Below are 55,125 nucleotides of genomic sequence, written 5' to 3' on the forward strand. Positions count from 1 at the left end.
ATGTAAAACTATCCCTTAACGGGGATATTTCCAACTCCCATTTTTTATCTACAAAATTTTATTTTGGACGGATGTGGTTAAAAATAAATAATGATAGATATTTTAACAAAAAACAAAATTGTTTGTAACTTTAAAAGAAAATGCCCATTGCGTACCTGACACGAAGAGAACGATTTAGCGCTGCTCACAGGTTATACAAGCAAGAATTGACCGATGAAGAAAATTTTAGGCTATTTGGGCAGTGCTCACACCCCAACTGGCACGGACATAACTATGAGCTTTTTGTTACGATTAAAGGTGAAGTGAACCAAGAGCTGGGTTATGTGGTAAACCTCAAAGTGGTAAGTCAAATCATCAAAGAGCGGATAATTAGCAAGCTGGATCACAAAAATGTAAACATCGATGTTGACTTTATGCAAGGAGTGCTTGCCACTACCGAAAACCTAGCCATAGCAATATGGAAAGAACTTGAAAAACCATTGAGTGATGTAGGAGCACAACTTCATTGCATAAAAATAAAAGAAACCGAGAATAACTTTGTAGAATATTACGGAGATTAATGTCATGGAAATAGTAAATCACAACGCATCGTTCAACGAAGATGAAGGCTACTCAAAGATTGAGAGGTGGAACCCTGAGACAACCGAAAAGTTAGCCTACCACTACAAGGAAATACTTAAGCTAATTGGGGAGGATGTTGGTCGTGAGGGATTATTGCAAACTCCTGTAAGAGTAGCAAAAGCCATTCAGTTCCTAACCCATGGCTATAACATTGATCCCCATGTACTTGTAAGAAGTGCAAAGTTCCACGAGGAGTACAAACAGATGGTGCTGGTTAAGGATATTGAACTATACTCCATGTGCGAACACCACATGATACCATTCTACGGAAAAGCTCACGTGGCCTACATTCCAAATGGTTACATTACGGGTCTTAGCAAGGTAGCCAGGGTTGTTGATGCATACGCGCGCAGGTTACAGGTACAGGAAAGGTTAACTGTTCAAATACGCGATTGCTTGCAGGAAACCCTCAATCCACTTGGAGTTGCCGTAGTTATAGAAGCAGCCCATATGTGTATGCAAATGCGTGGAATTCAGAAGCAAAACTCTGTTACCACAACATCAGCATTTACGGGTGCCTTCCTTACCCACAATGAAACACGCGAAGAGTTCATTCATCTTATTGGAGTTAAGCTCCATTAGCATGATAAACTAAAAAACAAAGGGTGCTCAAAATAAGAAGCACCCTTTTCCTTATGTAAAGGATAATGCCTAGTTGCGTTGCTCTACCTTAAGTCCTTTAGGACCCTTGTTGCCGGTTTCTCTATCACCACCCTCATCGTTATTCTTTTTACGCAACTTGAAGTATAGGTCAACCATATCAAATTTATAGGTTAGTGCAAACTGAAATGAACGAAAGCGCGATTTAGTATTCTCATCCATTTGTCGATAAATATCAACCATACCCAAGTCGTAACGTAAATCTAACCCCCAAATGCCATCCTTGGTTGGATATTCGGCTCCGCAACCCGCTGAAAATCCCCAATCGAAACGGGTCCAATGATAATCGTCGTAAACTGCACCATCCTCGTAAATAACTTTACCGCTACCAATTCTTGTAGTAGAGTAAACACCACCATTTGCATATACTCTCTTTAACCCCAGCAAGCTAAAAGTGTACTTGGCAAGTAAGGGAATCTGAATTGCAGGCATACGCTTTGTTTCCTCAACTGTCCCATAGATTCCTTTTGTTCCTTTGGAAATAAAGTTCAACTCCGTTTGAAAGGAAAACCTATTCGTAAACCCAAAATCACCAACAACACCTAGCTGATATCCAATTCTATTTTTCACTTCATAGCCAGTATATGACCATTGGCTAAATTTTGAAAAGTTCATACCCACTTTTGGTCCAACGTAGATAAACCCAACATCATGGCCAAATACCTTAAATAGCTGAGCATTGGCAGTATAAAAGTTTGTTGCTAAAATTGTCAGAATAACTAATAATTTTTTCATGGTTATAGGTGTTAATTTTCATACAAGGTTAATGTAAAAAAAATTACCGTCAAACTGTTAACAAATATTTTTATAAGACTCTTGACTTAAATCGTATTTACCAATATCTTGCAAGTGGTAAATAAGAAGTATGGGCATTTCAAAAATTGATAAGGATTTATATACCCGCATAGTACGCAATGTAAATGCCCATCTAGGCAAATACATAACCTTTAATAAAAATTGCTCTATTGAACCAATTGAGCAAACATTCTTCCCAAACTCCAAGCTGCTTTCCATAACAGATTATGATTGTATTCCAGCATCAAAACTAATGGTGGTTGATAATGGAGTTCAGGTTTACCCATTAAGCGGTTTAGGACAATGGAACTCATTACTAATGAATGAAAGGCTGAACCTTAACATTAAGAATGTGCTCGATTACCTTAAACTTTACTACTCAACCTACCTTTTTCCTTACCAGTATCAAAAAATAGTAGAAACTGTTAACGATCTTGATTTCATTGAATTTCCTGAATTAGAACTTTTCGATGTTATAAGCCATCAAATTCAAGCCCCAGTGGTAACCCTATCAAACAACCAGTTCACGATATACTGTAATATTACTGTCGATCGCTCACTATACAACGCAGCATTTGATATTTATCCGGATGGTAAAGTTTTGCTGCTCGATAAAAAAGTTGTTTTACAAGACCTTCCCATAGGCGAAATGGTAATTGATCTTTAGGATTTAGGTATGCATCTCCTAGGATCATTGAACCATTACAATTTCAGGTTTCATGGTCACAGAAATTAAAAAATGCCTTACATTTGCCTTTGATAAACTATAACCTTTAACTATGAAAGCTTATGTTTTCCCGGGTCAAGGCGCCCAGTTTGTTGGTATGGGTAAAGATTTGTACGATAGTTCACCCGTAGCCAAGGAACTTTTTGAAAAAGCAAATGAAATTTTAGGATTTAGAATTACCGATTTAATGTTTGCAGGAACCGATGAGGATTTAAAGCAAACCAAAGTTACCCAACCTGCTATATTCCTGCACTCTGTTATACTTGCAAAGGTTTTGGGGAACGATTTCAAACCCGAAATGGTGGCAGGTCACTCATTGGGAGAATTCTCAGCGTTAGTGGCAGCAGGCGCTTTGAGTTTTGAGGATGGTTTAAGGCTAGTATCGGCACGCGCAATGGCCATGCAAAAAGCCTGCGAACTTCAACCCTCAACCATGGCCGCTGTGCTAGGGCTTGATGATTCAAAGGTGGAAGAAATTTGCGCCTCTGTTGACGAAATTGTTGTTGCTGCCAACTATAACTGTCCTGGTCAACTCGTTATTTCGGGCTCAGTTAAGGGTATCGATATTGCTTGTGAGAGGTTAAAAGAAGCTGGTGCCAAAAGGGCGCTTAAGCTAGCCGTTAGCGGCGCATTCCATTCGCCACTCATGGAGCCTGCACGCCAGGAACTCGAAGCAGCCATCAATGCTACTCCATTTAATAAACCTGTTTGTCCCATTTACCAGAATGTAACTGCCAAACCCACCTCCAGCCCTGAAGAGATAAAGAAAAATCTTGTAGCCCAACTAACCGCACCTGTTAGATGGACGCAAACCGTTCAAAACATGATTGCCGACGGTGCCACTGAATTTGTTGAGTTGGGTCCAGGCAACGTGCTTCAGGGTTTAATTAAAAAAGTAAACAAGGACATTGCCGCAGAAAGCAAACAAAGTCTATAAAAAAGAAGAAAACGCCCTAACGGGCGTTTTTTTATTCAGGGAAATGGAACCGGACTGTTTGCTTTAAATTGGGATGGAGGCTCTGCGCTACGGGACACTCCTTTGCTGATGCCTCAAGTAGTTTCCGTTCTTTAGCAGTATAGTTGTTGTGCGGAAAGTAAAGGTCAACTATTACCTCAACAACTCTTCGAGGGTTTGTTCCCATCACCTTTTGCACATCTATTTTTGTACCATCAATATTAAATCCATGGGTTCGTGCTGCAATCCCCATAATTGTTACCATGCAGCAACCCAATGAAGTGGCAAGCAAATCGGTTGGTGAAAAACATTCACCTTTACCCTGATTGTCCACAGGAGCATCAGTTGTAATGGTCACCCCTGAACGTGTATGCGTTGCCTCGGTTCGTAAGTCACCCTTATAGATAATTGTTGATGTAGTGCTCATACCATTTTAATTTAAAAAATTAAGGGCTCATTGCTGAGCCCTTAAAGTTAACAAAATATTTGGTTTTGTTTAGATCAAACCTTGGTCAAGCATTGCGTTGGCAACTTTCAAGAAACCGGCAATGTTAGCACCCTTAACGTAGTTAACATAACCGTCTTTTTCAGTACCATGTTTAACGCAAGCTTCATGGATACTCTTCATAATTTGGTGTAGACGAGCATCAACCTCTTCGCGTGGCCAGTTGAGTTTCATGCTATTCTGAGTCATTTCAAGACCTGAAGTAGCAACACCACCAGCGTTTACAGCTTTACCAGGGGCAAAGAGAATCTTGTTGTGCTGGAATACCTCAATGGCTTCAGGAGTACAAGGCATGTTAGCACCTTCAGCAACGCAAACTACACCGTTCTTTACAAGGGCTTCAGCATCGGCTTTGCCAAGTTCGTTCTGGGTAGCGCAAGGCATAGCAACATCAACCTTTACTTCCCAAGGACGTTTACCGGCAAAAAACTTAGAGCCAGGGAACTTCTTAGCGTAAGGCTCAACGATATCCTGGTTCGAAGCGCGAAGCTCTAGCATGTAATCAATCTTTTCGCCGCTAATGCCAGCTTCGTCAAGGATATAACCATCGGGTCCCGAAATGGTAACCACCTTACCACCAAGTTCGGTAACCTTTAGGGCAGCACCCCAAGCAACGTTACCAAAACCAGAAATTGCAACGCGTTTGCCTGCAAACGACATGCCTTTGGTAGCAAGCATTTCCTGAGCAAAGTAGGTAGCACCAAAACCGGTAGCCTCAGGACGGATAAGTGAACCACCCCAGTTTATACCTTTTCCGGTTAGCACACCTGTGTTCTCACTGGCAAGTTTCTTATACATTCCATACAAGTAGCCAATTTCACGGCCACCAACACCTATATCACCAGCAGGTACGTCGGTTTCAGGACCAATATGCTTCCAAAGCTCAAGCATGAACGACTGGCAGAAGCGCATAACTTCAGCATCGCTACGGCCCTTAGGGTTGAAATCGCTACCACCCTTAGCACCACCCATAGGAAGGGTTGTAAGGGCGTTCTTGAAAATTTGCTCAAAACCTAAGAACTTAAGGATTGAAAGGTTTACGCTTGGGTGGAAACGAAGGCCACCTTTGTAAGGTCCAATGGCATTGTTGAACTGAACACGGTAACCCAGGTTAACGTGAATATTACCCTCATCGTCCATCCAGGGCACCTTAAAGGTGAAAATACGATCGGGCTCAACCATACGCTCAATAATCTTTGCCGATTCAAATTGAGGATTCTGGTTGTAAACCTCTTCAATTGACTCAAGAACTTCACGAACTGCTTGTAAGTATTCCACCTCACCTGGGTGCTTAGCTTCAAGCTCAGCCATTAATTTATTTACATTCATTGCGCTAACTGTTTTTAGTTGTTAAACTCAGTTTTCTTATTGCGAGGAATTATCCCCTTAAAAAGTTTTTCAAAATTGATTTATTAAAATGACATTTCAAAAGAAAAAAACCATGAAAAAATATGATATTAAACATTTTTTTGGCGTATTACTTAAAAATTAAAACCAATCAACCGTTTTCAGGTTTTAATATAACACCTTGGTTTGTTTTAGCATCAACCTGTATTACAAGCGGTTGTTCAAACCTTATGCATCGTATATATTTTGTTTCGAACCATGCAGGAATAGAGTTGAGGAACTGAATGTCGTACGAACCATCGTGTAAGTAAGGGTTAACGGTAAGGTATGCAACCCTGAACGAGGTAAGGTTCTGAAAGAAATGGGTACCCTGGCTAGGATCAACCCTGAAGTTCTCAAGACCGGCCTCAACAATAACTCGCGCCTGTGAAATTTGTGACCATTTGATGGGTACACCCAACCATGGATCGCTACTACCCCAGCGGCCTGGGCCTACCAGAACGTAATTCCTTTGCATATCGATAAACCTTTTATTGAGTTCATCGAGCTCATGAGCAATTTCCTTGGTCATGGCCGGATTAAAGCTTTCCGGTTTAATGTAAACAAAGTCATATATATCCTTAACCTTTCCATGTCCCAATGCCGACTTTGAGTAGAGTATAGCCTTATTTATGTCCATCTCGTTCCACTCTACCAGCTCCGTTTGATCGCTATCAACTATAGGGCGTATCTGCAGAAAGTTGAAAAGACGAGGCATACCGCTTGGAGGGTTCAGGTTTGCTGCAAACTCAATCTCGATATGATTATTCATTTCACGCTCGCCTATCTCGAGGAGTTCCGATAAAATCTTGGCCAGTGGAAAGGTATCGTGTTTTAGGATTGGAGCAAAGGTTACCAGCTTCAAACCCTCATCGTAATACCCATCGCGTAGGACTCCTGAGTGCATATCGTAGGTAGATGTTATTAAGCGGAAATCGGGTATAGAAGAGGCCTCCCTTATATCAAGATTTAGCAAATTTGAGCTATCGTCAACCTTTGGTTCAAAGCTGTTGGGATCAACATTAAGGGCGTAGAAGTTCTTCTGGGTTTGGCGGAGCGCCATTTCAACCGATGAAAGTTGCAGTATCTTTTTAGGATATTTAGGAGAAAACCTAAGCGCTACCCCACCATCAACAATAAGTTTGCCAAGCCCAAAACCTACGCTAACAATACCATCCTCAGTTTTCTCGGAACCAATGGGGTAAAAGTTGATACTGCGAGCTACCCCGGAAAGGGTTGGCAAATACATGTTACCATACTGGTTTCCACAGATCTCCTGAATTATAACCCCCATCTTTTCCTCGTCAATCACGTTTTGGGTGGCATTCATATACGCCTTGCTGGCCTTATAGAATACCGATGCGTACACAGCCTTAACCGCTTTGGCTAAGTGTTGGAGCATTTGATCGGGGTTATCGGAATGAGGAACCATGTAGGTTGAGTAGATTCCAGCAAACGGTTGATAATGGGAATCCTCAAGTTTGCTCGAGGAACGAACCGCAAGAGGCCTTTGAAATACTGAAATGACTTTCCGAAGGTCGATTTTTATACGCTCGGGTAGTTTAGCTTTCAAGAAGGCTTCAAGGATGACCTCATCATCCAAATCTTGCAAAGCAATAGAGTAAAGGTTATTAGACTCCATGAACTCGTCAAAAATATCAGTGCTGAGCACAACGGTTCTTGGAATGGTTATTATAGTGTTTTCAAACTTATTGAAAAGATTGTAGTTCCGGATTACCTGGTTTACAAAAGCTAACCCTCGGGCTTTTCCCCCAATTGATCCATCGCCAATCCGTGAAAAAAACTTATACTCGTCAAAGGTTTCCCTATCGAACTTGGCAATTATGCTACGACCCTTGCTTAGCCTGTATGCCGATATGGCATAGTAAATAAAGTTTCGGGCATCATCTATACTTCTGAAATCCTTAAGCCGCATGGGCTTAAAGAGCTGTGCAATTGAAAATATAGCTCTGGCATTCAGCCATTTGGAGATGTCGTTCCTGCTGGAATGGTAAACCAATGAGCGATCGGGAATGGTGAGAATTAGCTTTTGTAGCTGGCGCAAGTCCGATGCGCGGGCAATTTCGGCAAGGGTATCGGGGTCACGAAAAACAAAATCACCAAATCCAAAATTGTTTACAATGTAATCGCGAAGGTCAAGGCTAAAAGTTTTGGAATACTTGTGTAAAAAACCTACACAAAGCTCATCGGCATATATTTTATTTGAAAGCTCGGAGGACTGAAGTAGGAAAGGAATGTTTGGATCATCGGCTTTAATGTGTCTGCATAGCTGTAGTCCAGCCTTTGCCACATGGTCGCGCTTATTGTTTACCTTATAGCTAATATCGGAAATAACGCCAAGCACGTTATTCTTATACTTACTATAGAACTCTATGGCCTCATCGTAGGTTGTAGCCAATAGAATTTTGGGTCGTCCGCGCATACGAAGCATTCTATGGTGCTCATTTAGCGCTTCGGTCATAAACATGCGGGCTTGCCTAAAGATTATCTTGTAAAGGTTTGGCAAAAACGAGGAGTAATACCTTACCGAATCTTCCACCAAAATAATAGTCTGAACGCCAATTTCAAGAATGTCGTGCTCGGCATTCATCTTATCCTCAATAAGCTTAATGATAGCCAAAAGAAGATCGGCATTGCCGAGCCAGCAAAAAACGTAATCGATAGCACTTAAATCCTCGTTCTGTAATCGCAATGATACTTCGCGCGAGAAGGGTGTAAGGACAACAATAGGGATGGATGGATAGCGCTGCTTTAGCATTTTTGCCAGGTTAAAGGTATCCATCTCACCCACGTTAAGCATGGAAATGATTAAATCGATATGCTCTTCCTGGAGTATCCGAAGAACCTCACGGGCACTATGGGCTTGAAGGAAAACCGGTGGATATCGAAGATTTAACGAGACATATTCATTAAAGATTTGTTCATCTATCCTTCCGTCCTCTTCAAGCAGGAATGCATCGTAACTGCTGCAGATAAGTAAAACCTTGTAAATGCGTTTCTGCATCAGCTTGTCGAACGACGTATCGTAAATATCCAGCTGGTAAGAGTTAAGGTATGCCTGATCGCCTAACAAATTCAACATAGCGCAAATTTTTGGCAATTTACAAAAAAAGTATCCAAAAGGTTGTTCAGGAGTTTAGGCTTTAGGGTTACATTTGTAAAAAATTGAGCTATGCGATACCTAACTGTATTTACACTGGCAGTGATTATTTTAGTAAGCTGCTCACCCAAAAAAGAATACATAAAAATTGAAGGTTTTACCCAAGGGACTACCTATAGTATAACCTATTACGACTCCCTTATCCGTGATTTTTCAGTTCAAATAGATTCAATACTAGGAAGAATTGACCAATCAATGTCCATTTACAACGACAGTTCCATAATTAGCCTTTTGAACAGTAATATTTCCGATAGTATTGACGATATGCTAAAGGAAGTAATAGTAAGCTCTTTTGAAATTTACCACCAAAGCGATGGAGCTTTTGACATTACCGTAGGCCCAGTTGTTAGAGCCATAGGCTTTGGCAAGGATAAAACACAAGGTATTGACTCGGCTAAGGTAAAACAGTTACTCCCTTTAATTGGGATGAACAAAATACACCTTGACGGTAATACCCTTAAAAAGGATGATAGCAGAATTCAGATTGATGTAAATGCCATAGCGCAGGGCTATACGGTTGATGTAATTGGTAAGTATTTGGAGAGTAATGGTATAAAACATTATCTTGTTGAAGTGGGTGGCGAAATTACTGCTCGCGGTAAGAATTCGAAGGGAACCGATTGGGTTGTTGGTATCGATAAGCCTGTAGAATCTGCTCTACCAGGCGAGAATATTCAAGCAAAAATATCAATTAGCAATGGCTATGGGTTAGCAACCTCAGGTAATTACCGAAAATTTATCGAGGTAAACGGACAAAAGTATGCTCACACTATCAATCCCAAAACTGGATTTCCTGAGCTGAACAGCTTGTTGAGTGCAACTGTAGTTGCACCCAGTGCTACCAAGGCCGATGCTCTGGCAACCGCATTCATGGTTAAAGGTGTTGAATGGAGCAAAAACTTTGTTGTCAACAGCAACGATATTGACGCTTACCTTGTTTACTCCGATTCGCTTGGGAATTACCTTGTTTGGATGAACGAAGGTATGAAAAAGAGAATTATACCTTAATTAAATCCCCTTACTTGCAGCGTTAGTGCTGCAATTTGCACCGCCGCCGCAGCCACAGGAATAACCAATATCGGAATCGTTGCACCCGGGTTTGCGTGGCTTGATAATTGTTTTAAGCGATAACCCAATAATTACAATTCCTAAAAGGAATGCAACTACGCCAATAAGTTTAAGCAATGCCATAATGTTTAGTTTTAGTTTACAACCTCGCGGGCATGCTCATAACAGGTTGCGCAATCGGTATTTTTGCCGCTTTTCCCCCAGCACTTAATTTCCTCGTGACGAGGACATGTAACACCACGCTTTCGTAATTCCTTATTATGTCCAGCCGATGTTTCCGGAAACTTATGGCTCTTATGAAAAATTATTCTAACAGCCATCCCCAACAAGGCTATTCCAAGAATTGCGGCTGCAACAAGAATTAATTTTAGGGTTAACATTTGGGTAAAGGTTTTTGCAAAAGTATACCTATTAGCCTGCTCGCGCAAAAAACTAACAGATAGAAACACAAAAAGTTTTATTAAAAAACTTAAAAAATCAAAAGTCAGGCATTAAGATCTGGGTTCAAAACAATTGCACAACTTTTTTGTTTACCTGATGAAACTCAACAGAATTGAACGATGAGCACAACCAAAATTAAATTTAGTAAAGAAGAGATATTAAACGACTACTACATTGCCCACCTCAGCCGCAATATAAGCCTTATGGGGCGTAAGGAGGTGTTAACCGGTAAAGCAAAATTTGGAATTTTTGGCGATGGTAAAGAGCTTGCTCAAATTGCCCTTGCTAAAACCTTTAAGGAAGGCGATTGGCGATCGGGCTACTACCGCGACCAAACCTTTATGATGGCTGCAGGGCTGTTTACCGCTGAGGAGTTTTTTGCCCAGCTTTACGGTCAAACCGATATTGATCTTAACCCGGGTAATGCAGGTAGAACCTTTAACAACCATTTTGCCACCCGCAGCCTAAATCCCGATGGCACATGGAAGGATTTAACAAAGCAAAAGAATAGCACACCTGACATATCCCCTACAGCTGGCCAAATGCCCCGATTACTTGGGTTAGCCTGGGCATCAAAACTTTTCAAGAACAACAAGGAGCTTTGGCGATTTGATCAATTTAGCCGTAAAGGGAACGAGGTTGCATTCGGTACAATTGGCGATGCCAGCACATCGGAAGGGCATTTTTGGGAAACCCTCAATGCTGCTGCAGTGCTTCAAGTTCCAATGGTTGTTGCTGTCTGGGACGATGGCTATGGAATCTCTGTTCCTAGGGATTACCAAACAGCTAAGGGTAATATCTCAGAACTTGTAAAAGGCTTTGAGAAAGGCGAATCCGACGTAAACGGAATATATATATACCGTGTAAAAGGTTGGGACTACCCAGCTCTGATTGAAACATTTACACAAGGAGTTGAACGCTCAAGAACCGAACAGGTTCCTGTTCTTTTCCATGTAACCGAAATTACACAACCCCAAGGGCATTCCACATCGGGTTCGCATGAGCGGTACAAATCGCCTGAGCGCTTGCAATGGGAAAAGGATTACGACTGCAATGCACGCTTCCGTAATTGGATTATTACCGAAGGCTACGCCACCGAAAACGAGCTCAACGAAATTGAAGCTAAAGCCCAAGCCGACGCAAAAGCTGCACGCGACAAGGCGTGGGCTGATTTTACGAACCCTATCAAGAAGGAACGTGATGAGCTGATTAAAATTATTGATAACCGTTCATGTTTCTGCAAACGCGAGCACGTTGATAAGGTTGGTGAAATAACTGAACAGCTAAAGGCAATACCCAACCCTATCCGCAAGGATAATATTAGCGCAGCTAAACGCATTCTCCGCCATGTTTGCTCCGATTGCAGTATACGCGAAAAGCTTCAGGCCGACTTAACCGCCTGGATTGAACGTAACATGAACGATGGTTACGACAGGTACAGCTCACACCTTTACTGCGAGACCGAACGAGCCGCATGGAAAGTGAAAGGAATTCCACCGGTTTTCAAGGATGATTCTCCTTTGGTTGCCGGACGTGAAATACTTCGCGACAACTGGGATGCCCAGTTTCAGAAAAATCCCCTTCTGGTTATTTTTGGTGAGGATGTTGGAGGAATTGGCGGTGTAAACCAATCGTACGAAGGATTACAAAAGAAGTATGGGGAAATTCGAATAAGCGATACAGGAATTAGAGAGAATACCATACTTGGACAAGGGCTTGGCCTAGCCCTTAGGGGAATGCGCCCCGTAGCTGAAATTCAGTACTTTGACTACCTCCTGTATGCGCTCCAAACCATGAGCGACGACCTGGCCACCATACGGTGGAGAACAAAAAGTGGCCAAATGGCGCCCCTTATTATTTCAACCCGAGGTCATAGGCTCGAAGGAGTTTGGCATGCTGGCTCACCTTTAAGCATGGTTATCAACTCAATAAGGGGTGTTTACGTTTGCGTTCCTCGCAATATGACTCAGGCTGCCGGCTTTTACAACACCCTACTCGAAGCGGATGACCCAGCACTGGTAATTGAACCCTTGAATGGTTACCGCTTAAAGGAAAAACGACCCGAAAATATTGGTGAGTATAAGATCCCATTAGGAGTTCCCGAGATTCTTCGCGAGGGTTCCGATGTTACACTGGTTACCTATGGCAGCTGCGTTCGTATAGCCCAGGAAGCCGTTGAACAGCTTTGGGAGTTTGGAATTTCTGTTGAACTGATAGATGTTCAAACACTCTTACCTTTCGATTTACCTAACCTAATTCTTGATTCAATAAAGAAAACAAACCGAATTGTATTCTTTGACGAGGATGTTCCTGGGGGTGCAACAGCCTACATGATGCAAAAGGTACTTGAAGAGAGGGCAGGATACCAATACCTCGATTCACCCCCAAAAACAATTACAGCGCGTGAGCATCGTCCAGCCTATACAACCGATGGCGACTACTTCTCGAATCCCAATGCTGAGGATGTTTTTGATGGAATATACGAATTGATGCACGAAGTTAACCCCAAACGCTACCCTAAACTATTCTAAACAAAAAAAGCCCGGTTTCCCGGGCTTTTTTAGTATCTATTCCTGCTCAAACTTTAACTCTACTGGCGAGTTCTCGTCTTCCCGCTCTATTTCCTGCATTTCCTCAGGAGTGAATCTTCTTATCTTAAACCCGATTGTAGCAATAAACACACTCATAAAGGGGCTAATAATATTGAAGAATGCATAGGGCGCATAGCTAAAAGTTGGAACACCAAGCACAGCGGCTTGGGTTGCACCACAAGTATTCCATGGGATAAGCACCGATGTAACCGTTCCAGAATCTTCCAGCGTTCTGCTTAGTAGTTCTGGTTTATATCCCCTTTTCCGGAATGTTTTAGCAAACATTCGGCCGGGAACTACAATGGAAATGTACTGGTCCGATGCTGTAACGTTGAAGAATAGGCAGCTAGTAACAACCGAGGCCACCAGGCTTGCAGTTGATTTAGCAAACCTAATTATTGTTTCAGTTATCTTCACCAGCAAACCTGCCGATTCCATAACACCACCAAAAATCATTGCTGTTATGATAAGCCAAATGGTATTCATCATACCAGCCATGCCGCGCGTGGTAAGCAACTCGTTCATTTGAGCATCGCCCGAATCGATTGTTACTTTCCCAAACATGCTTTTCATCACTGCTATATAGCCAGCCTCCGGGTAGTTATCTGTAACTCCTGATACCTGCTCAACTATGTGAGGTTGAAAAATTAAAGCAAAAACACCACCTAACAAAACACCAAACATAATTGATGGCAATGGAGGAGTTTTCTTAACAATTACCACAATCAAAAAGATGGGTACCAGCAAAAGCCATGGTGAGATGTTGAAGGTAGAGGTTAGGGTATTCATTGTGGTTTGTACATCAACAACGCCTTGTGGTTCAAACCTAAGTCCTATAACCAGAAAAATGATAAGGGTGATTGCTAATGAAGGAATTGTTGTAATGGTCATATACTTTACATGCGTAAACAGGTCCGTTCCGGCCATGGCTGGTGCCAGGTTAGTGGTATCGCTCAAAGGTGACATTTTGTCGCCAAAATAGGCTCCTGATACTATTGCGCCAGCAATTATGGCGTGATGAAAGCCTAGCGCATTGCCAATTCCAAGCAAGGCTACCCCCATGGTGGCAACTGTAGACCAAGAACTCCCCGTTGCAAGTGAAACTAATGCTGTAATAACAACCGTGGCAAACAGAAATATTTTGGGATGAAGGATTTTTAAACCGTAATAAATTAGTGTTGGAACAACGCCGCTAATCATCCATGTACCTGCCAGTGCACCAATCAGCATTAGTATTAGTATTGATGGCATGGCCGATCCTATGGTCTTTACAATGATTTGCCTAATGTAACTCCACTTATAGCCCAAATGAATAGCAATAGCGGAACCTATAGTTGAAGCAAGCAGCAATGCTATTTGATTAGCTCCCGATAGCGTTTCATCGCCAAAGTAAATCACATTCAAAGTGAGAAAAAGAATCAGAAATGCAATGGGAATAATGCCATGAATGAGTTTTGGTTGCTTTATCATACCCAATTAAAATTTTTCGAAAATAGCAATAATCCTGATATGAACTCCATTGTCCCCGAGCATTAACATACAATGGATGCGTTTATGTAAAAATCGTTCAGGAAAATTATTATGGAAAAGCAATTCGAAAGAAAAATTTGGCATATTTTTGGATAGTTGAAGAGTGAAACAAATCAGGAAGGAGGTGGTTATGGCAAAAGGAAAAGAAATCGATATCAACCTGTTTGATATTAAGTTCAAACAAATTCCACCCAAATCCGGCAGAGTGCTAATTGCCCAGCCATCCCTGAACGATCCGTTTTTTAAGCGGACGGTAATCTACCTGGTTGAACACGATGCAAATGGCTGTATGGGATTTATTGTAAACCGCAAGCTAAACATCAGCCTTAGCGATATATTGGTCGATTTTCCGGATGTTGATGTGAACGTGTCGATTGGCGGACCGGTTAGCCCTGAAACCATTAATTTCCTGCACACCTTTGGCGATCTAATACCAAATTCATACCCCTTGGGAAATGGAATTTACATGAATGGCGATATCAACGCATTAAAATCGCTTGCCATTGCCGGTAAGGTAAACGCAAAAAATTTAAGGATTTTTATTGGTTACTCTGGCTGGGGGCCAAAGCAACTGGAGAATGAGATAAAGGAAAAGTCGTGGGTAGTGGCCAATTTTGCGCCAGCCGATGTAATGAAAGGGGTTTACGATAACTGGTACTTTGCCGTTCAGCAACTGGGCGAAAAGTTTAAGGTTTGGACTATATACCCTGAAAATCCATCGCTAAACTAAATCCTTAAAGGTTGCTTTATTTAGCTCAACGCTGAGGTGCCTGGACACAGTGTTAAAGTAGCGATTGCTCCCAAGTCCAAGAACCCAACGGATTCCACTAATTGCGTTTGTAATAAAGAGTTCATCGCATGTGCTGAAAACCTTGGTGTTTAGGGCTACATCATCAAAAACTTTATACCCTAAGCTGCGGGCAAGGTTTATTACAACCCTGCGCATAATTCCCGGAATACACCCCTCCGTAAGCCCTGGTGTAAATACCTCGCCCCTCTTAACAACAAAAACATTCGATGAAATAGTCTCGGCTACCCGCCCAAACTCGTTGAGAATAATGCACTCATCGAGTAAGTTTCTTTTCCTGTAAAGTCCCGCTTTCACGTAAATTAAGGCGTTACAGCTTTTTACTGTTGATAGAATATTTACCGATTTTTTAATATCAGGGTAAACATCTACTATTAAACCTTGTTGGTTGTAGGCGTAAAACTTAAAGTCAAGGGGCTGACTCTCCACAATAATTGATGCATCGCTACTTTCGGGTGCGTAAAGCCCCTCCCCATTTCTAAAAACTGAAACTCTTACGCGGGTGCTCCCAAAATGGCGATTCTTATTGAGTAACTTGGTGATTACCTCCCCAAGTTTAACTTTTGATATGGAAGAAGGTTTTTCAATCTCCAGAATTTGTAAACCTTTGGTCAATCTTTCATAATGTAATTCCAGATGGTAAGGCTCTGTACCGTAACAATGAATTGTTTCAAACAGACCATCGCCGTAACGGAAAGCCCGGTTTGAAACGGCCAATACCAGACTATCGACACGATGGAACTCGCCATTATACCATATGTAAGCATTTTGGGTCATCACATACAAAGATAGCTATCCTTTTAGGTATTCAATTGCCATTTTAAAAAGACGGGGTTGTACCCGTTTGTAGGTTAAATTCTCAGGGATACTCTTAAATGCTTTTACTTCCCCAATTTCACTATGGGGTAAAGCTCCAAGTTCTGTTATTTCGGCAAAAAACATTCGCCCATAGGATACAGCCCCATCGAGTTGGACTGTATAATCAAATAGCTGCTTTATGGAGTATCGAATTGCTCCTGTTTCCTCAAAAAGTTCCCTATTTGCAGCCTCTACGGGCGATTCGCCCGGTTCAATATGGCCTCCTGGTAGTTCCCAAGTATTACGGTTTTTGTTGCGAACCCACAGCCAATTCCCATTCATGCAACTAACAATAGCAACCAGTTGCAAAGCACTTGCATCTAAACCGCCAGGATGTATAGTGATGTGTGCCTCGGCTTGCATGGGTATCAAACTATAGCCCCAACTGCTTTAGAAAGAAAAAAAACAGCTTTGGGTCAATAAGGATTGGGTAAATGAATCCGAAAACAGCACCCACAAAGTGTGCATCATGATTTATATTATCGCCTCCCTTACGGCTCATGTAGTTTGAGTAAAAAAGGTAAGCAATGGCAAAAACAATTCCGGGAATTGGTATAATAGCCATAAGGTAAAGCTTTTCCAGAGGACTAAAGAAAATGCTGAAAAACACAATAGCCGAGACAGCACCAGATGCACCTACGCTCTGGTAGTATGGGTCGTTTTTATGCTTTCTCAGCGTGGTTAACGATGAAACTATTGCTGCACCAAGGTAGAGAATAAGAAAGTGAACCTGGTGCATACCAATGCTACCAATAGATTGTAGTTGCTGTAATATTGATTCCACATACCTGCCAAACGATAGCAACACTATCATATTTACAAATAGGTGTAAAAAATTGGCATGAACAAAAGCATGCGAAATCAACCTATACCACTCATTCCGCTTAAATACTATGTATGGGTTAAGCAGTAACCGCTGAAATAGGATGCTGTTTCCAAATGCAGCAAAGGAAACAATAGCGGTAATAGCAATGATTATATAGGTCATTTCCCAAATACTATAAGGTAAATTAGTTCCCGCAGTAGTTCGCCATGGTCGGTTGAACCGTTATTAACACCCTTTGACCGCATATCGTACTCGCTGAGCCAGTGGATAATACTTACACAGCGCGATGGGCTGTATCGTTTTGCTGCCCTTTCGTACTCAGCAACAAAAAACTCGTTTACACCCAACTCCTTGGCCACTGATGCTTTTGACTTGTCAGCTAAAAAGTGATACTTTAGTATTTTGATGAAATACTGGTAAATAGCAGTAATGGTCAACACAAAAGGATTGGCATTGGGATTCCGTGCAAAGTGGTCGGCAATGCGCATGGCACGGGCAAAGTTCATCTCGCCAAGCGCCTTAGTTAGTTCAAAACGGTTAAAATCGCGGCTAATACCAATGTTTCGCTCAATATCTGCGGCCTGTATCAGTTTGCTATCAGCAGGAAGTATGATTGCTAGCTTATCAAGTTCATGGGCCAAGCGGCTCAAATCGTTACCAACAAACTCCGTTAGTAGGTTTGCTGCCAGTGGGTCAATTTTAATACCTTTATCCTTAAGGTATCCAACAATCCAATCGGGAATCTGGTAGTCGTAAAACTTTTTTGATTCAAAGTAAATCCCCTTTTGCTTTGCAAGCTTTACAACCCCTGAGAGCTTATCAGACGATTTCTTGCCATCGCTGGCTATTTTGTGACAAACTACAAGTATTGTTGAATTCAGCGGAGTTTTAAGGTAGATCTCCAGATCGGATAGGTTACGCACATTCTGTGCTTCCTTAACAATTACTACCTGGTAGTTGGACATCATTGGAAAACGACGTGCCGCATTGATAATATCGGCTGCAGAAATATCCCGACCATAAACCACGGTCTGGTTGAAGGCTTTCTCGGAACTGCTGAGCACATTGTCCTCAATGTACTCAGCAATCTTGTCGATAAAGTATGGTTCATCGCCGGTCAGAAAGTAAATGGGTTTATATATCTTATTCTTCAGCTCCTGAAGAATATTTTGAAACGTTTCAACTGTCTGACTCTGCTTGGCCATATATCAAACCTAAAAACGTAGGTGCTTTACCGATTCGCTGTTGTTTATCAAACGGGTTAATGATTCTATACCAATCTTTATCTGCTCCTCAACAAAGAGTGAATTTACCTTCTGATCGCTTTCAGCGGTTTTAACCCCTTCCGAGATCATGGGTTGGTCAGTAACCAGCAGAAGTGCCCCGGTAGGAATTTCATTATAGAAACCAACCGTAAAAATGGTTGCAGTTTCCATATCAATTGCCATTGCACGGGTACGGCGAAGGTACTCCTTGAAATTATCGTCGTACTCCCAAACCCTTCGGTTTGTTGTAACTACAGTACCTGTCCAGTAATCGCGGTTGTGGTTACGAATGGTTGAGGAAACTACACGCTGTAGCGTAAATGCTGGCAAAGCGGGAACCTCAGGGGGCATATAGTCGTTTGAGGTTCCTTCGTGCCTTATGGCTGCAATGGGTAGTATAAAATCGCCTACGTTGTTCTTCTTTTTCAGGCCTCCACATTTTCCAAGGAAAAGTACCGCTTTGGGTTTTACGGCGCTTAACAAATCCATTATAGTTGCAGCATTGGGACTACCCATGCCAAAATCGATCATGGTTATACCATTTGCAGTGGCACAGGGCATGTTGGCATTTGGATTAACAATAGGTACATTAAAGTAATTAGCAAAGAATTCAAGGTATCCCCTAAAGTTGGTTAAAAGAATATGGGAACCAAAATCCTCAAGTGCTTGCCCGGTATACCTTGGTAACCAGTTCTCAACAATTTCTTCTTTTGTCTTCATACCAACACATTTAAATTTTATCAACAAGTATATTTCGGCAAAGATACGGCTATTCGCTCAATCTTAAAATAGTGTTTTTAAACATACTTAACAAAAGTGATATGCTATTTTGGTGAAATTTTCTAGCAAAGGCTAATAATTACCAGCTTGTTTTGGCTGGCGAAAACGTTAGCAAGACCCAGGATGATTTAAAAATTTTTAATTTTGCTGCATGAGCACAGCTAACGGAGGTTCACTTAACTTTCCTGCATACCAGTTCCGGGTAAAACAGGAAAATGGTAACCGTTACATTTTTGATGTAATCCGAAAAAAATTCATTGCACTTACCCCTGAAGAATGGGTTCGTCAGCATTTACTTAGCTACCTGATTACCAATTTAAACTTACCAGTAGGATTGATAGGTGTTGAGGTAAGTTTCTCATTCAATGGCGTAAACCATAGGGCCGATGTTGTAGTCTATAACCGAAAAGGCGAGCCAATACTCCTTGCGGAATGTAAAGCACCTAACGTGGAAATCACCAACGAGGTTGTTGATCAGATATGCAGGTATAACTATGCGCTGAATTCCGAATATTTGTTGGTAACTAACGGGTTAAAGCATCTGATTTTGGAATTTTCTGAGGTAAAAGGATGGATAACCCTAGATGGCTTCCCTGAGCTAAGGAATAAAATATAGATAAGATATGAGTAACCTTGAAAAGTATTTTGAGCAATTCCGTAAAAACATTGTAGGTATCGATGCTACCTATAAAACCATTTATGGTGAACAGAAACTAATATATGCCGACTGGATTGCCAGTGGCAGGCTATACAGGCCCATAGAGGAAAAAATGCTCCATCTTTTTGGGCCAATGGTTGCCAATACTCATACCGAGAGTAGCTTTACCGGAAAGTTTATGACAGAGGCTTACCACTATGCCCTGAAAGAGATTAAACGACATGTTAACGCTGGCCCCGAGGATGTAATTGTTACATCAGGGTTTGGCATGACATCGTCAATCAACAAATTTCAAAGAATACTTGGCCTTAAGAACAAAAGCTTTGTATTCCAAAACCCCAAGGAAAGGCCCGTGGTTTTTGTTACACACATGGAGCATCACTCCAACCAAACATCGTGGTATGAAACCATTGCTGAGGTTGTAGTGGTTGAACCCGATAAGGATCTTTTGGTATCGCCACAGAAACTCCGCGAAACACTGGAGCGATACAATGATAGACCAATGAAAATTGGTTCATTTAGCGCATGCAGCAATGTAACCGGAATAAAAACCCCCTACCATGAGCTTGCCAGAATCATGCATGAGGCTGGCGGTTTATGCTTTGTGGATTTTGCAGCATCGGCACCATACGTAAAAATTGATATGCATCCTGCCGATCCCTTGGAACGTTTAGATGCCATTTTCTTTTCGCCCCATAAGTTTCTGGGTGGCCCTGGTGCCTCAGGCGTTCTCATCTTCAACTCAAACCTTTACAAAAACCGTGTGCCCGACCAACCCGGGGGTGGCACGGTTGACTGGACAAACCCATGGGGTGAGTATAAATATATTGATGATATTGAACGACGCGAGGATGGAGGTACTCCAGGCTTTTTGCAAGCAATCCGTAGTGCATTAGCCATTCGATTGAAGGAGCAAATGGGTGTTGAGAATATCGAAAAACGCGAAGAGGAGTTAGTTCACTTAGCCTTTGAACGGTTGAGTAAAATTAAAGGGTTACACATTTTAGCTGATAACTGCCTAAATCGAATTGGAGCAATTTCGTTCTATATTGATAACTTACACTACAACCTTATTGTAACCCTGCTTAGCGAGCGCTATGGCATACAAATGCGTGGTGGGTGCGTGTGCGCAGGCACATACGGACATTTCCTACTTAATGTAAGTAAGGAACAATCGCATCGGATTACTGATTTAATCAATAAAGGCGACCTATCCGAAAAACCCGGATGGGTTCGGTGGTCGTTACATCCAACAACAACCAATGCCGAAGTAGAGTACATTGCCAACGCATTAGCGGAGATTGTTGCATACGGTAAGGAATGGCAAAACGAATACTCGTACTGCAAGCATACCAATGAGTTCTGCAACAAAAATCCTGAAGCAGCAATGCTTTGGAAAAATGTTGAGGAGCACTTTCAATTTTAACCAGTAAGGCTAAAATTATCGCTAGTTTTAGCTTTTGGGTAGGCGAGGTTTAGGATTTAATAGCTGGAGTAAAACCTCGTCCTCCCATCCATTCAAGGTTTTTAACCAATCCTTTTTTACACCAACCTTAGTAAAACCAAGGTTCTCAAACAAGCGCAAGCTGATAACATTACTTGCCGACACATTTGCATAGAGTTGGTTTAGCTGGAGCACCTCAAATACATATCGGATTAGTACGTTTAAAGCCTCAGTCGCATAACCTTTTCTGCGGTCTTCGTTTTTGGCTATCAAAACACCAACGCCCGCCCGCAAATGGTAGGGATCAAAATCGAACAAATCAACAAGGCCAACCGGAACATTCATAAGCGAGTTCTGATCCTTAGCCTCAATAATCAGCCGTAGCTGCTTGGATTCCCATATGTCTAAATGCGATGTCTCAATATACTTTTTGAGCAGGTATTTTGAGAAAGGTGTAAGCGTATTACTGACCTTCCATATTTCCATGTTATTTTCCCAGCTGTAAAGCAAATCGACATCCTCCGGTTCAGGTGCACGAAGCTTTACAACACTGTTTTCTAAAACATTACCCTCCATTACCTTTTCTCAAGTTTAACCAGAATTGCATTGGGGAATCCCATTGAGTTTACCTTTTCCAGCATCTCGGTAGCCTTAGCTTTCTCATTGAAAGCTCCAAAGTAGTAACGGTATAACCCGTCGTTACCAACCTCCTCGGTTACATATAGTCCCCGGAAAAAGTCGAGCGTTAAGGGTATCTCGCTTGTGGCAACAAGAATGGTAAAAACGCTTTGTTTTGTTATAAGATTTTTCTGCAAAGCAGCCACAAGGCGTTGAAGTTCTACCTCATTTACCAGCACGGCCCTTGATGCACCCATATCAATAATGGTATTGAGATGCTCAATGGCGTCGGCCTTTGACTTGTAAACATTCATACAAATCAATCGTCGTGATCCAATTACAAACTCACGAAGGTTGATATTAAACTTCTTCTCAATGGCTTTAATTAGATCAGGAGAAATTGTATCGTCGATAGGTGCAAGCATTATGGTATAGTTCTGGGTTTGAGGTTTGAGGTGTTCGGGAACATCAACAAACTCAATTTTAAGATTCTTGTTTGGGTTAAATACCCTAATGCTGGCTCGTCGGTTTAGCTTACGGCCATTGGGGTTATCGGAACCGTCGGGGTTGGTATTAGCGGCAAAACTTACCAATGAGCCCATACCCCTTACTACAAATCGTTTTTCGTCAATTCCCTTATTAACCAGGTACTCAACTACGGCGTTTGCCCTACGGGCCGAAAGCATGAGATTGTACATGGGTGAGCCCTTGCTGTCAGTATGGCCAATCACCTCGATATACAAGTCGGGATAATCGGTCATCAGCTTGTAAACCTTTTCAAGTTCAAACTGTGCATCGCGTTTCAGCTCGTAGCTGTCAAAGTCGAAAAGTACATAGTTGAACCGAATCACCTCCTCTTTGGTTATTGGCTTAGCATCAAGGTTGATATCTAAAAGATACTTTTCCTGGTTATAGGTGGAGGGTATGTGAAGCTGTAGTGGGTTCATTACGTAAAATTGGCTGGTAGCCTCAAGGGAGTATCTGCCAGGCTTAACTGCAACGCTGTAAGTTCCATCGCTTAAGGGAAAAGCCATGGCAATAAGGTTGTTTGCAGTATCTTTAACTAAAATAGCGATACTGTCGGATTTAATATCGGCATTGTCAGAGAGATTAACCTTGCCAAACAGTTCTATCTTACGTGATATACTGGGGTAGATGTTTACCTTGTAAAGTTCGTAAAAGGTTGATTGATTGGAAATGGCCATCGGCATTACGCCAGAAAGTGAATCGAGGGGGTAAAAGTAAAACTCATCGTCAGGTGTATTAAATGGGTAGCCAAGGTTTATGGGCATAGACCAGGAATTACCATCAATCTTTCGGCTGTAAAAAATATCGAAACCTCCCATGCTGTTATGCCCCTGCGAGGCAAAGTAAAGCGTTCGTCCGTCGGGGCATACAATTGGCGACTCCTCGTTGTATGGGGTATTGACCTGTGGACCAAGGTTTACTGGGTTGCTCCATTTGCCATCGGGCTGCAAGCTGGACATGTAAATATCGGTTCCGCCATAGCCACCTTTCCGGTTCGAAACAAAATACATCTGCTTGCCATCGACCGATAGCGACGCAAAGGTCTCCCAATCCTTTGAATTGATTGGAGCTGGTAACTTCTTAACGGGTTGCCACTTATCGCCTACCAGCGTTGAGTAGTATAGGTTGCCCGAGGTTACTTCATTGACAAAAAGAATCAAGTAATCGCCGGTGTAGTTAAGTGCGGTAGTATAAAGTTCGCCCTCAACCCTAAGGTCAAGTGTAATATTCCTTGGTGAACTCCACTTGCCATCAATCCACCGGGAATAGTATACTGCAGTATAGAATTTTTCCTTAACCGTAAACACCATGGTTTGCCTGTCGCCCGATATTACTGGGTAATTGCAATTCTTATTCCTATCGGGAAACAGGTCGATATGTTCGGTTTTCATCACAATAGGCCTCGAAATGAAATTGCGAGCCACCTCGCATGCTTTTATCTGCTGGTTAACATAGTCGAGGTTGTAAACATCTTTAACATCAATATTATCCTTGAACTTCTGAAAAGCCAGCAGGGCATCATCAAACCTAAAATTTACCATATAGGCTTGTCCCAAATAAAAATAGGTTTGAATGGGCGCGGCAGTCTCGCGGTAATACCCTTCACGGTATTTAGGGTTTACATTCTTTGATGCTTTTTCCAGGTACGGTATAGCATTCTGTTTCAATCCGGGTATGTTCAGGTAACACATACCTAGCTTGTAAAGGATATTGGCATTGGTAGAATCTTGTTTGTATAGGCTCTGGTAAAGGGGAAGTGCCTCCTTGAAGTCCTGAAGAAAGAAGTAATACTCTGCATCGCTAAAGATTTGCTTGAAATTATCCTGAGCCTTAACCTCGCTAACTGAGAAACTAAGAATAAATTGCAGTGCGATTAATGCCTTAATAAACTTTTGCTTTACCATACTTTGCAACCAATTGCATTAAACTTTTAAATCATCAAATAAGCAAATTTAGCATTTATTAACTAAATAAACTAATGTTCAACGTAATAGTGAAAAAAAATATTGAAAAAAGGCTGCCTGAAGTTGGCAGCCTTAATTTATTAAAAAGAGATAATAAGGTTTTATACTTCCCAGGTATCGCCACTGTTGAGTAAATCGTCAACTGACTTAATCTTGGCGGTTTTCATCACCTCAAGCACTTGGTCGCGTACGTTATCATCGTAGGTAGAGTCTTTTACGTTACGGATTACACCAAGGGCTACAGGGTAATCGGGGTACTCCATGTTGGCAAGCATCATGTGAACACCAGGATTTGGGTTATAGGCATCGTGCACAAGTATATCGTCCATGGTAAAGCCACCCTGACCAATGGTTACAACCTTAAGGCTCAGTCCGCTGAGAATTAGTCCTTTATCCCTGTTTTTCCCGAATACCATTTTTTCGCCATGGCGGAGAACAATCACTCTATCGTCGCGATGTTCACGGTCGGTTATGTAATCGTAAGCCCCATCGTTAAAAATGACGCAGTTTTGAAGAATTTCAACAACCGACGTGCCATCGTGCTTAGCAGCTTCAACCATAATCTCAGCGGTAAGCTTAACATCAACATCGAGCGAACGGGCAAAAAACTTTCCCTGAGCGCCAATAACCAGTTCACCTGGGCGGAATGGATGCTCAACCGTACCAAATGGTGAAGTTTTGGTGATTGCTCCAAGTGGCGAGGTTGGTGAGTACTGACCTTTGGTTAACCCGTAAATCTGGTTGTTGAAAAGTAAGATGTTAATATCGATGTTACGCCTTACTGCGTGGATAAAGTGGTTACCTCCAATGGCAAGGGCATCGCCATCGCCAGTAACCTGCCAAACGCTCAGCGTTGGGTTTGCCACCTTTACTCCGGTAGCTATGGCCGATGCACGACCATGTATGCCATGGAACCCAAATGTATTAACGTAGTAGGGGAAACGGCTGGAACAACCAATACCAGAAACAAATACGTATCGTTCAAGGTTATACTTTAGCTGTTTTGATACCTCGGGTAAGGCTTTTTGTACGGCATTCAGAATGGCGTGGTCGCCACAACCCGGACACCAACGCACTTCCTGATCGCTCTTAAAATCCTGTGGGGTGTAATTCATATATTGTTCTTCCATGGCTATTTACCCTCCAAAATTTGGTTAAACTTTTCAACCAGTTCCACCACGGTGAATGGTAGACCCTGAACCTTGTTATACTGTAGGTAGTTGAATTGCTGATAATTCATTCGTAGGTGGTTTGCAAACTGCCCCATGTTTAACTCGCATACCACAAGTTTCTTGAAACGGCCAAAAATGTCGGCAACATTTTTTGGCATGGGGTTTATGTAGTTGAAATGGCACAGTGATACTTTTTTGCCGTTTGCACGCATTTCCTGAACTGCATCGAACAGATGACCGAATGTTCCGCCCCAACCAATAACAAGCAGGTCGCCTTCGGGGTCGCCAATCACTTGCTGCTCAGGGATAAACTCCTGAACACGCTGAACCTTTGCAGCACGGATATCGACCATTCGTTGGTGGTTGGTTGGGTCGTGCGAAACGGTACCTTTTAGGAAATCCTTTTCCAAGCCCCCCACCCTATGAGCAATACCTTTTTTACCGGGGAAAGCCCAACCACGCGCTAAGCGCTTCTCATCGCGAGCATAAGGCATATACCCTTCGGTTCCCTCAGCAACAATTGGTGGTTTTATTTCAGGATAATCCTTCATACTTGGTATGCGCCATGGCTCAGAGCCATTAGCAATATAACCATCAGTTAAAAGCAGTACGGGGGTCATATGTTCCATGGCAATTTTACCTGCCATAAAAGCGTAATCGAAGCAGTTGCTTGGGGTACTGGCGGCAATAACTACCACTGGTGCCTCGCCGTTGCGTCCCCAAAGAGCTTGCATAAGGTCGGACTGCTCGGTTTTGGTTGGCAAACCGGTTGAAGGACCACCGCGCTGTACGTCAACTATAACTAAAGGCAACTCAGTCATAACGGCAAGCCCCAAAGCCTCAGACTTCAGTGAAAGCCCAGGGCCCGATGTAGTGGTGACTGCAAAGTTTCCGGCATATGCAGCGCCAATTGCCGTACATATTCCAGCAATTTCATCCTCAGCCTGAAGGGTTTTAACGCCTAAATCCTTACGCTTGGCTAGCTCTATTAAAATTTCAGTGGCTGGAGTAATGGGGTATGAACCACAAAACAGGGGTAAGCTCGCTTTTTCAGCAGCTGCTATTAAACCCCATGCGGTAGCCGTGTTTCCATTAATATTACGGTATTTACCCTTGGGTAAAGTAGTAGCCTGCTTTACTTTATAGGTGCTTGCAATGGCATGAATATTTGCGGCGTAGTTAAACCCATCGCGTAAAACTTTCTTGTTTGCCTCAACCACTTCGGGCTTTTTGGAGAATTTCTTTTCAAAGAATTTCTCGGTAAAGCTTAAGGGCCTATCGAATATGTAGTAAACCATACCCAAGGCAAACATGTTTTTACTACGGATGATGCTCTTATTGTCCAAGCCGCTATCCTTAAGGCTTTCCTTGGTAAGGTTTGTAATAGGAGCGAAAATCACCTTGTAATCCTGCAGGTTTAACTCCGATACTGCATCGAAAGTTTTATAGCCAGCACGCTGATATCCCTTTTCATTAAACTGGTCGGCATCAACTATAATCATACCGCCACGTTTAACCCATTTGGCATTGGCTTTTAGGGCTGCAGGGTTCATTGCAATTAGCACATCGCAAAAATCGCCAGGGGTATTAACTTTTCGGCTTCCAAAGTGCACCTGAAAACCCGATACGCCTCCAATGGTGCCCTGTGGGGCGCGTATTTCCGATGGGTAATCGGGGAAAGTGCTTACATCGTTACCAAAAAGTGCCGATGCATCGGCAAACAGGGTTCCGGTAAGCTGCATACCATCGCCGGAATCACCTGAAAATCGAACAACAACCTCGTCCAGCTCTTGGACACTTTTTTGTTTATCCATAAAGATGCTGTTTAGTTTTTAAACATCCTGAATTATATAAATCTGATATCCAGAATGTTATATTGATTACTACTTATTTATTTATGACACAAAATTAGGCTTTTTTATACACAGCAATCGTTTTAAAACATATTTTACGGCATGTTTTTCATTTTTACCTTAACCATAAAAATAAGCTAACAACTACTTTGAATACTTACTAAGCAGCTTGGAAATCCGGATAAAGTGAGGTCCCTCCCAGTAAACCTGCCCACATCTAGTACACTGAAAAAACTCACTGTAAATCTGGTAGGTAGTTGAAGGAACTAAGTTTTTAACCATGGGTTTATCAACCTGTTCTACCTCACCATTGCACAGCGAGCACCTTGAAAACGGATCAAGGTAGTGAGCAAGGTCAAAGTAATGAACCACCTCGGCAAGCTGCAGCTGAGGATTGGTGTTTCTGAGAAAATATCCAAATTGGGCTTGGCCGTTACGCAGGATACCCTTATCGCGGGTCAAAATAATTCGGCCATCGGCTTGTGAAATATCAAGTATCTGATTGTCAGAAAATGACTTATCGTATAGTGTGTCGATTCCGCAAAAGCGGAGGTATGCGGCCAGTCGACCTAAATGAACATCAAGAATAAACCTGGGGGGCTTTTCAAAATCCGGTCTTAAAGCAATTGCCGATACTGGCAATGAAGTAAATTTTGGGTAACACGAAATTAGTGTGCCGTTGGCAGGACGGTAATCAAAATTAACCGGTAGGCTATCGGCTAAAATCAGAAAAACCTCAACATGCGGAACCCCTATCGATTCAACCAAGTCCTTTACAGTGGGCATCCCCAAAAACCCTACACGCTGATCCTTATGCTTTTTGCCTTGTGGCAAAAAATCGTTCAGATCGCCATAAACTCTAATGTTCACAAACTTTTTGAACTCAACCGGCACGATAACTGTTAGTAAGTAGTAAATTTGCAGTAAATTACAAAATGGTATGGCAATAATCAAACCCTTGAGGGGAATTACACCTAAAATTGGTAAGAACTGCTTTATTGCTGAGACTGCAGTGATAATAGGTGATGTTGAAATTGGCGATGATTGCAGTATTTGGTACGGCGCTGTGCTTCGTGGCGATGTTAACTCCATTAGAATAGGTAACAGGGTTAATATCCAGGATAATGCGGTGCTTCACACCACCTACCAGAAAACAACCATCGAGGTTGGCGATGATGTATCGATTGGACATGGTGTAATACTTCATGGCGCCCAGGTAAGCCGGGGAGCCTTGCTAGGAATGGGTTGTACTGTTATGGACAACGCTAAAGTTGGCGAAGGAGCAATAGTTGCTGCCAACGCACTGGTATTGGAGAACACTGTTATTGAACCCGCATGCGTTTATGCAGGAGTTCCAGCCCGTTTTGTCAAAAAGGTTGACCCAGAACTTAGCCGCGAAACCAATGAGCGTATTGCCCGCAACTACCTCTTTTACTCAGGCTGGTATAAAGATGGTGATGCAAAGTGATATTAAGGCATTATTTTTGAACTTATTTACCGTTAACCAAAATCAAAACCATGAAAAACAGAATCTGGGTTTTAGCTATTTGGATGCTTGGCATATCCGCTTCAGTTTCCATGGCTCAAGAAACAAAAATCAACTGGATTGAAATAGATAGGGCTTTTGAGGTAAACGAAAAAACGCCCCGAAAAATATTCATCGATGTTTATACCGACTGGTGTGGCTGGTGTAAGAAGATGGATGAGAATACTTTTACCAACCCTGTAATAGCCTCGTACCTCACCCAAAAGTTTCATGCCGTAAAGTTCAATGCCGAAGGTTCAAAAGATATAACATATAAAGGTAAGGTATACAAGAATAAGGGGCAGGGGCAACGCAATCCGCATGAGTTTGCAATAGCTATACTACAAGGAAGGTTATCGTATCCCTCAATAGTTTTTATGGACGAGAACAATAACCTAATAACCTACATTGCCGGATACCTTACTCCTGAACAGCTAGAACCTATAATGGCTTACATTGAAAGCGATGCTTACAAAACCCAGAAATGGGAAGATTTTCGGGCAAAGTTTGTAAGTAAACTAAATACAGTAGCAAATCCTTAATCACTTACCCGGAAAATTAACAGGCAGTTGGGCTAGCAGTCCATACTGAAATACGCTTAAACGCTTTTCAACAAGTAGCTGCTTGCCGTCAATAACTCTCATGTTAACTGCAACGGGTATCCTGTAGTAAAACCTGTCGATTTTGGCTTTTAAAGCAATGGTTTCCAGGCTATTCTTAGTAGCATCAATATTCTCAGGATATTCAGGTTGATCAAACTCAATGAGTATGGGGCGCCCAGAAAGATCGGTTGACGAAAGCAATCCTTTGCTTTCGGAAAAACGGAAAAGGATAGCGCTCTCGCCTTCGGTGTTCGAGGGAATGAAGCTATAGGTTTGAGTGAATGTGTGAGTAAACCTTTTACCTACAAATAGTGCCAGATATTCGTCCTCCAGCCTTTGAAGTTCCTTCAAAATCAGCTGAAGTGCATCTCCACTGAATGGATGGTCGATATCAGGGGTAAGAAAATCGAGCCTTTTTTTTCGGATGCTAAAAATAAAATCGGCTGCCTCCTTAACTTTCTCCTCAAGGTTGCGTTCAATGGTCATTGAACGCTGTATGGGTACCCTAACGTAAACACTGTCGCGCAGGGTTCTACCATAAAATGTAGTTGTTTCCTCAGCAACAAAAGGGTTAACCGATAAATCCTTATAAATTACCTCTCCTTTACTGCTTACTTCTTTGTTTTTAGCAATGGCTCTACTTTCAGGGGTTTGGTTAACAGGTAATATTAACCCTTCATTAGAAAGATTTATAAAGTTACCATAACCCTTTCCCGATGGGTAAACGGCAAAGACTGCTTTGGGGTCTGTTTCAGCGGTGGTTTCTACATCTATTTTCTCAATTAGATACTCAACCTTTTCGGTATTGTTTACCCCGTCGATACCCAAAAATTTTTTTGCATACTCGGCATAGGGACCAGGTATATATTCGCTTTGAGAGCAAACAACCTTTACGTAAACCACTGTTCGGGGTAACGTATAGTAAACTGCAACTTTTTTATAGTCAATTGTTTTACCAGCTGGTTCAACTTGAATGGTTTTACTATTGCAGCCCAATAATACAAGGGATAGAACTGCTAAGAAAATATTTTTACTCATCATAGTTGGTTAAGTGTTGGAATGCTTTACAAATATAGTTCACAATGTCCGAAGCGCACAAGCTAATTTGTCCAAATTCGTCGGCGGCCAAGTCGCCTGCAAGGCCATGGATATAAACACCCGTAATGGCAGCATCGGCCGGGGGAAGCCCACGAGCCAGCAATCCGGTAATTATTCCACTAAGAACATCGCCGCTCCCTCCGGTTGCCATCCCCGGATTTCCGGTGGAGTTGAAATGAACATTGCCACTGGGCAATACTACCCTTGTGTAGGCTCCTTTTAGAACAATTATCACCCTATATTTTTGTGCCATTTCTCTTGCACGTTCAAGCCGCTCCCAGTTACACTGCGATTTCCCAAAAAGGCGGTCGAACTCTCCGGGATGTGGTGTTAAAATCAATGTATTGTTAGCACTATTGAGTACATCAATATTCCTTGAAAGTAAGTTTAGACCATCGGCATCTACCACCAGAGGTAATCGGCAGGTTTTAATCAACCTGACGAGCATTTGCTCGGTTTCGGTACTTTGTGCAATGCCTGGGCCCACACAAACCGCCTGATATCGATCCAGTTCAGGGAATTGGGTAATGTGAGTTTCACAGCTATCGATGCTAGTTAAGGCCTCAGGAACATTTACCTGGGCAATGGTATAGCCTACCTTGGGAATATGCATTGTTACTAATCCTACCCCACTCCTCACAACCGATTTAGCACATAGGCAAGCCGCTCCCATCATCCCGTTGGAACCTGCAATAACCAGTGCATGCCCGTAAGTCCCTTTATGGGCAAAGGTTGACAACTGGAAAAAATCAGTTTTGATACTACTTGCCGTGGTATAATGGTAGGGTGTAGCCGTATTCTCAATAGCCTCCGTATGCAGACCAATGGGTAGAACTACCCAGCGCTTTAAAAATTGCTCATTTTCTGGCATAAAAAAAGCCAGCTTGGGAAACTGTAAGCTAAGACAGTAGTCGGACTTTACCACAGGGTTATTGTTGGGTACTGGATTGGCCTCGCCAAAAAGACCCGATGGAATATCAATAGCGATAACCTTAGCCCCCGATGAGTTGATATGCTCAATTAGTTGAGCAGCAACACCTTCAATGGATCGACTAAGCCCCGAACCGTATAGGGCATCAACAACCAGATCATCGTTATGAATTTCAGGAAAATCGGATTGATGTTTAACTAAAAATATTTCCGGCGTTAACTCCTTTAGACGATCAAGATTTGTTAAAAAGTCGGCTGAGTAAGAATCGGCTTTTAAGTAGTAACAGTGCGCGTTAAAGCCCGTATTAATTAGCAAACGAGCCAATGCAAGCCCATCGCCCCCGTTATTACCGGGGCCACAAAAGATTTTAATCCTTCGATTCTTATGGTATTTGCTTCGAAACCAGTTGAAAAGGGCTGTTGCAGCCCGTTCCATCAAATCAATTGACTCAATGGGTTCGTTTTCGATGGTATAAGCATCGATGCTTTTGATCTGGCTTGTTTTGAATACTTTCATTGATTCAGGCTATAGTGCTAAGTTACTAATTTTTCCCCGATTGTTTATCCAGAACTGGTTAATTGTAAAAAATCCATTGATGAATCACCTCTAAAAATGTTTTCCCCTCTCCTATTTTTCAACCCGGTTTAAATTGTTAATCCATGGCATTTAGATTTAACAGTTCATTTCCCTCTTACTCCCTCTATCTCAGCCATATTCTGAATTCTTCCGTTTCACGGTTCACGGTACACGGTTCACGAAAATAAAGCTCTCCAACCCCCTCATATCCTCAATTCTTCTTTTAACTTTTAACTTTTCACTTTTCACTAGTTCTAACCTCCTCTAACTTCCTCTAACTCCATCATATTCTTTTGATTCTGACTCATTCCGACTCATTCCTCTAATCCCGTCTGAATTTGTTAAATCATGGCACTTCGGTTTATTATATTTACAAATTAAAACCAATAAATGGTTATCGCTTTTAACATTTAGGTAAAATAAGCTTAACAAAAACATTATACAACATAATTTGTGGATTTGGAAATAAACCATTAAATACTATTTTTGTCAATCTTGAAAAATTGAAGATAAACTAAAACCATAATTTATATGTTGAAAAATCATCCTAAAGGACTACTGGTAGCGTTCTTCTCCAACATGGGAGAGCGTTTCGGTTTCTACACCATGATGGCCATCCTGGTGTTATTCCTACAAGCTAAGTATGGCCTATCGGCCGAGGAAGCCGGCGGATACTACAGCTGGTTTTACTTTGCAATTTATGCGTTAGCCCTTATTGGCGGATTAATAGCCGATGCAACCAATAGGTATAAAACAGTAATTCTGTTGGGGATAATCATTATGTTTGGTGGCTACGCAATGATTGCCATGCCTGGCATGAGCCTGACCATGACATTACTTGGGCTTTTCATCATTGCATTTGGGAATGGCTTATTCAAAGGTAACCTGCAGGCTGTAGTAGGCCAGATGTACGACAACCCTGAATACTCAAAGGTTCGCGATACTGGTTTCATGATTTTTTATATGGGTATAAATGTAGGTGCATTCTTTGCCCCATTTGTTGCTACCGGAATCCGTAACTGGTTTCTTCGCAGCCAAGGCTTTGAGCACGATGCCAGCCTACCCTCGCTTTGCCATGCATTCCTAAACGGAAAGGTAACCGATCCTGAGTCGCTCGCAAAGTTCGAAAGCCTTGCCAGCAAAGTTTCGGGTGCCACTATTGCTGGCACTGAACAGCTCACCGATTTTGCTCATAAATACATTGATGCCTTTTCGCGCGGGTATAACTGGGCTTTTGGTGTTGCTGCAGTTGCAATGGTGATCTCGCTACTTGTATATGTAATTTTCAACAAAAAATTACCCAATAAGGAGAAAAAGGTTAGCACTACACCTGCTGCGGGTTCGCTATTTACCAAAAAGAACCTTCTAAACGTAATTGTACCCATTGCCCTTGTATTATTGACTGGAGCGATTTTCTGGTTACTCGGAGCCGAAATTGCTTTAGGATTGGCCATTGGTCTATTCTTTGGCTTTGTGGCCATGATGTTCATGATGTCAACCAAGGAAGAACTTCCAAAGGTTACCTCGCTTTTACTCGTATTTGTGGTTGTAATCTTTTTCTGGATGTCGTTCCACCAGAACGGTTTAACCTTGACCCTCTTTGCCCGCGACTATACCGTTAAGGAGGTTGGACCTTTCACCAATATCTTCTTCAACATATGGTCAATGCTTTCGTTTATTGGCACTATTGCTGGGTTGGTGTTAATGTTTGCCCGTAAACAGATTCGTGAGAGAATAATTGGACTGGTAATGTTTCTTGGCCTTGGTTACCTAACCTACTACCAGGCTATCAAATTTGGGGCTTCCAACCCAATTGCCCCCGAGGTTTTCCAATCGTTTAACCCATTGTTCATAGTAGTGCTTACATTCCCTGTTATGGGTGCTTTTGCCTGGATGAACAAACGCAATATTGAACCCTCAACCCCAAAGAAAATAGGTATAGGGATGATAATTGCTGCAATTGGATTTGTGGTTGTGCTGTTGAGCTCAATTCACCTAATAGCTCCCAAAACCATCGAGGCGCAAGGGCTAACCGAATGGGGCAGGGTTTCGCCTTACTGGCTAATTAGCAGCTACCTGATTCTAACCATTGCTGAGTTATTCCTCAGCCCAATGGGATTGTCGTTTGTATCAAAGGTTGCTCCTCAACGCTTCCAGGGATTAATGCAGGGTGGTTGGCTACTTGCTACTGCCATTGGAAACAAGTTGCTTTTTGTAGGCAGCTTCTTCTGGGAAAGAATTGAGCTATGGCAGCTCTGGACAATCTTTATTGTTTGCTGCTTACTCTCGGCAATTTTCATCTTCTCCATTATGCGTAGGTTGGAAGAAGCAACCAAGTAACAATCAATTATACTACTCTTAATTAGTGGGTGCCCATTCAGGTACCCACTTTTTTTAAAACATTTATTGCTCTCAGTGCTTTGATTTGAAGTGAGATTCAATATTATACTTTTGGGCTCCTACTTATCTTACTTAAACCTCCTTGTCTTTCCCTTGCAAAAAAATAATTTTCCGAAAATGGTGATTGTTAAATTAATTGCACTACCTTTGCAGCGAATTGAGAAACGCTTCAACACAGAATATTTTGCCGCATCTAGCCGATTCCCGACAAAACATCAGTTAAGCAAGGCCTCAATCAAAAAAAACAATTTATTTATCAATCACAATCTAATTTTAGTTTATGAACATTTACGTGTCAGGTCTGAGTTACCGCATTAACGATGACGACCTAAGGCAACTTTTCGAAGAGTATGGCCAGATTAACTCGGCCAAAGTAATTACCGACAGGGAAACAGGGCGTTCGAGAGGATTCGGCTTTGTTGAGATGGCCAATGATGAAGAGGCCCGTACTGCAATTGAGGAGCTTACCGGCGCTGAATACGATGGTAAGGTAATCAGCGTTTCAGAAGCAAAACCCAAAACCGACAAGCCCCGCAACGGTGGTGGATTCAACCGTGAGCGTCGTGGCGGTGGTTACGGTGAACGTCGTGGCGGTTACAGCCGCGAGGGTCGCGATAGCCGTGGTGGCGGTCGCGGTGGCAGAAGGGATTACTAGGATTCTTTCAAGTATACCAATTAGAAAGGCAGCCATTGGGCTGCCTTTTTTATTTTACTTCTGTAAACGTTCCACTCTTGTTGCAAAGTACTTGGTGCTGCCCCGCCAGGGAACCCTGATATATCGTTTCTTGTAATGTATGTTTACCCTTTCACCACTTAGAGCTACCTGCTCTAGCTCCTTTACAAGTTCATGATTACTGGGTTCAACCGAAAAATCGAAGGTTTCAGCAATGGGGCTGGTTCCCCTTAATGCGCCAAACGACTCAAGGCCTAACTTGGCCTCATAGGTTTTGAATATCACACCTTTCTGGCTAATGCGAATTATTTTCCCTGCCATAACGCCTTCCTCATAAGTACCCCAGTAAAGGAATGCAGCTATAGCAACTAGTAATAGCGCAATGAAAAAAAGTATCCTACGAATGATCTTCATTTTTTTCGTCAAATATAACTATTAATGAAATTCAAGAAGCGATTCATGTATGCCCTTATGAATTTCGTACCAGAAATCAAGTGCAGCACTGCGCTTGTCCTCCTCAAAATACTTTATCCATCTGTCGAGTTCAGGATTGCTTACACCATCAACCTCCTTCTTTTTCCTTAGAAAGGAGTAAACAAAATCGATATTCCTTTCGCTTTCCCAGAATATGGATGCGTTACGGCTGTTTATTCGGCTTGCAGTAAGAAGTATCGATCGTTGAAACTTTTCCTTTAACCCGTAAAGTTGCTCAATTACATCAGGGAGAATATCCTCAGCCCATGCCCTGTGGAAGCGGCACATTCCCAGGTTATCCATTACAAGCTCGTTTAGCATGCGCTTAGCGTTTTCCCTTCCCAACTGGCGGGGAGGAACAAAATCCTTTCCGTAGTACATGTAGTACTTACCCATAATTGCCATGGGCGATAGCACTCCGGGTGTCCAGTACTGGTTGGGTACCATCCAGCCGGAACGCGCAAAACCTATGTATATAAACTTATCGAGTACAGATGTTCCCTTACGCCGGGCAAGATGACGGGCAAACTTGCGTGCCCCCTCGCGCAAGTGAAAAACTCCGTTGGGATTCACCATCTGGTCGAGTAATGCAACTCCAATGTTGGCGTTATGCATGGAGTCCTCCACAACACGGAAACCATTGGGAGAGAATACTGGAACATTGTCCACACCAAGTTCCTGGGGTGTTACCAACCCGTCGGCCAAACAGTCCATAAGCCACGATAACACGCCACCCACCGAAATGGCATCGAAACCAAGCATATCGGCATGGTGGTTTAGCTTTTCGGCAGCTCGCTGATCGAATATTCCGCACAGAGGTCCCATGGTTTGGTAGGGCTCATAATCTTTCTTGAACTCCCCATGCATTTTTTTACATACAGCCCCACAAGGCTCACCACATGTACGCTGCTGCTTGGTTTTTATGGTCTCCTCGTTAAACTGCTTGAGGTAATGATTTACAATGAAGTCGTTATGAATTTTAAGGCGTTCCTCCTCCGTCATGTAGATTGTTCGATAGTTGAAGGCCATAATATCGCCCTTCATGGTGGCATAGTTCACGCCAAAGGTACCGCCGGTTTCGAATTTGGGGTCGAACCGATACTTGGTGGTTGCCTCCATATCCTTGGCAGCGAGGCGTTTCTGGTAGCGATCCTCAAACCAGCTATCGACAACGGTACGGTCGCGGAAGTCCTCATCGATATATGTTCCACCGTAAATAATAGCAACAATGTTGTGCTGCTGCACCATTTTGGTACCAAAGCCTCCACGGCCAGCCCAGGTATCAACATAGGTAATCTCATTCTTACGAATTGGAGCTGAGGCAATGGCGCCAAAATCGGTGTACATCGATGCTGGCCCGGTAGCAAGTATTCGGGGTTCATTCTCATAGCGGCTACCAAACTGGTTGAGTGCATACTGCATCATGGAGTAAACCCCACCACGGCCCTCGGCCCAAATGGTTCGTGGCCGTACAGGTAGAAGTTCTACCTCAATTTCCTCACCATGAATACGGTTAAGGTAAAGGATTGACGGTGCTGCAGCCTTGCCTACAATGGAAAACATATTTATTCCAAGGTTATCGAATACCAAACCTGCACCCCCCATCGACGATATGTAAAAACCATGCCAACATGGCGATATTCCATTCACAATCAGGCGGTTAGAACCAGGAAAAATTGAACCAGCCAAAAGTCCAACCCCTATATTTAAGCTGTTATGCTTATGCGATAGATGTATTCCCAAATCAATCGGCCCAAAAAAATCGCCCACTTGGAAACGGTTCACCTTGTAAAAGCCACTTGCTGCATCTACCATCAGCACTTTTATGGTTGGATTTGATGTGCTCATTCTAGTACGGTTTAAAATTTCAGCTCAAAGATACAAAGGCAAGAATTATCTGTTAATAAAATAACAGATTTTAATACTGCCCATTACCCCTTATAAGTTAAGATTTTTTGTGGATTTTCTTAGCTTTTCAAATGTAAACTTAGACTTTCTGGAGATAATTTGATTAACAAGCTTCTTTCCACAAGTCAACATCAAAAGTCATTTAGCTTGGATAATTGCCATGGTGAATAGTAATTTACTGGATAAACTTCGCCTAAACATCTCTCTGAAATGCTGCGCTCGCCCAAGCATCTCTTTGTGCCTATAATCCTTTATTCCTTTTGATTGTTTTTCAGACAATCGCTCTTTGCCATACTTTTCTTTTGCGATGCAACGTTTCAGTGTTAATCTTTGGAAAAGGTATTGCGTGCATCGCTATACATGAGGGAATAATCATGGTGTTACAAATATTACGCCCCTACGGGGCGGGAAGCGTTGCTGGTATCTCGTTGTTCGTTGTTCGTAAAAAAAGACCTCACCCCCACCCCTCTCCTGACAGGAGAGGGGGAAGCAATTAGGAGACCTTATTGCAAGGCTAAAGTCTCCCCTCTCAGGGGAGATTTAGAGGGGTCATCTGGGTTGTTTGTGGGAAACGGCTTCATCCCAGACTTTATTCCTGAGAGAGAATGGAGCGGAAGAAGCAGGCAGAGGCATAAAAGCCTGACCCGGTAATGGGTCGGGGGTGGAACGTTGCGGTGGGCTTAGTAAGCGATACCACATGAGTCACGCCATAGGCGTGGCGAATAGTATCGCGTGGCAGTTCCACCCGCGGGGTACCCATCGGGTCGGGCTTTTTCAGCCTTGATTTTCTTTGGTTCTTTCTTGTATCAAGACAAGAAAGAACATGTAAACCGCTCTTTGCCATGCTTTTCTTTTGCGATGCAACGCTTTCCCCTTGCTCTTTGGAAAAAATATTGCGTGCATCGCTATACATGTGGGAATCATCATGGTGTTAAAAATATTACGCCCCTACGGGGCTGGAAGCTTTGCAAGTAACTCGTTGTTCGTTGTTCGTGAGGTTATTGTCATGTTGAGCGTTAGCGAAACATCTCATTTTGCAAGAAAGAGAAAGATCCTTCGCTGCGCTCAGGATGATAAGGAAAGGTGCTCGTGAATCGTTGTTCGTAAATGCATATTAACCCCGATCAAGTTTTAGGTTTGCAGGCATTAATTACTATAACTATTTTTGTGCCGTTAAAACTACACCATGATACTCAACTTTTTCTTCAAGCACAACACTTACAAGCATATTTTTTTTGATTTAGACAGAACGCTATGGGACTTTGAGCAGAACATGCGCGATGCGCTTGCTGAAATCTACGTTAACCATAAGCTGGACTTGGCCTTTCCTAATCCCGATACTTTCATTGACTGCTTTAACCGAAACAACCATTACCTGTGGGATAAGTACCTAAAAGGTGAGCTGACTAAGGAAGTTCTGCGCTACAAGCGGTTTGAGATTACCTTGGCTGAGTATGGTATTGAAAGCAAACCCCTTGCCGAAACCATTGGCGATGAGTACTTAACCATTATGCCCTTAAAAACTGCGCTAATCCCTGGCACTCGTGAAACTCTCGATTACTTGGCCAATAGGTATAAACTACACGTTATCTCAAACGGGTTTAAAGAGGTTCAACTACCTAAGCTGCAAAGAAGCAATATTGATAAGTACTTTGAGTGGGTTGTAACATCGGAACACTCAGGATTCCACAAGCCCGATAAGCGAGCCTTTGGGTATGCACTATCAAAGGCTAACGCCCGTAAGGGCGAGAGTATTATGATAGGCGACGACCTTGAGATAGATATACTGGGAGCAAAGAAGTTCGGTATGGATCAAATTTATTTCAACCCCAAATGCAACCCTCACCAGGCCAAAGTTACCTTTGAGGTGAGGGAGCTAGTTGAGATTATAAAAATCCTTTAACCCTAAAAAGGTATATTGGTATTATCAATTCCCTTACCGGGATTAAACGTAAAATCGTCAACAGGGTCGTTGTTCATCTTTGAGCTAAAGGTAACGGGGGCAGAGGATGTATAGGTAGGAGTAATAGTATTGGGAATAATAACCATATCGTCCAAATCGGAGAATTTAGCCATTTCCTTCTGGAATCGCAGTCGAACATCATCAACTGCACCGTTACGGTGCTTGGCAACAATTATTTCAGCAATGCCAAGGGTTGAATTGCCGCTGTCATCAACATCAAAGCCATAGTACTCAGGGCGGTGAATAAAAATAACCACGTCGGCATCCTGCTCAATGGCGCCCGATTCGCGAAGGTCAGAGAGTTGTGGGCGTTTGTTCCCCCCACGGGTTTCAACTGAACGGTTTAGCTGCGAAAGGGCAATGATAGGAATATCGAGTTCCTTTGCAATAGCCTTTAGCGAGCGGGAAATGGTGCTAACCTCCTGCTCTCGGTTACCCTTGGTATCGGTTGGGCCGGTCATCAGCTGTAGGTAGTCAATAATCACTATTCCTATGTTGTGCTGCGCCTTAAGCCTCCTACACTTAGCCCTTAGCTCAAATATGGAGAGTGCGGGGGTATCATCAATAAAAATCTTGGCATCGGCTAGCTGCTTGGTTTTAACGGTTAGCTGAGTCCATTCGTCATTCGATAGCCTTCCGTTGCGTATCTTTTCCGAGGGGATGCCCGATTCGGCAATGATCAAACGGTTTACCAGCTGAATGTTTGACATTTCAAGGGAGAAGAATGCTACAGGAACGTCGTACTCCACGGCCATATTGCGCGCCATGGATAGTACGAATGCTGTTTTACCCATTGATGGGCGCGCTGCCACAATAATTAAGTCCGATTTTTGCCAACCCGAGGTTAACCTATCCAAATCAGTAAATCCAGTTGGAACCCCGCTAAGACCATCCTCGCGCTTACCAGCCTCCTCTATCTGCTTGAATGCTTTAACTACAATGTTGCTAATGGGTTGAGTATCGCTTTTAATATTACCCTCTGCCACCTTAAAGAGTTCCATTTCGGAATAGTCCAGCAGCTCATCAACATCAATATCATCCTCAAACGAACGTCGTTCAATATCGGTGGCAACCCGGATAAGTTCGCGCTGGATATACTTTTGTGCAATAATCTTTGAGTGATACTCAAGGTGTGCTGCAGATCCCACCTTGGAGCTAAGCTCAGTGATGTATGCTGCCCCGCCAACCTCATCGAGCTTGGACTGTTTACGCAACTCCTCGGTTACCGTGAAAATATCGATTGGTTCAAGCCTTGCCGATAAATCCTGAATGGCTTTAAAGATAATTTGGTGTGTTTCCTTATAGAAACATTCGGGCTTAAGGATCTCGCTTGCAATAATTACACCATCCTTTTCAACCATTATAGCGCCAAGCACTGCCTGTTCAATATCAACCGCTTGCGGGGGAACCTTACCTAATTCCGATACCATTGGTTTTGCAGGTGAATATGGCTTTTTTCCCGTACTTTTTCTCTCTCCGGCCATTTTTATTTGTTTTTGCAAAGCAAAGGTAGAATTTCAATTCGCGAAACGGAAGCTGCACCCCATAGTGTTTTTTCACATTCAAACATCGGTTACTAACAAGTTATTAACCGATGGGGTAAACCCACAAATTCTCAATGCGATAGGAAAGTAATAGAGAATAGAAGTGAATAAAACGGGGCTTGAGAGCCTGGATTAACCGTAACGTTTCTTAAGGATAAGCAACAGGAATGCGCCAATTAAAAGTATTGTGTTTGTTAAGTATATGAAGGGATCCAAACGGATTAGGCCATAAACAATCCAAAAAACTCCGTTCAGCAGACCGATTGCAATTCCGGACCAAGCCAAATCGTGGGTCTTTTTGGTTTTCCATGAAGTATAAACCTGTGGAAAGAATAAGCTTGCCGCAGTTATTGAACCGAGCAAACCAAATACCTGAGCAACATCAATCATAGCTTAAAAATTAAGCATTAAAACCCAAATGCTTTACAGTCCTAACTCAATTGACTATAAGCCATTCAAAGATAGCCACCAAATGGTAAAGAGGTTTTATCAAGTCGTATTTTATTCACAAAATTTTATTTAGACATTTTTCAGGACGGGTCACGGGTCATCCTTTATCCTTTATCCTTTATCCTTTATCCTTTAACCTTTATCCTTTACCCTTTATCCTTTACCCTTTACCCTTTATCCATGTATTTACTATCTTTGTTCTGCTTTTAAAACTTGAACACCATGAGGAACAAATGGATAGTAGCAGCCATTACCGTTTTGGCCATTCAAGGCTGTAAGGAAAACCGATTCGACTCAATTCAAACCCCTAGAGATGTTGAACCTGTTTCCATTACCAGGTTCGAGAAAGAGCTGTTTAGCCTTGATCCTGACAGCATTGAAAAAGCCTTCCCCATTGTTTATCAAAAGCACACAAGTTTCACAAAACTGTTTACTGAGGGCATTATACGAATTGGGAAAAGCGATTCCCCCGATTTTTACAGGTACTTAGGGTTATTCCTCACCGATACCATGGTGCAAAACGCCAACAGAATGGTAGGCAGTGTATTCCCAGCCAATGCTCCATTTGAAAAGGAGATTGGCGATGAGTTCGCGAGGTACTCTTTCTTTTTCCCAAGCAAACCACTACCAAAGGTTTACACCTATATTTCAGGTTATAACCTGTCATTGGCAATCGATGATAGTTTGGTGGCCGTAGGGCTCGACCGCTATTTGGGTAAAAATACCATACAGTACTCCCTGCTTGGCATACCTGTTTACCAGCAACGTAAGATGCACCCCGGTAAAGTTCCATCGGATGTTATGCGGGCCTGGCTGTACAGCGCTTTCCCTTTCCACGATTCAATCAACAACCTGCTGAGTAACATGATTTACGAAGGGCAAATCATGTACCTAACCAAGCGGATGCTCCCACATCAACACGACTCCCTTATTTTTGGTTTTACACCACAGCAGTACAAGTGGTGCCTAAATAACGAGTCTGCCATGTGGACTCACCTTATTGAAAATAAGCTGCTCTTTACCACCAATACTGTTGACATCAACAAGATGATAAACGATGCTCCATTTACATCGGGGTTTCCACAGGAATCGCCCGGAAGGGCTGCAGTTTGGATAGGCTACCGAATTGTTGAGCGCTTTATGGAGCGAAACAAAAATATCGATCTTCAGGAGCTAATGCTTATAAAGGATTACCAGGAAATCCTTACCCTGGCAAGATATAAACCGTAAGCAAATTTGCCCATAAACAAATTTTGCTGTAACTTGTTATTCATAATTGGTAAAACTTATATGATAAAATCTACATAAGTTAATAACACTTTCCCTGAATAACCTAAATCATTTTTACTATGAAAAGCGATATTGAAATTGCACACGAAGCTAAAATGAAGCCCATAACCGAGATAGCCGGAATTCTGGGCATCAATCCTGACGATTTAATACCTTACGGTAAGTATAAAGCTAAAATCCCTTTGAGCTACATCGATAAGGAAAAGTATCAGCAAAACAAGCTGATACTGGTATCGGCCATTTCACCAACACCTGCCGGAGAGGGTAAAACAACAGTATCAATTGGCTTGGCGCAAAGCCTTAACCGAATTGGTAAGCAAACCACAGTGGTTCTCCGTGAACCCTCGCTAGGCCCTGTGTTCGGTATAAAAGGAGGAGCAACCGGTGGTGGATACTCACAGGTTCTTCCCATGGAAGATATCAACCTTCATTTTACTGGCGATTTCAATGCTGTGGAAAGGGCGCACAACCTTCTTGCTGCGCTAATAGACAATAATATACAAAGCAAAAAACGCTCCCTTGGCATCGATCCCCGTACTGTGCACTGGAAGCGAGTGATGGACATGAACGACAGAGCGTTGCGCCACATCATTGTTGGGCTGGGTGGTACAACCCATGGGGTACCCCGCGAAACCGGATTTGATATAACAGCCGCTTCGGAGGTTATGGCAATACTCTGCCTAGCCGAAAACATGGAAGACCTGAAGCATAGGTTAGGGAACATCTTTGTGGGCTATACCTACGATAAAAAGCCCATTTATGCTCGAGATTTACATGCCGAGGGTGCCATGGCAGCGCTTTTACGCGATGCTATAATGCCTAACCTAGTGCAAACCATTGAGAATACCCCTGCCATTATTCATGGCGGACCATTCGCCAATATAGCCCAGGGGACCAACTCGGTTTTAGCCACAAAAATGGGACTCTCGCTCAGTGAGTTCGTGGTTACCGAGGCTGGTTTTGGTTTCGATCTGGGAGCCGAAAAATTCATTGATATCAAGTGCCAGTATGCAGGGTTAAAACCAAGTGCAGTTGTGCTTGTTGCCACAATAAGGGCTCTCAAATACCATGGCGGAAAGCCACTTAAGGAGGTTTCACAACCCGATGTAGAGGCTCTTAAAAAGGGTATTGGCAACCTGCAAAAGCATGTGGAAAACATGAAGCTTTTTGGCATCTGCCCCGTGGTAGCCATAAATAGATTTACAACTGACACTAACGAAGAGGTTGAATACATAAAAAGCGTTTGCAGGGAAATGGATGTTCAGGTTGCTGAGGTTGATGTGTGGGGTAAAGGTGGCGAGGGTGCCATAGAGTTGGCTAAAATTGTTAACAAGATTGCCATGAACTGCCCATACCAGCATAAAACCCTTTACGACTGGAACTGGACACCCGAAGCAAAAATCGAAACCCTTGCCAAGAAGATATACGGTGCTGAGGCTGTAGATTACACCGCTCAAGCAAAGGAGGATTTAAAGAAGGTATACTCACTGGGGCTCGACAAACTGCCAATTTGTATGGCAAAGACCCAAAAATCGCTCTCCGATAACCCCGACCTGCTTGGCAGGCCAAAGGATTTTGTGGTTACTGTTAGGGAAATTGAGGTTGCTGCTGGCGCAGGATTTATCATTCCAATTACCGGACAGATAATGCGTATGCCCGGATTACCCGATGAGCCTGCAGCCGAGCGAATTGATGTGGATAACAATGGAGTTATCAGCGGACTATTCTAACCTCACCTTTAGCAAAAAAAGGTTGGCGCTTTGCCAACCTTTTTTTTACTTACTATGTTTCAAACGGGAAGTATTAATTACAAAGCCAACTCAAACATAAATTCAATAACCCCCTTACATTTTCCGTTGGAAATGCTTCGGTTTAAATCAATAACAAACTTATTCCTTTTATAGATATGATAGGCTAATCCAATAATCTCACGTGTTTTCTCAATGTCTGCTCCGGCATAGTCAGTATAATGCATAAAACCGTAAGCACCAAAAAAGCTGAAGCGGTTTTTCAAGAACTTTACCTCTATGAAAGCATTCAAACCCTTAGCTGTGTATGAGTTGCCCAAAGAATCGGCCAGTGATCCCTCATGGTTTCCCAGCGAATGGAATAACTGCCCTGTAAGAACAATTCTGCGAGATTCATAGCTTAAGAAACCCGTATGTGTATCCCAATCGGGGTAGAGTGCTGTATTACCCTTACCATGTGCACCAGCATAGGAAAGCTGTAAACCGGGTAAACGCTCAGGCATTGGCCGTACACTTAACCTCCACTGAAAAGTTTTATTGTTATTGTATTCAAGAGCATGGTAACCACCTCCGTTAAAAACTCCCACAGCAATTGACCCAAATTTGCCGGGATAAGCATTGCTGACAGTTTTTTGGTAACCCTCATCAACCTTTCCACCCAGTAAAACTGTAGTGGTAACCCCGAAATCGGCCGATGAGAAGATTTTCATGTCATCGAGGTACTGGCTAGCAACAACCCTGTACGTGTTTACCTTTTCCTCGAAATCTATAAAAGGGGTAGGAACCTCTCCAATTAATAGTTTAGGGCTTGTGAATACCCCATAACTGTCATCGTCCTTAAGTTCAACATAGCAATATTTTAACCGCATTTCAAGGTCGCCTTCACCATCACCCTCCTTATCAATTGTTAGGTCGGGAGTTATACGCCCGGATAGATGCTTGTTCAACGATTTCTCAAAGTTGATATAACCCCTCTTCACTGAAAACTCGTTGAAGTTACCATTGCCTTCCTCATAATACCTGTAGCCAAGAAAAATTTGGGTTGAAATCTTACTGCTTTCCAAAAGCTGCAATATCCTTTGATTTTGATGGTAAATTATTGAGTCGTTTACCTCTTGCGCGTAAACAAAATGTTGCAAAACCATTAAAGCCGATAGGAAAACAATATTTCTCATTGCAAAAATTTTAGGCAAAGATAGTTACGTCTATGTAAACTATATGTTAAGGTTTAAACAGTATGTTAAGTTATTGTTAAGTTTAATCCAAGTAACATTCTTAGAGGAATGAATCGGAACGAATCGGAATGAATCGGAATGAATCGGAATAGGAGGAATGTGATGGAGTTTAAGGAAGTTTTAGTTCGTGAAATGTGAAACGGAAGAATAAAGTATATGAGGATGTTAGAGGAAGTTAGAAGAAGTTAGATGGAAAGTGAACAGTTAAACCCAACAAGAATATGGCGGATAGAGCTAGCAAAGTTGGCTGCCACATTAGGTACAATGAGATGTTTCGATAGCGCTCAACATGACAACATTTTTACATGCAAATTTCAACTAACAACTACCCTTGTCATCCTGAGCGCAGCGAAGGATCTCCCAATTAAGTGCAAAAATGAGATGTTTCGATAGCGCTCAACATGACAATATTCCTACGAACAACGATCAACGAACAACGGACAACTTCCATTGTCATCCTGAGCGCAGCGAAGGATCTCGGGCAAGGGAAAAAGGGAAAAAAGAGCAAAGGGATGCTTCGACGAAGTCTATCCCGATATATCGGGACTCAGCACGACAGAGAGCTGTTTCGGCGGTATTTATCCCGTAAATTGGGAATCAATATGACAAAAATCCCTAAATAAACGGTATAGTCGGTATTTTTGATAAATCAAAATATTGAAGGGGTATGCCCCTTTTGAAGATCAGCGCTAAATTGTATTTTTGTAGATTAAGTTAACAAATTGGTTCGGGTAACGTTAAATGGTAAAACTTCGTTTACATGGATAATAGAAAAGTCGTTTTAATAGGATTGGTTGTAACTGCCGTATGCTTTTTTGTTTTAATGCTATCGTTCATTCCAAGGCCTAATTCGGGATTTGAGAGGTATAAATCGTTAAACCCTTGGAGCGACTCGGTTTACCAATCGTCGCTAATTTTTGCAATCCCCATACCTGAGAATTTGAGTTTTGCCGGCGAAGAAGTTCCCCTTCAGTATTTCGATGTTCGTGAATCGCTTGACCGTGAACTACATGTTAACACCTTTTGGCACTCGCAAACGGTTCTTCTGCTAAAGCGAGCAAACCGCTACTTCCCAATTATTGAGTCAATTCTCAAAAAAAACAATATACCCGACGATTTTAAATACCTTGCTGTTGCAGAGAGTGGCCTTACCCAGGCAGTATCACCTTCCAAAGCAGTTGGATTCTGGCAAATACTTGAAGGTACAGCTAAAGAATACGGGCTTGAGATTAATAAAGAGGTGGATGAGCGATACCATATTGAAAAGTCAACTGAGGTGGCCTGTAAATACTTTAAGAAAGCTTATGAAAAGTATGGTACATGGACCATGGCAGCAGCGTCGTACAACTTTGGCATGAACGGCATAACAAAGCAAATTGACCGGCAGGATAGCAATTCGTATTACGATATGGTTTTGGGCGATGAAACTGGCAGGTATGTGTACCGTATATTAGCGCTTAAGGTGATTTTTGAGAACCCCAAGCAGTACGGTTTCTTTCTGGATAGTACTGACCTTTATCCACCACTTGAGTACACTGAGGTTAAAGTTGACAGCACCATAACCAGCATTGCTAGTTTTGCAAGGCAGTACGGCGTTAACTATAAACTCATCAAACTCTTTAATCCCTGGCTTAGGGAAAATTACTTGCCAGGTAAGCAAGGCAAATCGTACCTTATAAAGATACCACGTAAAGGTTTCCGTGAGGAGGCATATAAATAGGTTTTAGCATGTTTCAGGATATTGATAAATCGGCCTTAACCGATGAGGGTGAAATTGTTGTTGAGGGTGCACGCGTGCATAACCTGCGGAATGTTGATGTTACAATTCCACGGCAAAAACTGACGGTAATTACCGGCCTGAGCGGCAGCGGTAAATCATCATTAGCATTTGATACCATATATGCTGAGGGTCAGCGGCGCTACATGGAAACCATGTCGGCCTATGCCCGGCAATTCCTGGGTACTCTTGAGCGACCTGATGTTGATAAGATTTCAGGGCTTAGCCCTGTTATTTCCATTGAGCAGAAAACCACCAGCCAAAATCCCCGCTCCACAGTGGGGACAATTACAGAAATCTACGATTTCCTCCGTCTGCTTTACGCCAGAGCGTCAACTGCCTACTCATACAAAACCGGGGAGGAAATGGTTCGTTATACCGATGAGCAAATCATTAACCTGATAAACGAACGGTTTACTGGGAAACGAACCGCAATACTGGCGCCTGTGGTTCGTGGACGCAAGGGGCACTACAAGGAACTTTTTGACCAGTTAAGGCGCAAGGGTTACCTCAACGCCCGTATCGATGGGGAAATAACGGAGCTACGACCGGCCATGAAGCTCGACCGCTATAAAACCCATTACATTGAACTTCTTGTTGACAAATTCCGTGTAGGCGAGGGCGATTTAAAAAGGTTAAGCCAGTCGGTGGCTACAGCAATGAACATTGGTAAGGGAATCATCATGGTGCTTGATATGGATAACGGTGAATACCGGTACTTTAGCCGTAACCTGATGTGCCCTACAACAGGCATTTCGTACGATGAGCCTGAGCCATACACATTTAGCTTTAACTCTCCCAAAGGGGCATGCACCCACTGCAATGGGTTGGGTTACATAAACCAAGCCGATATTGAACGAATTATCCCCGACCCACAGCTGAGCATTAAACGCGGTGGTATACAACCGTTGGGACCATATAAAAACTCACTGATATTCTGGCAACTGGAAGCAATTGCCTCAAAGTACGATTTTTCTCTTTCCGATCCCATTGGACAAATCCCTGAAGAGGCACTAAACGTGATTCTTTACGGTTCCGAAGAACAGTTTAAGTTAAAACATCCAAGCATTGGGGTAAACAGCTCATACTTCCTGAGCTTTGAAGGGGTAATCAGTTACATCCAAAACCATCAAACCAACGATGAGCTGAATGGCAAGGGCGACCGGTGGGCAAACCAGTTCATCAAACAGGTAACCTGCCCAACCTGTAAGGGAACAAGGTTGAAAGAAGAATCGCTATGGTTCAAGGTTGATGGCAAAAGCATAGCCGATGTTTCAGCCATGGACATTGAAACACTCTGGCATTGGCTTCAGGGTCTCGAGAATCGTCTTGGCAGCAGACAAAAGGCAATAGCTACCGAAATACTTAAAGAGATCAGGGAGCGCGTACGCTTTTTGCTCGACGTAGGATTGGGTTACCTTTCGTTAAACCGTGGTTCTTCAACCCTATCGGGTGGTGAGAGCCAACGCATCAGGCTGGCTACCCAAATTGGTTCAAAACTGGTTAATGTGCTTTACATCCTCGATGAGCCAAGTATTGGGCTTCATCAGCGCGATAACATCAAGCTCATAAACTCGCTTAAGCAACTGCGCGATGCAGGCAACTCCGTGATAGTGGTTGAACACGATGAGGAGATGATACGCTCAGCCGATTACGTGGTAGATATAGGCCCACGCGCCGGCAGGCATGGCGGGAAAATAGTTGCAACAGGCACTCCCTCGGAAATACTGATGTCCAACTCGCTTACCGCTCAGTACCTCAATGGTCAACTTAAAATTCCTATTCCTAATGAGCGGCGCAAGGGTAACGGAAAATTCCTAACCGTAAAGGGGGCACGAGGCAATAACCTGAAAAATATCACCGTGAAATTTCCTTTAGGTACATTTATCTGTGTAACTGGCGTATCGGGTAGCGGTAAATCAACCTTAATAAATGAAACGCTATACCCTGCCCTTAGCCGCCATTTGTACCGTTCATATGCTCAACCGTTGGAACACGATGGGATAGAAGGAATTGAAAACATTGACAAAGTGATTGATGTTGACCAATCGCCCATTGGACGCACACCCCGTTCGAACCCAGCAACATATACTAACGTATTTACAGATATTCGGAAGCTCTTTGAGTTAACCCCCGATGCAAAAATAAGGGGATACAAGGCCGGACGCTTCTCATTCAACGTTAAGGGCGGACGATGTGAAACCTGTAAGGGCGGTGGCGTTCAGGTAATAGAGATGAATTTCCTCCCCGACGTTTACGTAAAGTGTCCCGACTGTTTTGGACGTCGGTATAACCGCGAAACGCTTGAGGTAAAGTACAAAGGTAAAAATATTAGCGAGGTGCTGGACATGACCATTAACCAGGCCGTGGAATTCTTTGACAGCATACCGCAAATCCATCAGAAGTTAAAAACGCTCCAGGACGTTGGACTGGGCTATATAACACTGGGGCAACAATCCACTACCTTATCAGGGGGTGAAGCCCAGCGTGTGAAGCTGGCCACAGAATTAGCCAAACGCGATACCGGAAAAACCCTCTACATTCTGGACGAGCCCACTACAGGCTTACACTTTGACGATGTACGTATTCTGCTTGAGGTGCTCAACAAACTTGTTGACCGTGGTAACACGGTTATAGTAATTGAGCATAATTTGGATGTAATTAAATCGGCCGACTACATTGTTGACCTTGGCCCCGAGGGAGGAGCAGCGGGAGGCCAAGTGGTTTGCTCCGGCACCCCCGAAGATATTGCAAAATTGGGTTGTGGTTACACTTCGGAATTTTTAAAGAAATGCATAATATGAACGAAAAGAGAAAGAGAAGTTTTAGCGATAAGGTTTTACATGGCATAGAGGTTGCAGGTAATGCCTTGCCCCACCCTGCTGCACTTTTTGGACTATTCGGACTAGTTACAATACTGTTTTCATATATCGGTTTCCTACTCGATTGGCAAGGGGTTAATCCTGCCAACGGGGAAACAGTTAGGGTCATAAACCTACTATCCAAGGAAGGGTTACATCGGATTATACTAGGAATGGTTGATAACTATACCGGATTTGCCCCCCTAGGAATTGTTATGGTAGCCATGCTTGGGCTTGGAGTTGCCGAGAGCAGCGGTTTAGTAAAGGCTGGTATCAATGAACTTCTGCTAAAAGCGCCCAAGAAATGGATTACCTTTATGATTGTGCTTACGGGTATTCTTTCGAACATAGCATCTGACCTGGGCTACATACTTATTATACCCCTTGCAGGCGTTATTTTTCATACCCTAGGTAGAAATCCACTTGCGGGAATGTCGGCTGCTTTTGCAGGGGTAAGCGGAGGCTTTAGTGCAAACCTTTTAATTGGCACAATCGATCCTTTACTGGCAGGTTTATCAACCGAAGCTGCACGCATTATTGACCCAAACTACTACGTAATGCCTACAGCCAACTACTACTTTATGGCTGTATCAACCATTTTAATTGCAATTGTTGGAACCTGGGTTACTCACAAGTGGATTGAGCCACGCCTAGGTAGCTACAAAGGGAGTGTTGAGCCCGAAAAAATCGAAAAACTATCAAAGGGTGAAATAAGAGGTCTTAAAGGAGCTTTGGTAACACTAATTATTTGGATATTGTTATTTGCCATCGGATTGATTCCTCAAAATGGTTTGCTCAGGGGAGCCGATAACAGCATTTTGCATTCCCCTTTGCTTAAGGGTTTTATTGCTATTCTTTTTTTAATGGCCTCATCAATGGGAATAGTTTACGGCTATCTGGCAGGCACATTTAAAAAGCACGATGACATATTTAAGGGGATGAGTACAAGCTTTAAGAGTATGGTTGCTTTTTTGGTTCTAGTTTTTTTTGCAGCGCAGTTTGTAGCCTGGTTTAAATGGAGCAATCTGGGATTACTTATTGCAATTAAAGGAGCAACAGTACTGCATAGCATCGACATAGGGCTTATACCCCTTGTAATTCTTTTCATCATTTTTTCAGGCTTCATAAATCTTTTCATGGGAAGTGCATCGGCCAAGTGGGCGATTATGGGACCTGTGTTTATACCCATCTTCATGCTTTTAGGGTACTCCCCAGAGCTATCACAGGCAGTTTTCAGAATAGGCGATAGCATAACCAATATTATCTCGCCCATGATGAGTTTTTTTGCACTAATCATTGTTTACTACCAAAAATACGATGAAAGAGCAGGGATTGGCACCATTATTTCCACCATGCTGCCTTACACCATTGCATTCTTTATTTCATGGACCCTGTTACTAATAGCATGGATTTTACTGAAATTGCCTCTGGGGCCCGAAGCCAGCCTTTTATATCCTGCGTAGCCATTTTGGAACTTTTACCGACCCAAGTTCGTTAAATAAAAAGTTAATGCTAGCGGTATGGATACACTAAAAATTGAGAAACGAATCGACTCACCCATGGTGCTGGCCGATGGTGAATCGGGATACTTTGAGGTGAATGGCAAATCGTTGCCCGAAGATGCCATTGAATTCTATAAACCCCTTGAAAAATACGCCCAGGAGTACGTAAAATCACCAAAGCAAAAAACAACCATTAACCTAAAGTTGGAGTACCTCAACACCTCGTCGTCAAAAAAACTACTCGATATCATAGGTTACTTTGAAGCATTGCCATCGCAGGGGTACGAGGTGGTGCTTAACTGGTATCACCGCGATGAGGACCAGGACATGATTGATGAGGGTATTGAGTTTGCCCACATGACTAGCCTTAAAGTTAACTTTATAGTGGAGCAATAGAACTAAGCATGTTTAGGTTTGTTCAATACTTTGTTTTATTGGTTTTGCTTGCATTTGCACATTTTACTGCGCAATCGCAAACAACCCCGCTAGGCAGCAGTAAGGAACTCCAAAATAGCTTACAGCAAGCCAAGGAGCTTGAAAGTAATGGCGACCTAAACGGTGCACTTTCAATTTACAATAAAACCGCAACCGCTTACTGGGTTAACGGAAAGCTTACCGAAGCTCGCGACATTTTCCTAAAAGCAGCATCGGTTGCTGAAAAACTTGGAAACCAAAATGCACTCAAGGTAATTTACACCAACCTTGGGATGGTGTTTGTTGATTTGGAGCAGTATAGCGAGGCCATTGCGCAGTTCGAAAAAAGTTTAGCCATAAACCGCTCACAGAAAAATAAAGCGGAAACAACGGCAACCCTTATTAACATTGCAAATGCCTACAAAGAATTGGACAAGTACCAAAAAGCCCTTGAGTACGCCGAACAGGCCAATACCATTGCTCTTGAGATTAACGATGCAAAGCTACTGAGAAACACATACTCGCTCCTGGCTGAAATACACGAGGCACTTGGAAATTCTGAAAAATCGTCGGAGTACTTCTCCCTCTATACAGCCTTTTCCAGAAAAATTCAACGCGAGGAACAGCTCAAAAAGGAAGCAGAGGCACAGAAAATTGTTGAGGAAGCAAAGGGAGAACTCCAGGTAATAAAAAGTGAAAAGGAACTCACAGAAAAGGAGCTCAGCGAAAAGCAGCGGGTACTTGAAACCGTAAAGGATAGTCTCGATAAAGTTGAACAGCTAACGCAAGAGCAAAAGCTACAGATTGACCTACTAAATAAGGAGAATGCACTGCGCGAGGAAAAAATCAAAAATCAGATTCTGGTTCGCAACATCTTTATTGTAATCATAGCGGCTACCATAGGCATGCTTGGCCTAATATCCCATTACTACCTTCAAAAGAAACGCTCCAACGAGGAGCTTGCACGCCAAAAAGCCATGGTTGAGGCCAAAAGCCAGGAACTGATGCAAGCCCTCCAACAGATTGAGAAACAAAACCGCGATATAACCAGCAGCATTAACTACGCTCAGCGAATCCAGCAAGCCCTATTACCCACATACGACCAATTGGTCAGCTACATACCCAATGCATTTATCATGTTCCGTCCGCGGGAGATTGTAAGTGGCGATTTTTACTGGTTTGCTGCCTATGGCGGCCAGAATATAGCCGCCAGTAAGCAAAACCGACACATGATAGCTTTGCCCAACATTCCCAAGAACGACTTTGGCTTTCTGATTGCAGCGGTTGACTGCACAGGTCACGGTGTGCCCGGAGCATTTATGTCCATGATTGGGCTAAACCTACTCGATGTAATTATACGCAGTGGGTTAACACAACCCAACCTGATACTTAATGAGCTGCATAAGCAGGTGCGTTACCTGCTTAAACAGGAAAATAACGATAGCCGCGATGGCATGGACATGGCCCTTATCCGAATAAATGGCGATGGCCGAACAATTGAGTTTGCCGGAGCCAAAAACCCTATTGTTTACATAACTAACAACCAGTGTTTCACCATTAAAGGCGACCCTGTACCCATTGGAGGTTTGCAGAAAGAAGAAAAACGAGAGTTTACCCTACATACCATCACTATCGATTCGCCTACCAGTATTTACCTATTTTCCGATGGATATATAGACCAGTTTGGCGGACCCGAGAACCTTAAGTTTACATCTAAACGATTCAGGGAGATGCTATTTGAAAACCATAACATGCCTATGGTAGCCCAACAGGAACAACTTGAAACAGCTCTTGATGAATGGATTGGCTCGGAAAATAACCAAATTGACGATGTTCTTGTCATTGGGCTTCACCTAACAGGTAAACCTTTTAAAATTGATAGCCAAACTTAACTGCAAATTGATAAAAACTTTTATTTTTGTGTATACATCACATTAAACCATGAGTAAGCAATATTTTGGGATTTTAGCTTTTTTGTTTCTTTGTTCATCGGTATTGGCTCAAGAAAATGCCAACAATGTTTATGTGAATAACAATGGCGATATTTTTGTAAAAGCCGATGCGCCTATATACTTTTTCATCAGCCCCGAGAACCAGCCCTCCCAGAAAGTGCTCATTCCCAGTACCGACAAGGCCGCTAACCCGATGTATTTTGATGGCGACGGTAAACACTACCTGGTGTATGAGAGTAAGGGTGAAAAGGTACGCTTCCTAATTTGGGCCGATGGAGTGGGTCCTAAATCAAGCTTAAGGGTTGAAAAAGGTCTTCTCTTTAACCACAATAACAGGGTTTATGTGGAGGACAGGGCATCATTTACGCCCAGCGCAATCGATTCAAAATCGGGTGTAAAGCAATCATTTATTGCCGTTGATAACCAACCGTTTGTTCCTTTTAAGGGAAATATTGATATAGAGCGAACCGGCGAGTACTCAATTAAGGTTTACTCAACCGACAATGTAGGCAATGTTGGCGATACAGCAGTTTATAAAATTGTAGCAGCCCCCGATGTAACCTTTAAAGTTGATAATATCTACTTTGAAACCGCAAGTACGCGCATTACAGGCAACTCCATTGACAACCTAAAAGAGATGGTCGAAATCCTTAAAAACTACCCTGAGCTCTATGTTGAAATTAAAGCCCATGCCGATAGCCGTGGTTCAAGCGAGTATAACTTAGAACTATCGCAACGACGCGCCCAGTCGGTGGTGAACTACCTTACATCGAGAGGAATTGATAGTTACCGTTTAAAAGCCAAAGGCTATGGCGATACCCAACCGGTTAACGAGTGTGTTAAGGGAATTAAATGCCCCGATAGCAAGCTCCGTGAAAACCGTCGCGTGGAATTCCGCTTTTACTTACCCAAAAAATAACCATGAGTATGAACAGGTTTGCTCAAATACTTCTTATAGCCCTTACCGG

The 55,125-nt window shown here is 42.7% G+C and carries 47 protein-coding genes; 22 read left to right on the forward strand and 25 right to left on the reverse strand.

Annotation, left to right across the window (positions count from 1 at the left end):
• Positions 1–140 precede the first annotated feature (140 nt).
• Both WHS63_RS08210 and folE read left to right on the forward strand, forming a co-directional pair.
• Complete coding sequence (locus WHS63_RS08210) at positions 141–560, forward strand: 6-carboxytetrahydropterin synthase (protein ID WP_445204683.1); 420 nt, start codon at positions 141–143, stop codon at positions 558–560.
• 4 nt (positions 561–564) lie between these two features.
• Positions 565–1,203, forward strand: a complete 639-nt coding sequence (gene folE / locus WHS63_RS08215; RefSeq protein WP_369490319.1) for a GTP cyclohydrolase I FolE — start codon at positions 565–567, stop codon at positions 1,201–1,203.
• 69 nt (positions 1,204–1,272) lie between these two features.
• Here folE and WHS63_RS08220 read toward each other — a convergent pair whose 3' ends face one another.
• On the reverse strand, positions 1,273–2,016 hold the full coding sequence (locus WHS63_RS08220) for a porin family protein (RefSeq protein ID WP_445204684.1): 744 nt from the start codon (positions 2,014–2,016) through the stop codon (positions 1,273–1,275).
• Between the two features lie 130 nt (positions 2,017–2,146).
• On the opposite strand from WHS63_RS08220, the gene WHS63_RS08225 reads away from it, so the two are divergent.
• The gene (locus WHS63_RS08225) at positions 2,147–2,743 is read left to right on the forward strand and encodes a hypothetical protein (RefSeq protein ID WP_445204685.1); all 597 of its coding nucleotides are present in this window, start codon (positions 2,147–2,149) and stop codon (positions 2,741–2,743) included.
• A 112-nt stretch (positions 2,744–2,855) separates the two neighbouring features.
• Positions 2,856–3,740, forward strand: coding sequence for an ACP S-malonyltransferase (gene fabD, locus WHS63_RS08230; protein WP_445204686.1), 885 nt, complete (start codon positions 2,856–2,858; stop codon positions 3,738–3,740).
• Positions 3,741–3,771: 31 nt separating this feature from the next.
• On the opposite strand, the gene WHS63_RS08235 is transcribed toward fabD, so the two are convergent.
• From WHS63_RS08235 to WHS63_RS08245, 3 genes are all read right to left on the reverse strand, one after another.
• Positions 3,772–4,185 carry an OsmC family protein gene (locus WHS63_RS08235; protein WP_445204687.1) on the reverse strand — a complete coding sequence of 138 codons (414 nt, stop codon included), beginning with the start codon at positions 4,183–4,185 and terminating at the stop codon, positions 3,772–3,774.
• Between the two features lie 69 nt (positions 4,186–4,254).
• On the reverse strand, positions 4,255–5,592 hold the full coding sequence (gdhA, locus tag WHS63_RS08240) for an NADP-specific glutamate dehydrogenase (protein WP_445204688.1): 1,338 nt from the start codon (positions 5,590–5,592) through the stop codon (positions 4,255–4,257).
• Positions 5,593–5,761: 169 nt separating this feature from the next.
• On the reverse strand, positions 5,762–8,752 hold the full coding sequence (locus WHS63_RS08245; RefSeq protein ID WP_445204689.1) for a PEP/pyruvate-binding domain-containing protein: 2,991 nt from the start codon (positions 8,750–8,752) through the stop codon (positions 5,762–5,764).
• Between the two features lie 90 nt (positions 8,753–8,842).
• Here WHS63_RS08245 and WHS63_RS08250 point away from each other — a divergent pair, with 90 nt between their 5' ends.
• Complete coding sequence (locus tag WHS63_RS08250; protein WP_445204690.1) at positions 8,843–9,838, forward strand: FAD:protein FMN transferase; 996 nt, start codon at positions 8,843–8,845, stop codon at positions 9,836–9,838.
• On the opposite strand, the gene WHS63_RS08255 is transcribed toward WHS63_RS08250, so the two are convergent.
• Positions 9,839–10,021: a hypothetical protein gene (locus WHS63_RS08255; RefSeq protein WP_445204691.1), complete on the reverse strand. Its 183-nt coding sequence runs from the start codon at positions 10,019–10,021 to the stop codon at positions 9,839–9,841.
• Positions 10,022–10,032: 11 nt separating this feature from the next.
• On the reverse strand, positions 10,033–10,278 hold the full coding sequence (locus WHS63_RS08260; RefSeq protein WP_445204692.1) for a hypothetical protein: 246 nt from the start codon (positions 10,276–10,278) through the stop codon (positions 10,033–10,035).
• 180 nt (positions 10,279–10,458) lie between these two features.
• Between WHS63_RS08260 and WHS63_RS08265 the strand changes: the two genes are divergently transcribed.
• Entirely contained in the window at positions 10,459–12,870 is a 2,412-nt protein-coding gene (locus tag WHS63_RS08265) for an alpha-ketoacid dehydrogenase subunit alpha/beta (RefSeq protein WP_445204693.1), read from the forward strand.
• Positions 12,871–12,906: 36 nt separating this feature from the next.
• On the opposite strand, the gene nhaC is transcribed toward WHS63_RS08265, so the two are convergent.
• Positions 12,907–14,400, reverse strand: coding sequence for a Na+/H+ antiporter NhaC (gene nhaC / locus WHS63_RS08270; protein ID WP_445204694.1), 1,494 nt, complete (start codon positions 14,398–14,400; stop codon positions 12,907–12,909).
• Between the two features lie 190 nt (positions 14,401–14,590).
• Here nhaC and WHS63_RS08275 point away from each other — a divergent pair, with 190 nt between their 5' ends.
• Positions 14,591–15,190 (forward strand): YqgE/AlgH family protein, encoded by a 600-nt coding sequence (locus WHS63_RS08275; RefSeq protein ID WP_445204695.1) that lies wholly within the window; start codon positions 14,591–14,593, stop codon positions 15,188–15,190.
• Here WHS63_RS08275 and WHS63_RS08280 read toward each other — a convergent pair.
• From WHS63_RS08280 to WHS63_RS08300, 5 genes are read right to left on the reverse strand one after another with little or no spacing between them, the layout of a single operon-like run.
• On the reverse strand, positions 15,182–16,045 hold the full coding sequence (locus WHS63_RS08280) for an aminotransferase class IV (protein WP_445204696.1): 864 nt from the start codon (positions 16,043–16,045) through the stop codon (positions 15,182–15,184). The genes WHS63_RS08275 and WHS63_RS08280 overlap by 9 nt on opposite strands.
• 15 nt (positions 16,046–16,060) lie before the next feature.
• Positions 16,061–16,489 (reverse strand): NUDIX hydrolase, encoded by a 429-nt coding sequence (locus WHS63_RS08285; protein WP_445204697.1) that lies wholly within the window; start codon positions 16,487–16,489, stop codon positions 16,061–16,063.
• 10 nt (positions 16,490–16,499) lie between these two features.
• The gene (locus tag WHS63_RS08290) at positions 16,500–17,114 is read right to left on the reverse strand and encodes a rhomboid family intramembrane serine protease (RefSeq protein WP_445204698.1); all 615 of its coding nucleotides are present in this window, start codon (positions 17,112–17,114) and stop codon (positions 16,500–16,502) included.
• Entirely contained in the window at positions 17,111–18,157 is a 1,047-nt protein-coding gene (gene holA, locus WHS63_RS08295; RefSeq protein ID WP_369490335.1) for a DNA polymerase III subunit delta, read from the reverse strand. Before holA ends, WHS63_RS08290 begins: the two co-directional genes overlap by 4 nt.
• Before the next feature lie 9 nt (positions 18,158–18,166).
• A complete protein-coding gene (locus WHS63_RS08300) occupies positions 18,167–18,937 on the reverse strand; it encodes an AMP nucleosidase (RefSeq protein WP_445198309.1) in 771 nt (256 codons plus the stop codon).
• A 211-nt stretch (positions 18,938–19,148) separates the two neighbouring features.
• Between WHS63_RS08300 and WHS63_RS08305 the strand changes: the two genes are divergently transcribed.
• Positions 19,149–19,613: a type I restriction enzyme HsdR N-terminal domain-containing protein gene (locus WHS63_RS08305; protein WP_445204699.1), complete on the forward strand. Its 465-nt coding sequence runs from the start codon at positions 19,149–19,151 to the stop codon at positions 19,611–19,613.
• A 7-nt stretch (positions 19,614–19,620) separates the two neighbouring features.
• Positions 19,621–21,081 (forward strand): aminotransferase class V-fold PLP-dependent enzyme, encoded by a 1,461-nt coding sequence (locus tag WHS63_RS08310; RefSeq protein WP_445204700.1) that lies wholly within the window; start codon positions 19,621–19,623, stop codon positions 21,079–21,081.
• 27 nt (positions 21,082–21,108) lie between these two features.
• On the opposite strand, the gene WHS63_RS08315 is transcribed toward WHS63_RS08310, so the two are convergent.
• The 5 genes from WHS63_RS08315 to WHS63_RS08335 form a co-directional block, all read right to left on the reverse strand.
• Positions 21,109–21,675: a GNAT family N-acetyltransferase gene (locus WHS63_RS08315; RefSeq protein ID WP_369490339.1), complete on the reverse strand. Its 567-nt coding sequence runs from the start codon at positions 21,673–21,675 to the stop codon at positions 21,109–21,111.
• Positions 21,675–24,149: an OmpA family protein gene (locus WHS63_RS08320; RefSeq protein WP_445204701.1), complete on the reverse strand. Its 2,475-nt coding sequence runs from the start codon at positions 24,147–24,149 to the stop codon at positions 21,675–21,677. Before WHS63_RS08320 ends, WHS63_RS08315 begins: the two co-directional genes overlap by 1 nt.
• Before the next feature lie 161 nt (positions 24,150–24,310).
• Entirely contained in the window at positions 24,311–25,339 is a 1,029-nt protein-coding gene (locus WHS63_RS08325) for a 2-oxoacid:ferredoxin oxidoreductase subunit beta (RefSeq protein ID WP_445198305.1), read from the reverse strand.
• Positions 25,340–25,341: 2 nt separating this feature from the next.
• Positions 25,342–27,195: a 2-oxoacid:acceptor oxidoreductase subunit alpha gene (locus tag WHS63_RS08330; protein WP_445204702.1), complete on the reverse strand. Its 1,854-nt coding sequence runs from the start codon at positions 27,193–27,195 to the stop codon at positions 25,342–25,344.
• A gap of 183 nt (positions 27,196–27,378) precedes the next feature.
• The gene (locus WHS63_RS08335; RefSeq protein WP_445204703.1) at positions 27,379–28,104 is read right to left on the reverse strand and encodes a Mut7-C RNAse domain-containing protein; all 726 of its coding nucleotides are present in this window, start codon (positions 28,102–28,104) and stop codon (positions 27,379–27,381) included.
• Between the two features lie 70 nt (positions 28,105–28,174).
• Between WHS63_RS08335 and WHS63_RS08340 the strand changes: the two genes are divergently transcribed.
• Both WHS63_RS08340 and WHS63_RS08345 read left to right on the forward strand, forming a co-directional pair.
• A complete protein-coding gene (locus tag WHS63_RS08340; RefSeq protein ID WP_445204704.1) occupies positions 28,175–28,702 on the forward strand; it encodes a gamma carbonic anhydrase family protein in 528 nt (175 codons plus the stop codon).
• A gap of 50 nt (positions 28,703–28,752) precedes the next feature.
• On the forward strand, positions 28,753–29,301 hold the full coding sequence (locus WHS63_RS08345) for a thioredoxin family protein (protein ID WP_445204705.1): 549 nt from the start codon (positions 28,753–28,755) through the stop codon (positions 29,299–29,301).
• Here WHS63_RS08345 and WHS63_RS08350 read toward each other — a convergent pair whose 3' ends face one another.
• Positions 29,302–30,399 carry a DUF4831 family protein gene (locus WHS63_RS08350; protein ID WP_445204706.1) on the reverse strand — a complete coding sequence of 366 codons (1,098 nt, stop codon included), beginning with the start codon at positions 30,397–30,399 and terminating at the stop codon, positions 29,302–29,304.
• Entirely contained in the window at positions 30,392–31,906 is a 1,515-nt protein-coding gene (locus tag WHS63_RS08355; RefSeq protein WP_445204707.1) for an NAD(P)H-hydrate dehydratase, read from the reverse strand. The genes WHS63_RS08350 and WHS63_RS08355 overlap by 8 nt, the downstream gene beginning before the upstream one ends.
• Before the next feature lie 591 nt (positions 31,907–32,497).
• Between WHS63_RS08355 and WHS63_RS08360 the strand changes: the two genes are divergently transcribed.
• Both WHS63_RS08360 and WHS63_RS08365 read left to right on the forward strand, forming a co-directional pair.
• Positions 32,498–34,306 (forward strand): peptide MFS transporter, encoded by a 1,809-nt coding sequence (locus WHS63_RS08360; RefSeq protein WP_445204708.1) that lies wholly within the window; start codon positions 32,498–32,500, stop codon positions 34,304–34,306.
• Positions 34,307–34,646: 340 nt separating this feature from the next.
• On the forward strand, positions 34,647–35,021 hold the full coding sequence (locus WHS63_RS08365) for an RNA recognition motif domain-containing protein (RefSeq protein ID WP_369490349.1): 375 nt from the start codon (positions 34,647–34,649) through the stop codon (positions 35,019–35,021).
• A 54-nt stretch (positions 35,022–35,075) separates the two neighbouring features.
• Here WHS63_RS08365 and WHS63_RS08370 read toward each other — a convergent pair whose 3' ends face one another.
• The 3 genes from WHS63_RS08370 to WHS63_RS08380 form a co-directional block, all read right to left on the reverse strand.
• Positions 35,076–35,453, reverse strand: a complete 378-nt coding sequence (locus WHS63_RS08370) for a hypothetical protein (protein ID WP_445204709.1) — start codon at positions 35,451–35,453, stop codon at positions 35,076–35,078.
• Positions 35,454–35,474: 21 nt separating this feature from the next.
• Positions 35,475–37,361: an aldehyde ferredoxin oxidoreductase C-terminal domain-containing protein gene (locus WHS63_RS08375; protein WP_445204710.1), complete on the reverse strand. Its 1,887-nt coding sequence runs from the start codon at positions 37,359–37,361 to the stop codon at positions 35,475–35,477.
• Between the two features lie 649 nt (positions 37,362–38,010).
• Positions 38,011–38,181, reverse strand: coding sequence for a hypothetical protein (locus WHS63_RS08380; RefSeq protein ID WP_445204711.1), 171 nt, complete (start codon positions 38,179–38,181; stop codon positions 38,011–38,013).
• 426 nt (positions 38,182–38,607) lie between these two features.
• On the opposite strand from WHS63_RS08380, the gene WHS63_RS08385 reads away from it, so the two are divergent.
• Positions 38,608–39,324, forward strand: coding sequence for a YjjG family noncanonical pyrimidine nucleotidase (locus WHS63_RS08385; protein WP_445204712.1), 717 nt, complete (start codon positions 38,608–38,610; stop codon positions 39,322–39,324).
• 2 nt (positions 39,325–39,326) lie between these two features.
• Here WHS63_RS08385 and dnaB read toward each other — a convergent pair whose 3' ends face one another.
• Positions 39,327–40,868: a replicative DNA helicase gene (dnaB, locus tag WHS63_RS08390; RefSeq protein ID WP_445204713.1), complete on the reverse strand. Its 1,542-nt coding sequence runs from the start codon at positions 40,866–40,868 to the stop codon at positions 39,327–39,329.
• Between the two features lie 192 nt (positions 40,869–41,060).
• Entirely contained in the window at positions 41,061–41,318 is a 258-nt protein-coding gene (locus WHS63_RS08395; RefSeq protein WP_445204714.1) for a SemiSWEET family sugar transporter, read from the reverse strand.
• Between the two features lie 282 nt (positions 41,319–41,600).
• On the opposite strand from WHS63_RS08395, the gene gldB reads away from it, so the two are divergent.
• The gene (gene gldB / locus WHS63_RS08400) at positions 41,601–42,608 is read left to right on the forward strand and encodes a gliding motility lipoprotein GldB (protein ID WP_445204715.1); all 1,008 of its coding nucleotides are present in this window, start codon (positions 41,601–41,603) and stop codon (positions 42,606–42,608) included.
• A gap of 119 nt (positions 42,609–42,727) precedes the next feature.
• On the forward strand, positions 42,728–44,398 hold the full coding sequence (locus WHS63_RS08405; protein WP_445204716.1) for a formate--tetrahydrofolate ligase: 1,671 nt from the start codon (positions 42,728–42,730) through the stop codon (positions 44,396–44,398).
• A 77-nt stretch (positions 44,399–44,475) separates the two neighbouring features.
• Here WHS63_RS08405 and WHS63_RS08410 read toward each other — a convergent pair whose 3' ends face one another.
• Positions 44,476–45,591, reverse strand: coding sequence for a hypothetical protein (locus tag WHS63_RS08410; RefSeq protein ID WP_445204717.1), 1,116 nt, complete (start codon positions 45,589–45,591; stop codon positions 44,476–44,478).
• Between the two features lie 820 nt (positions 45,592–46,411).
• Between WHS63_RS08410 and WHS63_RS08415 the strand changes: the two genes are divergently transcribed.
• The 6 genes from WHS63_RS08415 to WHS63_RS08440 are packed head-to-tail and all read left to right on the forward strand — an operon-like array spanning position 46,412 to position 55,076.
• On the forward strand, positions 46,412–47,371 hold the full coding sequence (locus WHS63_RS08415) for a lytic transglycosylase domain-containing protein (RefSeq protein WP_445204718.1): 960 nt from the start codon (positions 46,412–46,414) through the stop codon (positions 47,369–47,371).
• A gap of 8 nt (positions 47,372–47,379) precedes the next feature.
• Positions 47,380–50,232: an excinuclease ABC subunit UvrA gene (gene uvrA, locus WHS63_RS08420; RefSeq protein ID WP_445204719.1), complete on the forward strand. Its 2,853-nt coding sequence runs from the start codon at positions 47,380–47,382 to the stop codon at positions 50,230–50,232.
• Positions 50,229–51,752, forward strand: coding sequence for an AbgT family transporter (locus tag WHS63_RS08425; protein WP_445204720.1), 1,524 nt, complete (start codon positions 50,229–50,231; stop codon positions 51,750–51,752). The genes uvrA and WHS63_RS08425 overlap by 4 nt, the downstream gene beginning before the upstream one ends.
• A 57-nt stretch (positions 51,753–51,809) precedes the next feature.
• Entirely contained in the window at positions 51,810–52,187 is a 378-nt protein-coding gene (locus tag WHS63_RS08430; protein ID WP_369490363.1) for a DUF1987 domain-containing protein, read from the forward strand.
• 8 nt (positions 52,188–52,195) lie between these two features.
• A complete protein-coding gene (locus tag WHS63_RS08435) occupies positions 52,196–54,097 on the forward strand; it encodes a tetratricopeptide repeat protein (RefSeq protein WP_445204721.1) in 1,902 nt (633 codons plus the stop codon).
• A 49-nt stretch (positions 54,098–54,146) separates the two neighbouring features.
• Positions 54,147–55,076: an OmpA family protein gene (locus WHS63_RS08440; protein ID WP_445204722.1), complete on the forward strand. Its 930-nt coding sequence runs from the start codon at positions 54,147–54,149 to the stop codon at positions 55,074–55,076.
• Positions 55,077–55,125: the final 49 nt, after the last annotated feature.

The sequence above is a fragment of the Tenuifilum sp. genome (genome assembly GCF_037481895.1).
GTDB classification, from domain to species: domain Bacteria; phylum Bacteroidota; class Bacteroidia; order Bacteroidales; family Tenuifilaceae; genus Tenuifilum; species Tenuifilum osseticum.

Excerpts from the sequence above, each read along its gene's own strand:
- uvrA (WP_445204719.1), top strand. The coding sequence starts at position 47,380 with ATGTTTCAGGATATTGATAAATCGGCCTTAACCGATGAGGGTGAAATT.
- WHS63_RS08395 (WP_445204714.1), bottom strand. The coding sequence starts at position 41,318 with ATGATTGATGTTGCTCAGGTATTTGGTTTGCTCGGTTCAATAACTGCG.
- WHS63_RS08380 (WP_445204711.1), bottom strand. The coding sequence starts at position 38,181 with ATGGGTACCCCGCGGGTGGAACTGCCACGCGATACTATTCGCCACGCC.
- WHS63_RS08360 (WP_445204708.1), top strand. The coding sequence starts at position 32,498 with ATGTTGAAAAATCATCCTAAAGGACTACTGGTAGCGTTCTTCTCCAAC.
- WHS63_RS08415 (WP_445204718.1), top strand. The coding sequence starts at position 46,412 with ATGGATAATAGAAAAGTCGTTTTAATAGGATTGGTTGTAACTGCCGTA.
- WHS63_RS08275 (WP_445204695.1), top strand. The coding sequence starts at position 14,591 with ATGGCAAAAGGAAAAGAAATCGATATCAACCTGTTTGATATTAAGTTC.
- fabD (WP_445204686.1), top strand. The coding sequence starts at position 2,856 with ATGAAAGCTTATGTTTTCCCGGGTCAAGGCGCCCAGTTTGTTGGTATG.
- WHS63_RS08345 (WP_445204705.1), top strand. The coding sequence starts at position 28,753 with ATGAAAAACAGAATCTGGGTTTTAGCTATTTGGATGCTTGGCATATCC.
- WHS63_RS08340 (WP_445204704.1), top strand. The coding sequence starts at position 28,175 with ATGGCAATAATCAAACCCTTGAGGGGAATTACACCTAAAATTGGTAAG.
- WHS63_RS08305 (WP_445204699.1), top strand. The coding sequence starts at position 19,149 with ATGAGCACAGCTAACGGAGGTTCACTTAACTTTCCTGCATACCAGTTC.
- WHS63_RS08225 (WP_445204685.1), top strand. The coding sequence starts at position 2,147 with ATGGGCATTTCAAAAATTGATAAGGATTTATATACCCGCATAGTACGC.
- nhaC (WP_445204694.1), bottom strand. The coding sequence starts at position 14,400 with ATGATAAAGCAACCAAAACTCATTCATGGCATTATTCCCATTGCATTT.
- WHS63_RS08410 (WP_445204717.1), bottom strand. The coding sequence starts at position 45,591 with ATGAGAAATATTGTTTTCCTATCGGCTTTAATGGTTTTGCAACATTTT.
- WHS63_RS08210 (WP_445204683.1), top strand. The coding sequence starts at position 141 with ATGCCCATTGCGTACCTGACACGAAGAGAACGATTTAGCGCTGCTCAC.
- WHS63_RS08425 (WP_445204720.1), top strand. The coding sequence starts at position 50,229 with ATGAACGAAAAGAGAAAGAGAAGTTTTAGCGATAAGGTTTTACATGGC.
- WHS63_RS08220 (WP_445204684.1), bottom strand. The coding sequence starts at position 2,016 with ATGAAAAAATTATTAGTTATTCTGACAATTTTAGCAACAAACTTTTAT.
- WHS63_RS08250 (WP_445204690.1), top strand. The coding sequence starts at position 8,843 with ATGCGATACCTAACTGTATTTACACTGGCAGTGATTATTTTAGTAAGC.
- WHS63_RS08370 (WP_445204709.1), bottom strand. The coding sequence starts at position 35,453 with ATGAAGATCATTCGTAGGATACTTTTTTTCATTGCGCTATTACTAGTT.
- gldB (WP_445204715.1), top strand. The coding sequence starts at position 41,601 with ATGAGGAACAAATGGATAGTAGCAGCCATTACCGTTTTGGCCATTCAA.
- WHS63_RS08265 (WP_445204693.1), top strand. The coding sequence starts at position 10,459 with ATGAGCACAACCAAAATTAAATTTAGTAAAGAAGAGATATTAAACGAC.
- WHS63_RS08350 (WP_445204706.1), bottom strand. The coding sequence starts at position 30,399 with ATGAGTAAAAATATTTTCTTAGCAGTTCTATCCCTTGTATTATTGGGC.
- WHS63_RS08285 (WP_445204697.1), bottom strand. The coding sequence starts at position 16,489 with ATGCAAGCCGAGGCACACATCACTATACATCCTGGCGGTTTAGATGCA.
- WHS63_RS08435 (WP_445204721.1), top strand. The coding sequence starts at position 52,196 with ATGTTTAGGTTTGTTCAATACTTTGTTTTATTGGTTTTGCTTGCATTT.
- folE (WP_369490319.1), top strand. The coding sequence starts at position 565 with ATGGAAATAGTAAATCACAACGCATCGTTCAACGAAGATGAAGGCTAC.
- WHS63_RS08290 (WP_445204698.1), bottom strand. The coding sequence starts at position 17,114 with ATGACCTATATAATCATTGCTATTACCGCTATTGTTTCCTTTGCTGCA.
- WHS63_RS08320 (WP_445204701.1), bottom strand. The coding sequence starts at position 24,149 with ATGGTAAAGCAAAAGTTTATTAAGGCATTAATCGCACTGCAATTTATT.
- WHS63_RS08255 (WP_445204691.1), bottom strand. The coding sequence starts at position 10,021 with ATGGCATTGCTTAAACTTATTGGCGTAGTTGCATTCCTTTTAGGAATT.
- dnaB (WP_445204713.1), bottom strand. The coding sequence starts at position 40,868 with ATGGCCGGAGAGAGAAAAAGTACGGGAAAAAAGCCATATTCACCTGCA.
- WHS63_RS08405 (WP_445204716.1), top strand. The coding sequence starts at position 42,728 with ATGAAAAGCGATATTGAAATTGCACACGAAGCTAAAATGAAGCCCATA.
- WHS63_RS08430 (WP_369490363.1), top strand. The coding sequence starts at position 51,810 with ATGGATACACTAAAAATTGAGAAACGAATCGACTCACCCATGGTGCTG.
- WHS63_RS08330 (WP_445204702.1), bottom strand. The coding sequence starts at position 27,195 with ATGGATAAACAAAAAAGTGTCCAAGAGCTGGACGAGGTTGTTGTTCGA.
- WHS63_RS08365 (WP_369490349.1), top strand. The coding sequence starts at position 34,647 with ATGAACATTTACGTGTCAGGTCTGAGTTACCGCATTAACGATGACGAC.
- WHS63_RS08385 (WP_445204712.1), top strand. The coding sequence starts at position 38,608 with ATGATACTCAACTTTTTCTTCAAGCACAACACTTACAAGCATATTTTT.
- WHS63_RS08280 (WP_445204696.1), bottom strand. The coding sequence starts at position 16,045 with ATGACCCAAAATGCTTACATATGGTATAATGGCGAGTTCCATCGTGTC.
- WHS63_RS08260 (WP_445204692.1), bottom strand. The coding sequence starts at position 10,278 with ATGTTAACCCTAAAATTAATTCTTGTTGCAGCCGCAATTCTTGGAATA.
- gdhA (WP_445204688.1), bottom strand. The coding sequence starts at position 5,592 with ATGAATGTAAATAAATTAATGGCTGAGCTTGAAGCTAAGCACCCAGGT.
- WHS63_RS08375 (WP_445204710.1), bottom strand. The coding sequence starts at position 37,361 with ATGAGCACATCAAATCCAACCATAAAAGTGCTGATGGTAGATGCAGCA.
- WHS63_RS08235 (WP_445204687.1), bottom strand. The coding sequence starts at position 4,185 with ATGAGCACTACATCAACAATTATCTATAAGGGTGACTTACGAACCGAG.
- WHS63_RS08315 (WP_369490339.1), bottom strand. The coding sequence starts at position 21,675 with ATGGAGGGTAATGTTTTAGAAAACAGTGTTGTAAAGCTTCGTGCACCT.
- WHS63_RS08245 (WP_445204689.1), bottom strand. The coding sequence starts at position 8,752 with ATGTTGAATTTGTTAGGCGATCAGGCATACCTTAACTCTTACCAGCTG.
- WHS63_RS08440 (WP_445204722.1), top strand. The coding sequence starts at position 54,147 with ATGAGTAAGCAATATTTTGGGATTTTAGCTTTTTTGTTTCTTTGTTCA.
- WHS63_RS08325 (WP_445198305.1), bottom strand. The coding sequence starts at position 25,339 with ATGGAAGAACAATATATGAATTACACCCCACAGGATTTTAAGAGCGAT.
- holA (WP_369490335.1), bottom strand. The coding sequence starts at position 18,157 with ATGGCCAAGCAGAGTCAGACAGTTGAAACGTTTCAAAATATTCTTCAG.
- WHS63_RS08300 (WP_445198309.1), bottom strand. The coding sequence starts at position 18,937 with ATGAAGACAAAAGAAGAAATTGTTGAGAACTGGTTACCAAGGTATACC.
- WHS63_RS08355 (WP_445204707.1), bottom strand. The coding sequence starts at position 31,906 with ATGAAAGTATTCAAAACAAGCCAGATCAAAAGCATCGATGCTTATACC.
- WHS63_RS08310 (WP_445204700.1), top strand. The coding sequence starts at position 19,621 with ATGAGTAACCTTGAAAAGTATTTTGAGCAATTCCGTAAAAACATTGTA.